Origin of the sequence: Dulcicalothrix desertica PCC 7102, from assembly GCF_003991905.1 — a bacterium.
GTDB classification, from domain to species: Bacteria; Cyanobacteriota; Cyanobacteriia; order Cyanobacteriales; family Nostocaceae; genus Dulcicalothrix; species Dulcicalothrix desertica.
The window spans coordinates 212,749-270,419 of sequence record NZ_RSCL01000013.1 but is presented as its reverse complement, the minus strand read 5'-3'; the positions used below and the strand labels follow the sequence as shown (position 1 = coordinate 270,419).

Here is a 57,671-nt window from a genome sequence, read left to right as displayed (position 1 = left end):
ATAACCCATGTGCTGTCATGACTTCTAAGGCTTTTGGATGCTCGAATTTTACTATACTTGGAAAACCGACTAATCGAAGATTGATGTCGGACGAGGCACCGGGATTTTTAACTTTGTATAATATAATTTGCCATGCATGTCCTGTTTCATCTTTGATTGATGCTTGTGAATGATAGCGCATTACTCCTGGTGATTCTTGGTGCTGACGAAGTAATGCGCTTGCACTTGGTGTGAAGAAAGTAAATGTTAGCGTTAATAACGTCAAAAAATATACTAGAAGTTTCCTTGTCATTTTTAACTAGCGTGCTTCATCAAGTAAATTCTATATCTATAATTGTATAATTTTTTCACTAATCTACCGTTTTTATCCTGAAATATGCAGTTGATTCAACCGTAATATTAAACCATAATGTATAGACGTGATTAATCGCGTTTCTACAAAATTTTGGATATTATATATGTATCTCATGTACCTGAATATTGCTGTATATTCATTTTCTTTGTCAATAATTAATAATAAATCTATCTATAGGTAGATGCACAGCTATGGTCTGTTGCCTAAATCCAATCTGTCATAACCCGCCAGCACCTGATGGCACAAAGTTTTGCCTTAATTGCGGTGTTCCTTTGGTAGTACTCAGAAATCGTTATTGCCCAATTAGACCATTGGATAGTGGGGGATTTGGGAAAACTTATTTGGCATCCGATACTGATAAATTAAATGAAGAATGTGTCATTAAGCAATTTGCGCCGCAATTCCAAGGAACAGCAGGACTGCAAAAGGCAACAGAGTTATTTGAGCAAGAAGCTAGAAGACTACAACAGTTAGGAGAGCATCCACAAATTCCAACGCTGTTAGCTTACTTTCAAGAAAATAATTGCTTATATTTGGTACAACAGTTTATCGATGGGCAGGATTTATTCAAGGAATTACAACAGCAGGGAACTTTCAGCGAGGCTCATATTAAAGATTTGTTACAAGATTTGTTGAATATTCTCAAAATTGTACATCAACAGAAAGTTATTCATAGAGATATTAAGCCAGAAAATATTATTAGGCGCCGTGATGGCAAAATTGTTTTAATTGACTTTGGTGCATCCAAGCAACTCACCAAAACAGTCATGACATCAAAAAAAACTATAATTGGTTCTCTTGGTTATGCACCACTGGAACAAATGCAAGGAGGAGAAGCTTATCCAGCCAGCGATTTATTTAGTTTGGGTGTAACATGTTTTCATTTACTGACAGGAACTCATCCTTGGGAGTTATGGAAACATAATGGTTATGGTTGGATTCCAAAATGGTATCAGTATTTAAAACAGCCTTTAAGTCAAGAATTAGGGCTGATTTTGACTAAAATGCTACAAGTAGAATACACACAGCGTTACCAGTCAGTTGCACAAGTCTTACAAGATTTAAATTCCCCACCGTCACCGTCAGTATCCCCAACGAAACCTAAAGTTGCGACTCAATCATCATGTCCTAAACCTGCTCCCAAACCATCAGCATCCCCAAAAAAACCTAAAGTTGCGACTCAATCATTACGTTCTAAACCTGCTCCCACACCTACTACATATACGTTAAACCAGAAAAATCAAGAAAATAAAAATTTGTGGATTATTACTTTGCTTGGAATAATGGGATTTTCAGCTTTGTTATTTGGTGGTTCTTTACGTTCTTTATATACAGATTCCCCATCTCCCACCTCAATTTCAAAATCTCGTGTTACATCTGTCAATAACTCAGGCGCCTCTCCACTCTATAGTTTAGAAACTAATTCTGATTCTGTTAATTCCATAGCCATTAGTCCAGATAGTAAAACTCTTGTTAGTAATGATGCAGGTAATACTATTAAACTGTGGAATATTATAACAGGAAAGCAAACCCGCACTTTTAATGGACATTCTAAGTTTGTTTATTCCGTAGCTATCAGTCCAAATGGCAAAACTCTTGCTAGTGGTAGCGGAGACAAAACTATTAAACTATGGAATATTGCAACAGGAAAGTTAATTAGCACTTTAACTGGTCATTCTGAGTATGTTAGTTCTGTAGCCATTAGCTTAAATGGTAAAACTCTTGCCAGTGGTAGTGGAGACAAAACTATTAAACTATGGAATATTGCAACAGGAGAGTTAATCCGCACTCTAACTGGACATTCTAAGTATGTTAGTTCTATAGCCATTAGTCCAGATGGCAAAACTCTTGTCAGCACTAGTGCAGATAGTACTATTAAGGTGTGGAATATTGCAACAGGAAAGCAAGTTCAAACTTTTAGTTATGGTTCATCAGGCGCCAGTTCTATTGTCATGAACCCAAAGGGTAAAACTTTTATTAGTAGTTACAACAATAATATTAATTCTTTGGATCGTCCAGCAAAATTACCAGGAACGAGGGTTGCTCCAGTCAGTTCTATAGAAAGCTACTCTCTGAGACAGTGGAACGTCGCAACAGGGGAGTCAACTCTCATTCCGTTTGGTTCTTCTAGTTATATCAATTCTTTGGCTATTAGTCCAGATGGCAAAATTCTTGCCATTGGTAGTGAGAAAAGCGCGAACATCAAACTTTATAATATATTAACAGAAAAGGAAATTCGCACCTTAACTACTCATTCTGGCAATATTCAATCTCTTGCTTTCAGTTCAGATGGTAAATTGCTTGTTAGTAGTGGTACTGATAAAACCATTAAAATATGGCGCCTGATGGATATACTGTAAATCCGTTATTAAGTTAAAAAAGAGTCGGCGCCTATACCAATTCTACTTTTTTCTAATTTTAACTAACTTTGGATAATGCCGATAATAGTCTGAGTCAGGGATAGAACCAAGCTGACCCCAAAAGCTTTTTTGCTTACCTATATCTTCCTTCGCCAAATCTTCAATATAAATTATACTTTTGAGCATAAACCCTTCGGGGAATGCAGCGCTAGCACCTGTATTATTGGGCGGTACATATTCAACAACGCCTTCAACAAATACAGTAGGTGTAAAAAAGCGTAACCCAGATATAGTAAAAACTACACCAATAAAAACACCTAATAAAAATATTAATATTAATTTTAATTTTCCCATTATCTTCTGCCAATATAACCTTCTCTTAACTCTTTTATTATTTCTTTCTTAGCGTACTTTGCGTGCTTTGCGGTTCGTTTATTCAACATCCAAAATAAATGACAAGTACATTGTTAAGGTGGACACTGCCATCCTACAAATATCCTCTCTGTTTCTTTGTGGTAAAAAATATATTGACTGCACAGGCGCCCATCCTGTGCTACAAGAGGTTAAAATTAATGTTGCTTGCTTAATCTATTGTAACTATTTGGGTCATCTGAAATTATTCGCATGTCGGCAATTTCATCTAAACCGATGTTATTAAGCAAGTTTTTCCAGTCGGTTTGAATGGTAGTATTTTGAGGGTTTTGTTGTTTTAGCTGTATGAGCGTTGCCAAAGCTTGATGCCATATACCGTTTTGAGCATATATGGCAAATCTTTGCAATGGTTGCGCGGTTTGTAGTTGTTGATGAATTGTTGCTGCAAGATTAACCCGACTAACTACACCTTCAACGTAAACTGGAGGTGATTTTTTGTCTTGGTTACAATATACAGAAAGAAACCAACGGTATTGCTTATTAACTTCTAATGCAGGAATGTGTGCTGGAACTTTTATATTGATTATTCCAGGTTGTTTGGGTAGAGATATCTCTTTTTTATAAACTGGACTTGATTTTTCATTCAGAAGTACAAATTCTGTTGGATACCCAGAACTCTTTGTGTAGGGAAGGTAAAACCAAAAGGTCGGACGTTCATCTGTCGTTAATCCCCACACGTTTTTTACTGTTGCTGGTTCTTCGGTTTCTGGCATTAAAGCGGTGAGTTTAGGAGTCGTCGAAGGACATGTATCACGACGACCACCTCCTGTGCGACGTCCTCCTGGTGGTGTTCCTTCTGGCAACTTTGGACGCACAAATTCTTTATTTACACTTTTTTGAACTTGTTTTGATGATACAGACAATATCGACTTTATCTCAGATGCTTGACTACTACACGCAAAAGCTAATGTTACAAATATTATTTGTGATTGTAAAAAAAATTTCATATTTCCACCTACGGCAAAATAGCTAAAACCTAATGCTCTTTATTATCAAAGCCGTTCCACTTAATGCTATTACACTTGGTACTAACGGCGCCCAATAACTCGATAACAGGAACCCAAAACACACTATATAAACTATTCCAGCCGCTGTCATGATAGTGATTATCAATTGCATTCTTTGTTTAGGCAATCGTAGCGTTAAAACTCCTCCTACTAAAGATGAACTCAATATCCAAATTATCTCATGTATAGGCGCCAAAGTTTGTAGTAAAGAGCGATTATCAAGAACATGACTAAGAATTTGACTTAGCATATGTGCGTGAATTAGCACTCCTGACTTTTGTGTATCTGGGTCACTACCTAACGGGGTTGGTAAATAATCTTGTAAATCTCCTTTGGCAACAACTCCAATAAGTACAATTTTGTCCTTGAAGGAATTTGGGTTGACCTGAGAGGTTAAAATTTCTGTCAGCGATACTTTCTCAGATAGTTTATCACTCGCGCGCCAGTTGAGCAAAACTTGTCCACCACTCGCGTCGATATTTTGATATCCTCCACTATAACGAGTCAAGGGTTGGAAAGTCACTTTGTCAATTTTGAGTGTATTATCAGCAGGGTTTATAGTAACTTCCTTAATACCTTTAAATTTAAAATATTCAAACGCTAACTGTAAGCTTAAAGAATACTCTGCTGTACATAGCGAGTTGGGTTCTTGCTTCATAAACAATAGATGGCGCCTAATTATACCATCTTCGTCTCGAATAAAATCACTAAATCCCAAACGGTCTCGAATATCTTGAGAAGGGATTTCTGGTGGTGGTGCTATACCTTTACTATTGGCGCCAATATAACTACCTTTACATATAGTAATTAAATTTGTTGTTTGCTGAAGACGCTTTGTTAACTCTGGGTCTTCAGATTTAAAGTCGCGGTATATATCTAGACCAATTACAGAGGGTTGATACTGTTCTAATTTTTCTAAAAGTATGTTTAAATATTTATCTGAGATTGAAGTTCCCTTCAGAGACTCACCTTTGCGACGTTGTTCTGCTAAGTCATTATCATCTATTGTCACCATTATTATACGATTATCGGGTTGTTCTTTAACTACTAAAGAACGTAGCCACAGCATCTGGTCGAATGTTTTTAACTCTGTATTCTCAAATAACCCAAATAATCGCATTAATATTAATACGGATGTAACTAAACTAACAATTATAGTAAAGTAGATTTTATTTCGATAATTATAAAGATTATTTGACGGTGCCGATATCTTATTATTGTTATTATTACTTATTTCTGTAGATGTTGTGATATTATTTAAAAGCTGGCGCCAATTTAAGGGTATCTGTATCGGATTACTTTGGCAAATCATTGGTAGCCAAGTGCAATTGGGAAATTTATCCTCAAGTCCCTGTAATCTCTCTCTGGCAAGACGTACAGCGAGATAAAATTCTGTTCCATTTGCAAATTCCGAAAGAAAATACTTTAAAAATTCGCTAGCAATTTTGTCAGGAACAGGTTCACGCATAAAAATGATTTCGGGTATTTGTAAGCAAGAAAGTTCTCTTGCTAACCCTAAACCATCACAAGAATTAAATATTGCTAATTGTAATCCACGAGCAACAGCTTTTTTAAGCGCATACCGCAGTTCTGTCATACTCAAACTATCGGTTTGATTCAAATATATTTTGCCGCTTTCGTCTGACTGCGTTAAACTGTGTCCAGCAAAAAATAATATATCCCAATTATTATCCCATAACTGGTCATTCAACTCCTGGCGCCTTGGCTCGACTAAAAAAGTAATATCTGTGTCGGGTATTCGTTCGAGTATGTTTCTATCTGCTTTAGTATCAATACCTCTACTATCACCAACTATTGCTAAAATCTTAACCCTCGAATTGGTATGATGAATAATATCGCTGCGTTCGTAGTTGGGAGATGAAACTGCTATTTCTGATGAAGTGTAGCGTTCTAACAAGTCCCAAGCGTGCCAAGGCAAGCGTAACAATGTACTATTTTCTGTTTGTAGTATAACTCTAATATTATCTGTACTATCGAGACGTTCCAACCATTTTTCTCGTAATGGACGGAAGGAATCAGATTGTAACCAAGAATTAAAGTTTGTGCGGAGAATTTGAGCAGTTGTTTGACAATCAGCAGTTATGGATACATTCGTTACCTGTACTTTATCAGCAGACAAACGAAACGCACTACCTAAACGTCGGTAATTTGAACGCCAATGATTATAGTACATTAATAATTGCGGCGCCGCTGGTAATCTACCCATAATTTCGATATCAGGTAGTCTACCTTCAGTCCCAATTTGTAACGTTACAGTAAATCCGACATCGAAACTGCCGTCACCAAATTTTAAAACAACTAGCTTGCCCATATAACAAAGTGTGAAGTCCCAAATTCGGTAGTATACGAACTAAATTACAAAATGTTCGGTAATATAAGCTCCATCATGTCCTACCCTTACACTAAACCTTTCTCCAACTTCACCACTAAACTGTAACTGAATGTAATTATCGGCACTTCGTGATTGAGCTTCTAAGAATAAATTCAGAGACTCATCCAATACAGATAATACAATAGATGGCTGTAAATAAACGGCGCCTGTGGGATGCAATTGTAGACGTACACTAGTTTTAGAATCTGATTGAGGTGTAATTTCCACTATTAATATAACGGGTTGATTGGCAATTTGAATTCCCAAATCAAATAACTTTGCCCGTCTAACGGAATGTGCCTCAGTCTCCTTTAATACTGTATCACCACTAATAGCTTCCACACTACGAAAAACATACACGGGTCGAAGTTGAGGATTTTCGAGTAAAGACTCAACAGTTTGCCAACCATATTCAACCACACCAGACACCCATCGACTCAAACTAACTAAAGTTGATTGAGCTAACTTCTGCCATTCAAGATATTCTACTAAACCCTCCAACGGCAACAACTCATCGTAATGCAGTACTTCAGTACTGCAACCCTTTACAAACCCCATCACTTTAGCTTCCTCCAAACACTCATCAATCACCACCACAACATAAGCTACACGTGTACCCCAACTTTCAGGAGGGATGTAACAAAAATCCTCATTTATAGAAGCAGGACGACATTCAATTTTACCAACCCCAGGCACATCCAAATCAGCAACATCCGTAGATAACCGCATAACTGGATTCCAAGAGTCACCAACATTAACGTCAGTTGACACACCCATTAAATTAAGGTAGTAGCTCACAGTCAACACTGAAAGTGTATTCAAAAGAACTTTTTCGGCTTTTTCACGAGTTGGTTGCTGAGTCGCAAAACTCCGTGCTGTAAGAATCGCAGTTTCAGATATTGGCAGTGGCAAAGCATTGCATGTCATATTTACTCCTAGACGGTAAATGCTGCTATTCAGATATCTGCTAATTTTAAAGATATTACGCACGATATCTATAAAATTCTCAAGAACTAGCAACTTTTCCACTATACGGCAGTAATATACTAAACTCGGCGCCTACTCCTAATTGTGATGTAAAAAACAACTGTCCGTTATGCTGTATTCTCATTTGGTTGACTACGTTCCTACCCGTATAGTACTCAAAGTACTATGCGGTGGGGCAAAAGTCCTCGCGCATAGGACTAAATAATAAATGTTGTTTTTGTTACTGCTATTTATGTATTTAAAAGTTTTTACTTAGATGTGCAAGATTTCAGTTAATCGATAACCTTAAACCCGTTCCTTGCTCTAGAGGTTTTATTGTAAAAAATAAGTCAATTATTTTGTTTCTGATTCTGACGGAAAGTGATGCAGCAACTACTGGTTTTATTTGACGCAAGCAGTGCAAGATCAAAAGTCAGAACTGTGAAGCATACAAAAGATAAAGCTTGACTAAGTTTAAGCATATATTCGTATGTAAGTAAATTTGATTAACTTGGTAATTTTGAAAACAAGCCATCATTTATGCAGGCGCCGATCTTGTTAATATTAGAAAACTTAACGTATTGTATTTGTAGAATTGTTACAGGCGCCGCCACAATCATACATGAACTGCCTATTGATTAGCTGAATATTTGCTCCCCGATTGCCCATACGAGCAGTATTGAAAATGAAGGTCTTTTTTATAACTCATAAAAAAAATGGGCGAACCGGGAGTAATTACTTTACTATTGCCTGTAATTACTATCGCAATTTGCTTATTTCTTAATTTTTGCCATCAGCTAATACAGACTGCTTATATTCTACAATAAACTACATCGCTATATTCCTATATTCTCTTTACACGGTGCTAGCTCATGTCTTACAATCATCTGAACAGAGAAAAATAACAACTAGCAATGAAGTTAAAACCTGCACAGCAAGCATGTATTTAACGAATACTTTTTAATAATAATGAGAATTATATTTATTAAGGGTGCTATTACATAATGGAATCACGTTCAATTTATAACATCAACTCGCGGCAACAACAACAGCCAGTACAAGCTTCAAATTCATTACCAGCAAATGTTAACAGTTATTTCAACTCAATTGTTTATGGCGCCAAAAAGGTTGTACTGAGTAGAGTAAGAAACAATGGTGGCAAATACTCAATATCAGGAGAAGATAACAAAAATAACCCTAGTAAAAACAGTGGGTATGCAAAAGGAAGTGGTTCTATTTACTGCCGTACAATTACAAAGAATGGAAAAGATTATTCGCAATTCTTTTATAGTTGGAAGCTTCAGGGCAAAAAACGAACGAAATATATTCCCAAAGACCTAGTAAGTCAAGTTAAAGAAGCTGTTGAGCAAAAACGCACGGTTGTAGAGATATTAAAATTACTAGGGGATATGGGAAACGACCCTAGTAAAAACCCTAGTAATGATTCGGGTAGTAATATATCCCCTAGTAAAAATAACCCCAATTTACTAGGGGATATGGAAAACGACCCTAGTAAAAACCCTAGTAATGATTCGGGTGGCAATATATCCCCTAGTAAAAATAACCTCGATTTACTAGGGGATATGGAAAACGACCCTAGTAAAAACCCTAGTAATGATTCGGGTGGCAATATATCCCCTAGTAAAAATAACTCCGATTTACTAGGGGATATGGAAAACGACCCTAGTAAAAACCCTAGTAATGATTCGGGTAGTAATATATCCCCTAGTAAAAATAACTCCGATTTACTAGGGGATATGGAAACCAACCCTAGTAAAAACCCTAATAATCGCTCCGGTGGCAATATATCCCCTAGTAAAAATAACCCCAATTTACTAGGGGATATGGAAAACGACCCTAGTAAAAACCCTAGTAATGATTCGGGTGGCAATATATCCCCTAGTAAAAATAACCTCGATTTACTAGGGGATATGAAAAACGACCCTAGTAAAAACCCTAGTAATGATTCGGGTGGCAATATATCCCCTAGTAAAAATAACCTCGATTTACTAGGGGATATGAAAAACGACCCTAGTAAAAACCCTAGTAATCGCTCCGGTGGCAATATATCCCCTAGTAAAAATAACCTCGATTTACTAGGGGATATCGCAACCAACCCTAGTAAAAACCCTAGTAATGATTCGGGTAGTAATATATCCCCTAGTAAAAATAGCCTCGATTTACTAGGGGATATGGAAAACGACCCTAGTAATGATTTCGGTGGTAATATATTCCCTAGTAAAACACGACGGAAAAAAGGGGAAGGTAGTGGTTATGTTTATTGGCGCCTAGTTAAAAAAAATCGTAAGGTTTATTTACAAGCTTATTACCATTACGAAGTTTGGAGTGAGGGAGATAGACTCATTAAATCATCAAAGTACATCTCTAAACGAATATTGCCTCAAATCTTAAAATTGGATGAGCAGAAAGCACCTGTTAGCGATATCTTAACTGTATTGAGAATAATCATTTAAGCGTAGCATTTTCCCGGCGCCAAGCGGCAAATGATTCATGCATCGACTTGTCAGGAACAGGCAACCACTTTAGTATAGGGCAGTAATATCGTAAACTCAGTACCTACTCCTAATTGTGATGTAAAAAACAACTGCCCGCTATGTTGCATTATAATTTGATGGCTAATGGATAACCCTAAACCCGTTCCTTGTCCTACTGGTTTGGTTGTAAAAAATGGGTCGAGTATTTTCTCTCTGATTTCTGGATTAATTCCTTTTCCATTGTCTGCAATTACTACAGCGATTTGATTGTTTCTTAATTCAGTAATAATTCTTATTTTCGGCGCCTTAATATTTACCACAGCATCAATGGCATTATTAAGTAGATGCATAAATACCTGGTTTAATTCTCCTGCAAAACAAAATACTTGAGGTAAATTACTATACTCTTTAATAACTTGAATTTTTTCTAATTTTGGCGTTAAAAGCATCAAAGTATTATCTAAACCTTCATGAATATCAGCTTCCTTATACTCAGCTTCATCCAAACGCGCAAAATTTCTCAAAGACAGTACAATATCCTTTACTCTTGCAACTCCATTCTTCATCGACATAAACGCTTTGGGTAAATCGGATTGCATAAATTCCAAGTCAAAGCTATTCTCATCATTGATAACTGAATTTGGATAATCTTGTTGATACTTCTGCACTATATCAAGTAAAGATTGGGTAGATTCGTGTGTATATGTAATGTTACCCTGAATAAAGTTGATGGGATTGTTGATTTCGTGAGCTATTCCCGCAACTAGTTGTCCTAAACTCGACATTTTCTCACTTTGAATCAATTTTAACTGAGTTTCACGTAATTCTTGAGTACGTTCAGAAACTTTTTGCTCCAAAGTCTCATAAAACCGTGCGTTCTCCAAAGAAATTGCAGCTTGAGCAGCAATTATGCTGAGTAGTTCTATATGATTACTTGTAAAGGCGCCTTTTACAAGATTGTTCTCTAAATATAAAATTCCAACCAGTTCATTTTTACTGATGACTGGAAAAATTAAAGCTGACAATGGCTGATACTTTTGTATGTAAGTATCTTTACTCCATATTTCTAAGGCGCCATCATCTAATAATAAGTAATTACGAGTGCGTTGCACATAATATATAAGAGAAACAGGTAATTGATGAGATTCGGTAAGCGCTCTAGATTGTAGTACTTTAGCATTATCGCTATCAGTGTCTAAGACAGCTTCTATATATAAATCTTGTTGACGCACTGCTAAAAAGTAGATTTTTTGCGCTCCTGCGTTCTCACGTATTAATTGCATTAGTATGAACAGCAGTTTATCAATGACTATCTCGCTTGATAAAGCTTGATATGCTTTGACTACTGTAGTTATATCAAATGAGGCGCCTTTATAAGTAGTAGCTGTATTCGTGATATTCGTGATATTCGTGATATTAGTTGTATTAGTTTTAGTACTATTTAATAGACAGGTAGGTTGTGAGATAATCGTAGTTAGATAAGGGTATTGTGATTCGAGATGTTTGACTTTAGCGTTTGCTCCCCACTTTTTATAAGCATAATAAGCATCACTCAAATAAAGTTTGGCAATTTTTGGTTTATCTTGGCTCAAATAAAATTCACCTGCGAGTTCATAAGCTAAAGCAAGTTCAAGAATAAATTCGTTTTCACTTGCGTTTTTAATCGCAGCATCATAAAACTGCATTGCTTCCCAATACTTACCTAATATCCGAGACTTCTCTGCTTCGACTAACTCATATTTATTTTGATAATTACTAGGACAATGTGCTGCCCAATCTTTCATTTGCGCTTGATTTAATTCAATTTGATTTAAATACACTTCTTGTTGTAATGAACAGACATTGACATAATTAGCAATCAGTGACAAAGAATAATAAAAATTGTGTTGCGGTATAGTTACTGATGATACCATAGTCATCGTATTCTTCTCTGCTAAAAGAGCATATTCGATAGCTTCTGTATATCGCTTGAATAAATAGTTAAGAATTAACTTAGAAAAGTCAACTATAAACATCAAAATCGAAATTTTATTATCAATGATAAATGGCATCATTTGATTTTCATCGAAGCTTTGCCCGTTTAGCTCGCATGGATGACTATTTACACCTTTTAAATTCAAAATTAATTGATGCAAAATTTTAATAAAATAAATGGAAACTAATTGATTAAACTTCTCTAAAAAAATAATTTTATCAGCCATTTTAGCAGCAATTAAATCAATTGTCTCTGTACCAAATATTAAATTTAGGCAATAATAACCAGAACCGATACTAGCATATTCTAAATCACCTATTTCAATTGCTTTATACATCGTGTGTAAAAGTGGCTGTAATGTGAATTTAATATGTTGTTTCCAATGAGCAATTAAACCATAATAAATTACTTTTACTTTGGGATAAAATCTATTATCATTAAATTTGTCTAAAATTTGAAGCGATAATAATCCATATCGATAACCTAAATCAATATTGCCAGTACCATTACTATTAAAACCACAAGCAACATACGCATAAGCAGCAGTACCCGAATGACCATATTGCATAGAAATATCTGCCATCGTCAAGATGATTTTTCTATATAAGTTAGCATCAGACATGAATGCACAACCAGAAAATGTCACCAGCACTTTTAACACAGCTATTTGGTATTCATCTTGAATTTCTGGTAAATTTTCTAATTTATCAAAATCTACATTCTCTGGTAATTCTTCTAGCAAGTTAACTTTTAGTTCTTCGAGTGCTTCTATTCCAAATTCAATTCCATTTTGGTATTGTGCTGTACTGTAATAAGTTCGCAATATTATTTCGTATGCAGCAACTTTATCGAGTACATCTACAGCTTGGCTTAATATAACTTTACTCAATTCTAACGCACGTTGGTAATTGATATTTAAAAATTCGGCGCCTGCTAATTCTGTGTATAAATCTAAAGTTAGTTTATAATGAGTTTGCCAGGTGTTTACGGGTAGTAAGTTTGAATTGAAGTTTAGATTACGAACTGCTGTATCATATGCATTTGCTGCTTTTGCTTTTTGACTAGCTTTAATGTTAAGCTGTATTAGCTGCTCTTTTTCAGATGCGGTTAATAAATCAACAGCAATATTTAGATGATTAACGGTATCTAATATATTATCTTCTAACTTATGTGCTGAGGTATTGAGTAAAAGTTGACCGATTTTAAGATGTATAGTTGGTTTTTGGTTATCTGGAATTAAACAATAAGCAGCTTGCTGTACTCTATCATGAAGAAATTTAAACTCTAACTTGGAATCGTAAGCATCAGAACTATTTGCCATTAGCAATGACAATTTAGAGCTAGAAGTGATTGGTAAAATAAATCCTTGCTGTATTGCTATCCACAGAGTGTTAAGAAGTTCAGATATAGATAAATCTAATACTGCTGCTAATATATGTAACTCAAAGCAGGCGCCTATACAAGCTGCAAACTGTAACGCTGACTGTGTTGTACTAGGTAATTTACTAATATTACTCGACATTAGCTCTACAACACCCAAGTTTATAATACCCGCACTTTGAATTTGCTCTAGCTCCCAACTCCAACACTCACAAGCAAAATCAAAGCGTAGTAATTCTTCTTGATACAGCGTTTTCAGCATCTGCGTCAAAAAGAAAGGATTACCCGATGTTTGATTGAATAATAATAATGCTAACTCTTGATGATGCGTTGTTAATGGTTCTTGTAAAGCATCACTGACTAACTGTTGTACACACTCAAGTGCTAATGGCTTAAGTGTTATATAATTTACTGTTGTTCCAGCTTTTTGAATATCCTCTACAGTTTGCATTAGTACATGTGTAGAACTGACTTCATTATCTCGGTATGCTCCAATAAAGAGTAAATATTGACTATCGCTTATGTTAAGTAAAAGCTGCATTAACTTCAGCGAGGCAATATCTGCCCATTGTAAGTCATCGATAAACACAACCAAAGGATGTTCTTTCAAAGCAAAAACATCTACAAATGCACGGAATACCTGGTTAAAACGGTTTTGTGCTTCTGTAAAACTTAAAGCTGCAACAGGCGCCTCCACATCCCCTATAATTAATTTGAGTTCTGGAATAATATCTATTATTACTTGTGCGTTGGGAAATAACGCAACTAATAACTTATCTTTCCAAACTCTTAACTCTTGGGTACCGAGCGTAAGTAACTGTTGTATTAGTGATTTAAAAGCTTGAGTAAAAGCAGCATAAGGAACCGTGCGATGAAATTGGTCGAATTTACCGAAGACGAAAAATCCCCGCTGTAGCACAATGGGTTTATGAATCTCATGTACCAAAGAAGATTTTCCAATCCCTGAATATCCGGATACCAACACCACTTCACTTCTGTTGGTCTTTTTATCTTCTTTTGTAGTTCGTTCAAAAGCAGCTAATAACGTTTTGACTTCTTGTTCTCGTCCATATAGTTTTTCACAGAATAGCAGTTGAGCAGTTTTGTCATTCTCCCCTAACGCAAAATCTCTAATTGCTCCAGTACTTTTAGCTTCATCCAAGCAGCATTGTAAATCTTTCAATAATCCATTCGCGCTTTGGTAACGGTCTTCTGCGTTTTTAGCCATTAATTTCTCAATTATCGCAGCTAACACAGGTGGTACGTTTGAATTTGTTTGAAGAGACGGCGCCGAAAGAGCAATGTGAGAATATATAATATTCAGGGCATCATCCGATTGAAACGGTAAGTTACCTGTAAGCATTTCATAGAAAGTTACCCCTAACGAGTAAAAATCGCTGCGGTAATCAAGCGAACGATTCATCCGTCCTGTTTGTTCGGGGGATATATACGCTAAAGTACCTTCGAGTTGGTCGGGGTTAACGATTTGGAGTGTTTCTTTATCTAAACGTGAAGCGATGCTAAAGTCTGTTAACTTAACTTCGTGCGTATGTGGATTTATAATGATATTTGCTGGTTTAACATCTTTATGAATGATGTGGTGTTGATGCAGCGATAAAAGTGCTTGTGCAAGCTGTACGGCAATGCTTAGAAATGAAACGAGTGATAATTGATGATTTTCTAGGTAATGCTTGAGACTTATACCACCAAAATCGGACAATACCAAAACCACACTATTTTGATAGTTCTCTAAACTTATAGCTCTAACAACCGTGGGCAAGTCTAGACTTTCAATAATACTGTACTCATGCTTTAACCGTGCTACTTGCTCAAGCGAAGGATACTCAGCTTTGAGAACCTTGAGAATTACTCGTCTAGATTCCGACACCCCTCGGTAAATGACTGAATTTAAACCTTCGTGAATTAATTCTGTAATTTCATAACCGAGTATCATCGACTGCATCATCATCTCCAGGGAAATTTAACTAACTGTCACTGTCTCTATATTTCCCACTGGCAAAACAAATATAACCAATTGAATCAAAATTAAATTTCATCCTTGACAAAATAAGTTTATTGTGATAAAGGATTTTTATTTTGTGCTGCTGCATTTACCGTTTGCTCAATCCGGTTTAATCTTGTTTCTAGGCGCCGCGCAGATGTAATCCATGAAAGGATATTCTTTTTAGAGGTGTTGCTAAATGCTTGGAAATTCTGAAACGCTATCTCGTTTGCTTGCAAAGCTAATTGTAAATCATCTGGAATAATCAACGCTTCGATAGCATCCAAGCTAGTCCAAGAACCATCGAGTTTTGCTGCTTCAATTTTAATTAAACCAGCTTCGGTCATTAAACGAAGTTCGGTAAGTTCTTCTATATATTGCTTATTTAGCTTTGACCAAACGCTTTTGGGTTTGCGAGGTGTAAATATTTGCATGTAACGTTCTGCATCTAAGGATTTAACTTTGCTATCAATCCACCCAAAACACAAAGCTTCTTTTACCGCTTCGCTATATTTTACACTTGCTTTACCGCTTTTAACTTTGTAATAAATAAGCCAAATACCTTCCTCAGTACTGTGGTTTTCTCTAAGCCATTGGCGCCATTCTTGACGCGATGGCGCATAGATCGATTTTAGCGTATCTTCAAATTTTGGCATTGTCAATTTTATTCCAACCTAAAGATAGATGTAATTTTATTATTTTTTTGCATTATATCTATCTGAATTGTTTGCTCTCTGAAAGTCTGGAAAAACTGACTTATCGATTAGCTCAATATCGCTAACTTCTTCATTTGTCTTGTAAATACGTGAGCGTAAAAGCCGAACGCTACTAATATCACTACAGTTGACATAATACTCCTTATCTACGAATATGTGTGCCAATAGTATTCCATGTCATTAATTTTGAGAGGTTAGAGAAACGAACCGCAAAGGACGCAAAGAAAGAATTAAGAAGAAAGAACACACCAAAACTTTTGACACAGACCAATAGTTTATCAAGTTATTTTTACACGACTCGTAACTGTTAAAATATTGTTCCAGTATTTATACTTAAATACTTGAATTGAGTTCTGACAGATTTGATAAGGGATTTAGAATGCAAGAATCATTTTTCTCCGACGATGGCACAAATGAGAGTAGCTCCAGTCCGCACACTCTCAAGCAAGGCAACTTCTTGCTTCAAGAGGGCGCCTTCTGTGGAGCGTTGCTTCTAGCGGATACCGTCAGAGCGCAAACTTCGCAGTACTCTCTATGTCTCACCTTTCAACTCATCAATTTCTAATAAACTGACAACTAAACCAGCAATTGGAACAGCAAGGAAAATCCCTAACAACCCAGCAATCCTTGCTCCGACTAATAGAGCAAAAAATGTAACTACAGGGTTAACATTAACTGAATTTTGCATAACTCTTGGTGAAATTAAGTTATCTTGGATTTGCTGAAGTATAATCGAAGCTGCTAAAACTTTGAAAGCAAGCAAAACATCTTGAGTTAACAAAATTAAAAAAACAGTACCAATTCCTAATGTTGCACCAATTCCCGGAACCGCATCAATAACTCCAATTATTAGAGATAAAACTAAAGGAAAAGGAACTTTTAGTAATATGAAAACTAAAAAATTAGAGATTGACAGAAATAACATTAAAATTAATTGCCCTTTAAAAAACCCTAAAAGCTTTTTTTCAACTGTATGAGCAAAGCGTTGACGCGAATTTTCAGGTACAATTTTCAACACAAAACGCCAAACGCTTTTTCCGTTTAGCAACATAAAAAGAGTGACAACCGCAATAAAAATTAAATTTACAAAATTGGTCAGAGAAGACCCCAAAAAGCTGATAATATAACTAATACCTGATGAAACAAAGTTTCTGATTGGCACGGCAATAGCATTCAAATTTACTTGCAAGTTGCGAGTTTGCAGAAAAGCCTGTATTTGCTCTAGCAAAGAACCAATAGAGTTACCAATTTCTAAAACTCTATCAATGAGTTGTTGTCCTTGAGACAGTATTGCTAAACCGAGAGTTATTGCTACAGCGGTAATAATTAACAGGCTTATTAAGAAAACCAAAATTACTGCGACTGTACGGGGTAAAAAACGCCGCAACCAACGAACTGGGTAATTTAGTAAAGCAGCTAAAATTGCGGCGAATGTGAAAATTACAATTACTGTTTCAAAATAAATGAAAAGCTGTAAAATTGCCCAACCAAGGGCGAATAATAGTAACAAGTGAACTATAAAAGAGTTACTTAGTCGCCGCCGCAAATGATTCATTATTTCCTTGCCATTTATCCTTTTAATCTAACCAGTTAAGCAGCCCAAGTGAAGTAGCGCCTCCTACAAGATGGGCACCAATTAGATTGACATTTGCTAAAATTACAAAAATGTCTAGGGAACGAATGGTACTTTCTGGTCTATAAACTGCGACTCCTTGGGGTAGAGCTATAGCTTTCGATAGTACAGAAATTACGGTAACATCAGATGCTAAAAAAGCTAACAATAGCCCGATAAAACTAACGATTAATCCAATTTGTAATACTTGAATTACTTCGTCTTTCCTTGGATGTAATTCACGATTAGACGACTGTAAAAGGTTGTTTAAACGCCTGTAACGGCTCGCCCAATATAACCTAAAACACAGCACTAAAATCCCAATAACACCTAAAAATACTCCAAACCCCATGACTGGATTCGTCGTTGGTTGAACAGTGAAATTACGGCTAAAGATTGCCAAAAACAAAGCCAAGCCAGAAACACCACCTAGTGCTAACTGTACCCAGAAGCTAATCGGTCTGACTACGCCGAAGGTGGTTGCAAATCTTTGTTTAGTCGGTGTAGGTAGGTAGGAATTTAAGTTATTTGACATATTTGTTCTCCTTATATTTCATAAAATATCTTTTTATTTTTGAAAAAAGTCTTACTCAAGTCATTAATTACAGGGACTTACGCCAAAATCCTAGAAACCTGGTTTCTGTGGGTAAGTCATTAATTGAAAAATATCAGTAAAACTAGCATTAATGATGCTTGATTTTTTACTCTTATACGTTTTGATATTGAACCACTGTGGTAAAAAATGCTTAACCTTATACTGAAAGTTAAAGTTGTTACAGCATGGCTCTTAGTTACCTTATAGCATTGCACGTTCAACTTAGAACAATTTTCAAATGCTTAGTATCCATCAATAGTATTAGATTATTTCTCGGCATTTAGTAAGCTTTTGGGTAGATGTATAACTTCTATATAGTTCTAATCTAAAAAAAGACAAGTTTTGCATTAAAGATAAAAAAATGGTTCTTTTTATTTAGGCTTGTTTAGGTAACGTTCCGCATTCAATGTTTGTGTCGTTATTTCCAAACTGAACATACTCAGTTGCACATTGTCAAAATTAACGCAGATATTCTTTACCTTAGTACTGAATTGTGGGATGGGCTTTTTCTTGCCCCGTCCTATATCCAGACCCATTCAAAAGAACAGGAGAACTTATGGCTGCTGCCAAAATTCTTGCTTTTGCCGGGAGTGCCCGCAAAGAATCATTCAACAAAAAACTGGTAAAAATTGCAGTGGAAGGAGCTAAAAAAGCAGGTGTAGAAGTCACCTATAAGATTTTCGAGACCTGCCCTTACCACTTTATGATCAGGATTTGGAGTCGGTTGAGGGTCGCCTGTAGTACAATTACAACCAATTACCTATTAATACATATGCTGCCCAATGAGTTGGCGCCTTATAATTAGGATGGTTGAGAAGCTTTAACTGTGCTTGTTGTAGTGCAAATGCTCTACTAAGTTTTGCGTCTTTCAATTTGCGGTAAAATTCACCTACAAATATTGCTGTTGGTTCATCTTCGATTTGCCATAATGAAGCAAGTGTACTACGGGCGCCTGCTTTAATAGCAACTCCAGCTAAACCAAGTGCAGCACGTTTATCACCTTCGGCAGTTTGGCAAGCGCTCAAAACAAGTAATTGTAGTGCTTCTTGCTGAGTTTGGTCACGACTACGCAATATATTATCGAATTCACGGACGTTAATGGGTCCATCTGCTGCCAAAATAAACGTATCTTCCACACGCGAACTAAATTGACCGTGAGTGGCAAGATGAACAATGTTGAAAGGTGTATCCTGAACTAAATTGTCTAACTTTTTACTTGTAAATTGCTGATTCAGCAATGTTTTGGTTTTAATCCCAGCTTGGTTAATTTGCTCTAACTCTAATTTTATTCCAGGTAAGGAAGCAAATTCTTTATATGGATATGGAGGTTCGATTAAACCAGCAGTTAAAGCATTTAGCTTTTGTCTTTGCAATGGTTGAGGGTCTAAAAGCTGTAACCCCGCATTCATTGCAATTGCATATTTTTCAACCAAGTAATTTTTTCCATCAAAAAGCGCTGAGAATGGTATGCTACCCAAAACAGTGTCAGGAATAAATACAAGAGTATTAACACCATTAGGCGCCAAATTAGGTTCTAACTCTTTAACTAGCCATGTATAAAGCTTTTGCGATTGAATTTTTAAGCTTTCAATTGCTGAAGGGTCAATTAAATCGCGTCTGAGTTGGGCAACTGTTGTCTCTACCTCAGCAAGACTAATTTTAGTTGTGTAGAGTTTTAGCTGTTGATTGGGAATTTTGACTATAACTTGGAGTGTGTCAGCAAGAATAATAGGATAAAGTATAGCTGTATTCGGATTCTCTTTGTCTACAACTTTATCTAAGACAACTTTTTTGCCTTGTAAACAAGCTTCTTTAAAAAAGTTATCGAGTTCGGCAAGTTGCAAAGCTTCAATATGCTGACGTGCTTGATCAAGAACTTTTGGGTCTGGGCGCCCAGGAGTTTGCGATTCTAAAAGTAGTGCTACCAATTGACGATATACTGGTTCTACGCTCTCTTTGAAACTAAACTGTACATCAGTATTCACCGCTACTAAATCACTACGAAGTTTCGATAGTGTTTCTACTGCTGCATTATATGACACAATGGCGCCTTTAATATCGCGTTGTGTACGTAACAATCGACCAAGCTGCCACTGTAATTGATACGTAATCACATCATCTACATTTTCTGCTTGCGCTATCACTAAAGCCTGTTGAGTTAATTTTAGCGCTTCTGGATACTGTCGCGTTTTTTCGTACAACTCTCCCATCTCACTCAATGCGTATGCATATGCATGATTATCATTAATATCGCGCGCAATTTGAATAGCAGTCGCAAGTACAGTATAAGAACGTTGCATATTACGGTCTATTTGCATTAAACGGTCTGCAAAGTTAATTCGTGCGTAAATAGCTGTGCGACTTGGTGGAAGTTGTTGAAGTAGCGGTTCAATTACAGAAATTAAGCTTGTAGCTTCTGTATATTTTTTAGCTTGTATTAATAAACTTACATGATTCAGTAATGCTTCGACTTTAATTTGCGGTGATGGAGATATATCAACTGTTTGTTTGTAATATTCAATAGCTTGCTGCAATTTTCGCGCTGAGAGTGCATGATTTGCTAAACTCAATAAACTTTTGCCAATTTCAGTATTATTATTTAAAGCACGAGCAACTTTTAAACTTTGTTCTAAAATTATGCGTGATTGCTTTAAATCCCCAACTAATTGCAAAGCGTCACCTAGCGAACGCAAACCCGCTAATTTCTCTATCGAACCTGGTTGTGAGTCAAATGCCGCATTTACTTCTTTGAGAAGTTTAACCGCGTTATAATAGTAACCCAATATTTGTAGTGACTGTGCTTGCTGAACACGCGCTTTTAAACTGCCGTGTTTATTACCTGCTTTCTCAAATTCTTTTTCTGCTTGTCTCCATGTTGAGAGTGCTGCATTCGTTTGCCCTGTAGAAAATAATAGGCGCCCTTGTATAATTAAAGTTTGGGCTAACAGGTTTTGGTTTTTTGGTTCTGCTCCTTGTAAACGCAAACTAGTTGTAAGTGCAACAGAAGCCAACTTCCAATTACCAAGCTGCTGATATGCTAAAGATAAGTTACCCAAGGTGGCAGCTTGTTTTAAAATATCACCTTGTTTTTGATATTCTTGTACTGCTTGGTGTAATATTTGCACGGCTTCGGAATATCTGCCAGCATCATATAATAGTTTACCTTGGTCGGTTTGAGATTTTTGGTTTTGGATTATTGGGGTGATATTTTGTGCATAATGCGGGTTTGCAAGACTTGGCAGTGCAAACGTTAATAAACATAATAAAATTAAATCCCCCCTAACCCCCCTTAATAAGGGGGGTTGGGGGGATCTCCATTTCAAAATAGATTGTAAATAACGGAGAAATAAATACCATTTTCTTGCCACGTGTTTTTCCTTGAGTCTATAGATACTAAAGGAATACCCCAGTCTATTTGTGCATTTAACTGGCTACCCAACTGTAATCGTAATCCTAAACCTGTTGATACTAAAGTACTTGTTTCAGGATTAGGAGTATCACCTTTATTCCATGATGTACCGACATCAATGAAGGGTACCACTTGTAATACTGATTGTGACTGACGCTGGCGCCATATTGGTAAGCGAACTTCTGCACTAGCAAAAAATCCATTGTCAGTAAGTAACGCATCTTGACGATATCCTCTAACGCTTTGTTGTCCACCCAAACCAAATTGTTCGAGTGCAACAAGTGGTCTGTCGGCAAACTGTAAGTCTCCACGTAAAAGTAATAAAGTATCAGGAGCAAGTAACCTTACCCACTGTGCTTGTCCTCTCCATGCATAAAACCTACTATCTGGAGAATCGGCGTTAGTTGTAGAATTAAGTGCATCGAGTCCAACACTAAACTGCGAACGTGCGGCAAATACCTGCTGACTATCGCGTTGCGTCCATTCTTGAATAAACCGTAATGCTGTTACACTAGTTCTACCATTAGAGTCGGCGCCAACAGCAGGAAATGGAATTGGCCCATTTGGGTCGTCATTTAATAAGCTAGCTTGACTTTCGCGTCGAGTTAGTGCTAGTCCTACTGCTAACTCACGATTTGGTTTTTGAATGATGGGTTGACGTAGTGTAACTTCGTAATATTTTGAATATGATTCAATATCAAGTGTATTAAAGGGACGTTCGATAACGTTGTTGTCAGATGTTCCGTAACTAAAAGCAAAAGTGCCGTTGCGAGGATTAATTGGCACTGTATAGTTAAAGTCAAAAGAGTTGCTACCATCGGTATTCGTATAGCTACCGCTCAAACTATCACCCCATCCTAAAAGGTTTGCTTCGCTTAATTGCACAGAGCGCCTAAAACTACCTACACTTGGTGAACGTCCATTATCAATACTAAACTGCGCGTCAAATGTTTTAGCTTCACGCACAGAGACTTCAAGTGTACTAACACCAGGACGAGTACCCGCAGCTAGTTCCGCAGAAAGATTTTGAATTAACGGGTTCAACTGAAGGACTTGTAACGCTTCGAGCAAACGTTCTCTATTTAAAGGTTTTCTAGTGGCAATTTCTAAACGACTTCGTACATAACCAGCATTGAGTCTGCGTGTACCGTTTACCTTAATTTCTTCGAGCGAACCTTCAATAACTCGAATTTCAACTACCCCATCTTTGAGCTTTTGTGGTGGTATATATGCTCCACTCGTAATATAACCTTTGTCAACGTAATACTTTGTAATTTCTGAGCGAACCTGAAATAGTTCGGCAATTGTAATTGCACGGTTTCTATACTTTTCTGTAATCTTATCAAAATCTTTCGCACTGAATACAGTACTACCAGTCACGTTAAATTTTGTTACTGTTATTGTCTGCGGGATATCTCCAGGCTGATTTTGTTCGGGTGCTATCGGTGGATTTACATCGCTGCCTGGTAACAATTGGTCGGGAGGTGGCAACTGTGGTGGCGCCGTTGGTTCAGGCAAAGGTCTATCAGATGGTGGCTTTATCTCTGGACGCGGGAAATCTGGATTTTGCTGTCTACCTGGTAAATCCTCTGGTCTTATTACCTGTGCCTTCAGTGGTTCTACTGAATTAATTACAGTTATAACAACAAGATATAAACAAATGTAAAATCGCTGAATGCGACTGTTTAAAAGCAATTTATAAAACATAATAAACGAATTTGCTAAACCACACCACTCAAACTAAGCGTCAGTACGAAAGTCATACTTAACACATAAGCCATCTACATGACAATTATTTCTTAAGCTTTGACAATTTTATGGTATCTAAGTTAATTCCAACACATAAAGCCTAAATTTATGCCAAATTGGCATAAATTTAAGTGTACAGCTTGTTACATCCCTAATACTGCCGTTTTTTGTTGTTGTGTGAGAGTGCATAAGTTGATAAGCCTCGCATCTATAGCAAGACAGAAGCACAACGCTTTTAGTTGTGATTACAGAAAGATAACACTTACAACACTTATGAGCAAACAACTAGAATCAAACACATACCCAGTCCCTGATTACGGTCCACTTCCAGAAGATGCAACCAAATTGCAGCAGTTTCAACATGCAGTTTTACAAGAATTCATGAAAGCTCTAGATAACTCTCAAATGGATGAGATACTTAAGAGTTATGGTTTGACAGCAGAAAAAGTCATTAGGTTTGATGCTGTTATTGACTTGAATAAAATACAACGCATGGGTGTAGCACTTAGCGACCAAGAAATGCAACAAAGCTTAGAACAAATTCCAGGAGAGGAATTAAAGCTACTTAGTTGCTGTTGGTGCGGTCGCTGCTGCCCTTGCTGATAATGTAGTATTGTGGGCACCTCCTGCCCACCTTACAAAATATTCTCGCGAGCGTGATTACACAAATGTTACATCCGTCAGTACATTACAATCAGTTAGATTGTGCAAGAATTATATTTTTTGCAACATTACAAATGAGTGTACTATCTAATACTTGTGTAGCTCAAATTAATCCAGATAGTACTCTACCGATAAATTCGCGTGTTTCGGGTCAAGAGAATATCAAAGTTATAGAAGGTGGAACAGAAACTGGAAAAAACTTATTTCATAGTTTTGAACAATTCTCAGTTTTAAATACAGAAACAGCTTACTTCAATAACTCTTCAGATATTCAAAACATAATTACTAGAGTTACAGGCAAGTCTACCTCCAATATCGATGGTATACTTCGCAGTAACGGCGCCGCGAATCTGTTTCTAATAAATCCTAATGGTATTATATTCGGCGCCAGTGCCTCATTAGATATTGGCGGTTCGTTTGTTGGCACTACAGCTAGCAGTATAAAATTCTCAGACGGTAGCAAATATAGCGCAGTAGAACCTCAAACACCTTTACTTACAATAAGTACACCAATTGGTTTACAATTTGGCGCCAATCCTGCACCAATTCGTAATCAATCTCAAGCAAGTCCGAACGGTGCAACAAATTATTATAATAGTCCTGAAGGTTTGCGGGTTTCACCTGGCAAAACTTTAGCATTAATAGGTGGTGATATTTATTTAGAGTCAGGAAGTTTAACAGCACCGCTAGGTCAAATAGAACTTGGAAGCGTTGGAAGTAATAGTTTTGTGAATTTAATACCAACAAGTGGTGATTGGATTTTTGGATACAAAGATGTTAAGAGTTTTCAAAACATACAAATTACAAGCAGAAATATTTTAAATTCATCGAATATTACAACTAGTGGTAATAGCGGTAGTGGAAATATTCATGTTATTGGCAATATTATAGAAATATTTGGTGTTGGTGGTATTTTGAATTTAACTTTAGGTGACAAAAATGCTGGTGATATTGTTATTGATGCAAATAAACTTACACTTCAAGATGGCGCCCAAGTGCTAACTGGTACAGTTGGAAAAGGTACAGGAGGAAATTTAACTATAAATGCTTCTACTATAGATGTAGTAGGTAGTTTATATACTGAAGCTAATTTTCTTGCTATCAGCGCAATCAGCAGTACAACCTACGCAAGTGGAAACGCAGGTAATGTTAATATTAATACTGATGTATTAAAAGTGAAACATGGAGGAACTATTGCAGTTGAATCAACTGGTAATTTTGTACAGTCTACAATATTATTGCCAGCAACAGGTAACGCTGGTAATTTAACTATTAATGCTACACAGTTAGTAGAAATAGCTGGTAAATATTTTGACAACAACAGTACTTTAGCTGCTACCACATTAGGTTCTGGTAATGCTGGAAAATTAATTGTTAATACAGGAAAACTAGTAGTTAATGATGGTGGGGAAATAAAGGTAGGTAGTCAAGTCAAAATTCGTCCTGGTGTGAAATATCTTGGAGACAGATTTAATTTAGGTAGAGCAGGTAATTTAGATATAACAGCAAATTCCATACTCATTGATAATCAAGGAAAAATTACATCCGAGACAGATTTAGGGCAAGGTGGTAATATTACCTTGCAAACACAATTATTACAGATGCGTCGTAATAGTTTAATATCTACCAGTGCAGGTAAAATACAATCGAGCGGTGATGGTGGTAACATTATAATTAATGCTCGTAACGGTTTTATAGTTGCGGCAAGAAATGAAAATAATGATATTATAGCGAATGGGTTTAGCGGTTCTGGTGGTAAAATAACAATTAACGCGAGTGGTATATTAGGTATCGAAGCACTTGATAGAGAAGATTTAATACGCAAGATAGGTAGTAACGACCCATCTCAAATCGACCCACAAAAGCTTTCTACAAGTGACATTTCTGCAATTTCTCAAACTAATGCGAATTTAGACGGGGTAGTAAGCATTACCAATCCAGATGTTGATAGTAGTAGCGGTTTAGTTAATTTACCAGAAAAACCTAATGTCCCAACAATAACCCAAGCTTGCAAAGCAGACACTACTCAGCAAAACAAATTCTCTATAGTTGGACGCAGAGGACTAGCTACAAATCCAACAGAATTTTTAAGAAACACTACAATACCCGATACCGATTGGATTTCTCTAGAAAATTCTACAGTACAAATTCCCAATCAACAATCTCAAACCACTACATATAACAACAATAATAATTCACTTATAGAAGCACAAGCATGGAAAGTAGACAAAGATGGAACTATTATATTAACAAGTACTGCACCAAAAGTAATACCTCACTCTAAAGCATTTGTGGCGCCTGCATGTTAAACTATCAAACTCTCTCTTGTGGAGCGGGCATCCTTGCCCGCCTATATACTAGAACGGGCAGGGATGCCCATTCCACAAGACTTTATTTACCTACAGCAATTTTATCAGGTTGTTGTGTAAACACCTTTCTCATCACCCAAATAGTAAAAATAGGCATAGCAATAAGCTGTGATATTAAAACAGCACATGCAACCGCAAAAATGCCATATTGAACTGCAATTACAAGCGAAACAGCAAAAATACCTGTAAAAATTAAGTTCCAGTAAAAATCAAGATGTGTCTTATTCGTAGCTTGTAATAATTGCGAAGTTGCGCGCGATAATGCTATAGGTATAGCCGATAAACAAATTACAATCAATATCGGTATTCCTTCTACCCATTTTTTCCCAAATATAATTGGCACATATAACGGCGCCAGACTAGATTGTAAAATTACCAATGGAACCACAATTAAGGCAATAGTTTTCAATCCGCGAAAAAACCGCTTTTTCATTTGCACTTTGTCACTCTGTACAGAACACAACTCAGGGTAAAGTGCTGACGTAAAAGCATTGATGACGCTTTGACTAATTCCTAAACCTGCATTAAACGCGAAAAAATACAGTCCTAATGCTTCAATACCAATAAAATATCCTACTAATAAGTAATCTAAATTCATTCTTAGCCGACTTAAGGCATTTACACCAAGCATTTTTAGCCCAAAGCTAGTAATTTCACGCCATTTATCTAATGTGAACGATTTAGGCGGGCGCCAGCTATGATTCATTAAGTTTATTATAATATTGATGGGTATAGTCATAACTACAGGTAAAATTACAGCCCAAGACCCCATTTGACCCAGAGCTAAAATTATAGTTAAAATATTTCCAAAAATTAATTGTACTGCTGTAGATATTGCTGTAATTTTTAATCGATTTTCACGTTGAATAAGATTAGCCTGAATAGCAAATATAGGTAAAAATAAATAAGCTGTTGCAACTACACAAATTGGCAAAATCAATTGACTATTTTTATAAAAACTAGCAATAGGAAATGCTGCTAAACATTGAAATATAAATAATAAGATACATACTACCCAATTTAGCCAGTAACTCGTATTGCATACAGATTCTAGTTCATCTTCACTTGCTTGCACAAGTTTGGCGCCAAATCCAGGATTAATAGTTAAAACATAGCCAAAATCAGCAATAGTAAAAATTAGTGAAGCAACACCATAATCATACGAAGTAAAAGTACGAGCTAATACCACAGTTGTGGCTAACCTTGCAACCCGATTAAAAAGTTCTGCACCCCCTAACCAGCCAATATTACGAATAAAGCGGTCTGACAATAGCCGTTTTATTTTATCAATTATCATTTAACTATAAATACGGAACAATTGTATAATTTTATGCGAATACCTCTGTAAAATCAAATACTTCATAAAGACGCAATACTAGAAATTCTTAGCCCTGCGAATTCCGGGGGGTTGGGGGAATAAATTTCATCTCTTGTAGCATAGAGTGTAGATTATTCCTAGTTAAGGTATGATTAATGCGAATAACTTTAGCAGGATTTCCGGCAACAACCGCATTTTCAGGAACATTTTTTACAACAACAGAACCCGCTCCAATTACAGCATTATCTCCTATAGTAACGGCGCCAATAATTACAACATTCGAGCCGATATCAACATTGTTTCCTATTTGTGGACAAGCACTACAAGAGCCATCAGCTAGCTTTTTATTTCCAATTGTGGTATTATGTCTTAATGTACAATTATCTCCAATTGTCGAATAATGGTTAACAACTAACCCGATTCCATGTAATAACTTCAAATTCTTGCCAACATGTACATCCCAAGGCAATTCAATTCCAAGTATCCACTCTACTACAAAAATATAAAGATTACAGTAGATTTTGGCAAATATGTTTAATGGAACAGGTAATTTACCAATTATTTGTGCGGAACGAAAAAAAGTTAAAGCAAAACGTGTTTTAGAACTGCTATCTTTATTGGTTTGCCAATCTTGGAATATATAGTCAATTATGCTTTTCATTTGATTCTTAATATTGGTTGATTTTATAAAAAAGGCTTTAAGAAATAGTTGTGCGTGGTTTCCACTGCCAACCAGCAATTGCTAATATTGTCCACCAATAGAAAAACATCGTTGTATGACTCCAAATGTTTTCGGTAATCATCCCAACGGGTACAGCAAGTAAAAATGCCAACAAAACTAAACATAGCGAACGTTGTGAAGCGACTGTCAAAGGAGATTTTATAATGCTCCACAACCGAACACCTTGGGCAAAAAAGAATAAAATATAAGTGGTGAATCCAACAATTCCTCCTTCAACTAATGCGCGTATATAGTCGTTGTGAGGTAAAAGTTTGTTCGTGCTGACATGTATACTTAGTCCTAACCCAAAACCAAACAATGGATATTCCTGCCATTGTTCCATTAAGTACGTCCACTGCGACAGGCGCCAATTAAAGCTGTTATTATCACCTTGAGCAAGCAGAATTGCCCGTGAAATATCTATATCAGGGTTTAATAAAGGTGTATTACCTAGCGAACTCAAACGTTCTTGTCCAAATGGAGTGCTGGCAAATAAACCAATTACAAACATCAAAAACAGTATTCCACCGATAAGTTTTAGCAAATTTAACCGTGGCAAAATTAGTACTAACACGAATATTGCCAGCATCATCAAGCTAAACAAAGCTTTGGTGCTGACAAAAAACATCGATAATACTCCTAATAACAAAACCCAAGGTAAACGATTTTTAGCTTCACCTAGTTTCCACCAAGTTAAAGAGATGAACAGTAACAAGTAAGTTGCAAAACTGTTGGGGTGTCCAAAGGTACCTTTAATACGTGCATCGGTTCCTGACAACAAAGGTGGTAATATGGACGGTAGAAACATTTGCAGTAAAGCTAATGTTATTGGCGGTACTAACCCTAGTAATAATTGAGACAACATTACAGATGGTTCTACCTGGTCTTTGAGTTGCATTACTAGCAAGTAAATCATCAACCAAGAAAATAACCGTACCCATTCGCGTAAACTATCTACTAGATAGGCGCCATCTAGTCCTAAACCACCAAGCGGTAAAAGCACTACCCAAAGCGCTTGCGTTAATATCCATACAGCAAAAAACCACCAAAAGCTATCGGTGTGGACTTTTTTATGTTCTAGTAGCAATTTAGTGACATACATTAGCGTTAGTATGTCAATGCCAATTGCTAAAGCAGAAGGTATTTGTAACTGTGAAAATATATCTACTGAACTTCGCACTATTAACAGCACGAGAACAGCTTGAGAAAAACTTGCGAAAAAGTAAGTTAGCGCGAGTATAACAACTACTGCTAAACCCATCAATAACGGCTGTACTCCAACTGCAACACCAGCAGCAAAACCTATTGCTATACATGCCGATACCAGGAATGTTACTAAAGGTAATTGGTGTTGATTTGTTGCCGCCATACCTACCTCTCTGATGTATTATTCGGGTTAAAGGCGCCGCCAATGCGTGCTAACCCCCTCGGTAATGTAGTTTGGTCATCATTTATATTACGGTAATTACGATAGTATTTGTCACTAAGCGTATTAATTCCATTTACTACTACTCCCAACATTGGAATGCGGTCGCGCGTCAAATCTGATACTGCTTTTTGAAATACTTCTTTTATGGTGTAACGAGGACGAGTCACTAGCATAATGCCATCGCTAAGTTGACCTAATGTTGTTGCATCTGCACAAGCACTGAGTGGAGGAGTATCTAAAATTACTAAATCATAACTTTCGGCAGCTTCCATCATCAAAGCTTTCATATATGTAGATTCGAGTAACTGCGATGGACGTGTGGACATGGAACCGCAAGTTAACACAAAAAGGTTTTCAATTGCAGTAGGCTGAACAAAATCTGCAAGGCGCCGACGCTCAGTAATAGCGTCACTAAGACCTGGAGCATTTTGCAAATTGAATACACGGTGTAACTTAGGTCGGCGTAAGTCAGCATCGATAAGTAAAGTTCGACGCGATAGCATTGCCGAAACTGCTGCTAAATGTGATACTACTACCGATTTGCCTTCACCACTAAGTGCGCTGCTGACGACAATTGAATGTAATTTACTAGCACTGCGGCATTCGAGTGTTTTTAATAGCATTCGATACGGCTCGACTAATCCCATATCATCTAGGAATAAGTCGGCTTCTGCGAGCGCTAAATTCGATTTCGATAGACGCGGCAAAACTCCTAGTAAAGGTAACTCTAACAACTCAGCTTCGGCGACATCATGCAAGCGGTTGTCCATCATTTCCAGCAGAAGCACCATACCCGTGGATAACAGAATTCCAAAGGCGCCTGCAATAGCCAAAATAATTGTAGATTTGGGTGTACTAGGAACCGTTGGAACAGTCGCGACTTCAATAACACGAATATTACTAACTTTTTGAGCTTCGGCAATGCGAGCTTCTTCGAGTTTACGCTCAAGTGCCTTAAATGATTCAGCAGCTTGTTCACGTGTACGTGTTAACGCTGTCAAAGGTTCCTGTTTAATAGGTAGCTGCGCGAGTCTAGTTTGCAGCTTGACTCTTTCTGCCTGCAAAGTTCGTAATTTATTTGCAATTGCTGTTCCCTCAACTGTATTTGTAACGAGTTGAGAGTTAAGAGTTTGGCTTAAATTATCATTCGATACGCTAGTGAGTGCATTTCCACTAGATACACGCGCTAATTCTTGTTGATACACTGCACGCAAAGTATCACGTTGTTGTATCAAGCTATTTAACTCTGGATGCTCAGGAGTAAAACGCTGTTGAAGGGCGACAATTTGCGTTTGTAACTCAGTTAGTTTTACCCGTAGGTTTTTTATTTGCTCATCTTGACCGCTACGTACCGAAGCATATGCACTACCTAGGTTACTTGAATTAGTAACTTGACGTAATGAAGCATCTCGTGAACGTGCTTCTTGCAGTTGAGCAAACAACATACGTTCTTGGTCTTCAAGATTTGCCAGACTTGTCACCAAACTCTTACTTTGCTCATCAAAAGAAACAACACCACTTGTTTGACGGTATTTATTTTCTTTAATTTCAGCTGCTTTGAGTCGTTGTTGAGCGTTGGGAACTTCCTTTTTCTCTAGAAATTCTCTGACTTTCGTTGCTTCTGAACTCATGGTTTTGATGTTTTCTTCAACCATTGCGTCAGTAACTGCATTGACTAACCTAGTGGCAAACACAGGGTCTGCTGCTTTATAACGAAGTTCTAGGATATTAGTGGCAGGAATAATTTTGACTTTTAAATCGCGACTAAGTTGTTTAAATGAAAGTTTTTCTGAAGAGGAAGCTGTTTGAGGGTTAGCTTTGAGAGCAGTAAGAGCTTTTTCGAGAACTTGCTGTGATTTAATTAATTCTGCTTGGTCTGCTAATGGACTTGCTCCTCCTGGAGTTCCTGCATCTAATTGAGTGATGTCACGTCCAAGTGCAGATACCGAGACACTTTTACTATCGAGCATTAACCGGGAGCTTGTCTCATACATACGTGGAGCTACCGCTAAGTAGGTGACGGCGCCTGCCATTACTGCTGATAAAGTTAAAAAGGCTGGTAAACTTCGCCTTCTAACAACTGCCCATAAAGATGATACGCCTTTTTCCATAACTTTTATCTCAATGAATGCAGAATTCGCCTATCACTATAACCGTACAAACACTGTTTTCGTAACAAAACTAAACAATATACGCTGTTTTTTCGGCTTTGTTGGCGCCTAATAAATTCTGGTAAACTTCTATATTCTGTGCTGTTATTTTATCCCATGTATAGTAACGCTGAACATGACGCTGTGCATTTGCTGCCATATTTGCCATTTCATTGGGATGATTTAATGCCCATTTCAAAGCATTTACAAAACCATCAATATCACCAACAGGAAATAGTACACCACGCTCTTGGTCTACAAGTTGCTGATGAGGAAGAATATTACTTGCCAGTACAGGAACACCTTCACGCATTGCTTCGAGCATAGCTAGTGGTAAACCTTCAACATTAGAGGGTAAAACAAATAATCCTGCACCTCGCACAATTTCAGCTAACCGTTTACCCCGCAATTCTCCAGCAAACACAATTTGTTTACTAAGAGCAACTTTTTGCAGCATTAAATTCGTGTATGCTTGAGTATCACTAATACCACCAGCTAGTACAAGTTTCCAACCTTGATATTTAAGTCGAAGAAAAGCTTCGATTAATAAATCTGGACATTTCTCTGGTACTAATCTACCTAAAAATAATAAGTAACGTCCTTGTGTAAGTCCTAAAGCTTTACCATAAGCAAAGTCCGGGTCTGAGGAAGCATAACCAGCAGGTGCATTAGGAATATAAACTGTATCCCGTTTGTAAGTTTGTGAAAAATAACTTTGTAGTGCTTGGGATACTACGATAATTTCGTCAGCATACTTTGCGGCTGCTTTCTCACCAGCTAAAATTACTTTACTCGAAAAATTTCCCCACTTTGCACGTTGCCAGTCTAAACCTTGACAAGTGACAACAATTTTAGAAGCTCTCAAAACGCTTGTAATGCTACTAAATAAAGCTGGGCCTAAAGCATGGAAATGTACTATATCATATTGCCTACCAGATGCCAAAGTTGCACCTAGAGCAGAACTTATAAACGCATCTACACCTTTTCTAAAAAAACTTGGTAAAGATATAACTTGCACACCTTGATAGTTACTCGAACCAAACCAACTACCTTCGGTATAAGAACAACGTGCAAATAAATCTACAGTATGGCCTTGTGTAACTATTCTTGGGTATACTTCCGCACAGTAGTTTTCGATTCCTCCCTGCCCAGGAGGTAAACCTTTAGCACCGATAACAGCAATTTTCATATCTATATAAATAATAATACGAATAGTTAAAGGACAAGTGTTTTATTCATAAACGGCAAATAATTTTTGACTAATATCACCTGCGTAAAAACCGCGTGTTGTACTAATATAATTTCATTCCGGAGAATTTACTAGCTTTCGTAAATTCTTCATAAAATCTTTACAGAATATTGTAACATAACGTATTGCGTCGTCGAGCAAAATCATGGTTATACAGTTTTTTTACCACAGAGACACAGAGTACACGGAGAGAGGAGATGTTGGTTTGCAACAGATATAACGGATGTAACGGATGATTTATTTGTTACAAATAAGATTTTCAAAGTTTCGGCGCCTTCAAATAACGAATCAACTATCCGTTACATCCGTTTCACATCCGTTGCCAATCTACCCGCCAAAATAAATGACATGGACTACCAATAGTCTGTGTCATAAGTTTTGAAATATTGGTTTGCAACGGATGCAACGGATGTAACGGATGAGTTATTCGTCAAAAATCTAGATTTTGTTATCTAAAATTACCTATCCGTTACATCCGTTTCACATCCGTTGCCAATCTACCCGCCAAAATAAATGACATGGAGTACCGAATACTTCATGTCATAAGTTTTGGTGTGTTGGCGCCTGCCATTACGGTATTGTAGGGTGTGGCTTTGACGCACCCTACTCAATTTAATAATTGTTATTATTATTACAACGAACTTTCTCGAAATACTGTTGATGTTCGTCTGATGCTAACCAATATGCTGAAGCTGGCTTAATATCTGTTACAATAGCTTTCTCAAACTTGCCAGAAGATTGTAAACTCTGTTTAGAGTTTCTGGCGATAGCTTCCTGTTGAGTTATATGGTAAAAAATAACACTCCGATACTGTTCACCTCGGTCGGCGCCTTGTCGATTTAAACTTGTAGGGTCGTGAATATTCCAAAATATATTCAATAGCTTTTCATAACTTACAATATCAGGGTCGTACTCAATCTGCGCTACTTCTGCATGTCCAGTAACTCGCGACACCACATCAAGATGACACGGGTTTTCAAAATGTCCCCCCATGTAACCCACAGAAGTTGATAATACTCCCTTGACTTTACGATAAGCTGCTTCAACACCCCAGAAACAGCCGCCTCCAAATGTTGCTTTTTCCATATATATACAATATAGGGTAAAGGTTTTTCCTTTACCCCCTACCTTACTTTATACTGCGGCGCCTACACGAGCGCTCTTAAGATAAGCAAGCATAGTGTCAGCATCAGAAACTTCAAACGGGTCAGTAGTACAGTTATCTTCGTGACCTTCTTCGATAAATATTTTTTCGATTTTGCAATCATCAATCACCATTGCATAACGCCAAGAACGCATTCCAAAACCCAAGTTGGACTTATCTACAAGCATTCCCATTTTACGGGTAAACTCACCATTGCCATCAGGCAAGATAAACATTTTGTTGATACCTAAATTTTTAGCCCACTGGAACATAACAAACGCATCGTTCACAGACAAGCAAATAACCTCGTCAACTCCCTGCGCTTTAATTTCATCGTAAAGTTCTTCATAACGTGGTAAGTGCGTCGAAGAACAGGTAGGAGTAAACGCTCCAGGCAATGCAAGCAGTACAATTCTTTTTCCACCAAAGATTTCTTGTGTCGTCCGGTCTTGCCAACGAAAAGGGTTAGCTCCACCAATTGACTCATCACGTACACGGGTTTTGAAAACTACGTTTGGTACTTTTGTTACCGCTACCATCTCCATTACTCCTAATCTATGTATGTTTGTTGCTGGTTTTACTTTTGACTCCAAATCAGAATAATTCTGATTTAAGAATTAGTCAATAGTAATAAATACTTATATTCAGTAATGTTTCTGATTGTAGTATGATTTCAAGACGTGAACCATTACAATATAGAGACACTATCGAGTAGCAGCAATAAGCAATGAAAGAATTAGTCGATGACATAGTTAAGACCTTAAGAGGAAAAGGTCTAAAAGTGACACCTCAACGTTTTGCCGTTTATGCGAACTTACTGTCACGTCAAGACCATCCAACAGCAGAGCAGATACTTATTGACCTGAATAAGCAGGCGCCAATATCATCGCAAGCAACGGTATACAGTGCGCTTCAAGCTTTACGCGATGTTGGTTTAGTGCGTGAAGTTCTTTTAGAAGCGGGTGTATCACGCTACGACGCGAATGTAGAAAAGCACCATCACTTTTATTGTCGTGAGTGCAAAACAATAGAAGATATTCCTTGGGAGGCTTTTCCTGATGTTAGTTTAGATAAATTACGTCCAGGGTTAAAAGCGCAAACTTACGAAGTTACTGTATATGGAACCTGCAACTGTGATGTCCAACACTGATTTTTTTGCTGACTTAGCCCAAGCAGCTTTATCATTTCGAGATAGCAGTAAAACTCGTCCCAAACCTGATGTAGTTGTGAATGCACTACTACAAGCAGAGAAAACAGCAAAGCAACAAAAATTAACGTACCCGTTTGCCTCATTATCAGGGAACTGGCGCCTATGTTTTGCCACCGGAACACGTAAAGTCAGAAAACGTTCCGGCATAATTTTAGGTAAAGGTTTTTACATGCCTAAATTTTCTCCTGCTTATATAAGTTTTGATACATTAGATACATCTATAAACAGAGGTAGAATAAGTAATAAAATTCAGTTTGGCGGATTTACACTAGAATTATCAGGCTTAACTCAATATATAGATAAAAAAAATCTACTAGCTTTTGACTTCCATACTTATGAAATAAATTTATTTAATTACAAAGTATATAGTGGTAATGTGCCTGGTAGTAAAACAAATCAAAGTAATTTTTATGACCAAAAGATAGGCAAACTAGCGTTTTTTGCATTCTTTTTAATAACTGAAAATTTTATTGCAGCGCGTGGTCGCGGTGGTGGTTTAGCATTATGGATAAAAGAATAATTGAGGTAATCTGACTATGAAAAGAATAGCTGGCTTAATATTTTTTATTGTGATTGTGGTAGCGGCTGTCACTCTTGGATTAAACTGGATGCGGCGCCAAAAAACTACAAGAAGATAATGTCGAGTGTATCGATTATCATACCTACTCTTAATGAAGCAAGCAGTTTAGAGCAAACACTGCGTCAGCTAACTGTTCTTAACCCAAAGGCAAAAGAAATTGTGATAGTTGATGGAGGAAGTTCAGATAATACAATCGAATTAGCTAAACACTGCTTGCATTTTTTCCCTCTAAATGTAGATGTACAAATTATAAAATGTGATATAAAAGGACGTGCGGTTCAAATGAACTTTGGCGCCAGGAATGCGAGTGGTGATATTTTATGCTTTCTCCATGCTGATACTCAGGTATCCCATGATATAGTCACAGTGATAGAACAAACTCTGACAAACTCAAAAATTTCCTGTGGTGGATTTATTTCTTTAATGACAGGCACTCAAACAACGCGCTGGGGTATATCGCTGCACAATTACCTCAAAACTTACTATGCACCCTTAATATTTCGTCCTTACTCATTTTTTAAAGGTTTGCGATTATTATTTGGCGACCAAGTAATGTTTTGTAGGCGCCAGGATTTTTTAAAATGTGGTGGGTTTAATGAAGCATTACCAATTATGGAAGATGGTGATTTGTGTTTAAAATTATTCAAATTAGGACAAATTCGCTTAGTTAACCGCGTTGTTACAACTTCTGACCGTCGCGTTGCACGTTGGGGTGCAATTAAAGCAACAGCTATTTATTTATATGTGGGAATTTTGTGGGGTGTTGGTGTTGATGCGAATTATCTCAAAAAGTTTTATGAGGATATTCGGTAGAACTGCTGATTAAGATTCCAGTCATAGTACAAATATTTTACTGGTGTTGATGCTGTGAGTGGTAGTTCGGTATTTAGGTAAGAGCGTATATATTCGGGTACAGATGGCGCCACATGTAGAAAGTCTTGACGGTACCATTTAAATATTTTGCTACAATAGAGTATCTCTTTATCTGCATCGTATTTTACTTTGTCTGGATTATTAATAAAACGACGCGCGTCATCATCTAATTGAGAAAGAACTTGTTCGGGGTAGTAAGCACCCGCACGCAGTAACGGACAACCGATAGAAGCGCATACTATAGCAAAATGTATTCGTGGTTCCTGTAATTTTTCTCTTAGTATCTTGTTTTCAATTTCAGCTAAACTGTAGTTTTTACCGCCAACTATATAAATCTGACGCTGAAAAAACCATAAGAAACCTAGCCAATTTGGTATTCCTAAAATTCGTGGTAATACTGACTTAATTGGATATTTTTCTAAAATTGTTGCAACTGTAAACGCATTATATAAGTTTATCCACAAAGCCAACTGGTCATTAATGTTTAGGGGAGTGCCTGCATTCTCGTTTATTTGTAATGTTGCGATACTCAATAGCCAATTAGCTAACACCTCTGGTTCATCCCGTTTCCAAGCAGCGTAGTTAACACGTCCCTGCTCATTAACATATTTTTTCAGCAATGTATCCCACAAATCAAAATTGATGGAATTATTCACAATACATACACCTACAGTTAAAGCAATACCGCTAATTGCTAATTTACCTCATAGTGGGTTATACATTCCGCCGGATATTGCTGTAATGATGGCGCCTGCTCATCTCCAATCGTTACCCAATAGCGACTGGCATCTTGAAAAACTTTACGATTTTTTACCATCGTTGGGCATTACAGTTATGCAAGCTAACTACAATCGTTACGTAGTTGACTTAAACAGACAAGCCAAAGAACCATTAAGCGGCAACTTTTGGTCTGCGGTCGTTCCACTGCAAACAGCTTTTGGTAAACCAATATATCAAACCACTCCGGCGCCGTACCAAATTCAAGAACGCATTAATAAATATTATATAACTTACCATAATCAACTTAGCCAACTTATAGAACAAAAAGTTCGAGAGTTCGGCAAAGTATATTTACTTGACTTGCACAGCTTTGGTGGGTTAATAGATGACGAAGTTTGTTTAGGCAACGTCAACGGCAAAACCTGTACAGAAAACTTTATAAACACCGTTGAGCTAGCTTTTATTAATCAAAAATATCAAGTCGTCAAAAATAAAACCTTCACAGGTGGATATATTACAAGACATTACAGCGAAAACAAGAACGTAGAAACTTTGCAAATAGAAATTAGATATCAAACATATCTATCAGAGCAAGACCTTGACAAACCGCTAATTCCCCAATGGGATGTACCAAACTTTTATTTCTCAAAAGTAAAATTACAACAAATCATCGCTGATATTGCCAACAAATACAACGAATAACTTCTATCTTGCACCTAGAACAGAAACCGGGCTTCTTGCCAAAAATCTTGCTATAATACGTTGATTTTTCGTATAGAAGCCCGGTTTCTTTGAGCTTCCGGTAAAATAACTCATCCGTTACATCCGTTCATCATCCGTTGCCAGGTTTCTTAATTATAAAGTTTTAGTAAAGTTGTCAAATACCAGTATTTATTGCAGTGACATCTTAGGTTTACTATCTTAAGTTAGAATTGTGTAATCAAAAAAATGTCAATGAAAAAAACATTTTTATTGAGTTTAATTTTTTTGTTGGGGTCTCCTGGATTATTAGTTGCTCAAACTAGTGCGGCGCCAGTACCTTCTCAAACAATTTACGCTCAAACAAAAACTAATAGTTATGAGACTTATCATAACGAACATCAGAACTTTTATATTTCTTATCCCAAGAATATTTTTGTTCTAAAAAAACCACAGTCAGCGTATCACTATGGAGGAGAGCAAAGCTTTGTCTCTAAAGATGGACACGCAAGTATGTTTATTTCTGGTTTCTATAAAGCAGATTTTTCAGATAGTGGTTGGAATGGTGTACCTTTAAAACAACTTTATACAGAAGCGTTACAGCAAAAAGGTCGAAATATCAGCTATAAAGCTTCAGGAAACAATTGGTATGTTGTTTCAGGGATGGAAAATGGCAAAGTTTTTTACGAAAAGATTATTTTGGCAAGCGATAAGAAGATAAATTTTATGATTCGCTACCCAAAGTCTCAAGAAAAAATCTACAACGCTATAACTGAAAAGGTTGTTAATTCAATAAAATACTAACTCAATCAATAATTCAGGAAAAAATCATGCAAGTGACAAAACTATTTACTGCTGCTGTATTAGGTATTGGTATTCTATCTACCGCAATTCTTCCTGCAATGGCTGATAAAAAATTTGATAATTTCAAGAAAAATCAGCTTGCTCAGTTTAAAGGAGACTCTCACCCTGAAACCTGTAAGGAGAAAACAATAACACGAGGTTCTTTAAGATACGATTTATGTCAGCATAAAGGTAAACCAGCATACATTAGAATTACTGATGATGGAACTCCAATCAGTTTTTATGAATTTAAAAATAGACAGTTAGTACAATCCTGTAGTATTGATGCTTTTATTTGTAGTGGGTACAAAAATAATCGACTAGTTGCTATTTGGAATTTAGAAGCTCAAACGGTAGATTTCAATGTCTCATCAGAAAGTAACCGAGAAATAGAAACAAGCAATTTAGCTGAAGCTAAGAAAGCATTAAGAATATTTGGCTACAAATAGTATAAAAAACCGGGTTTCTATGACAATTAGGTATAAGTATACTAAATGGTATATTAAAGTTTCAGTAATATTCCATACTTAGTTTGTCATACTCCATACAATTAGCACATAATAGAATAGTCAGATTACAGTGTGCAATCAACTCATGCTGACTTCATCAGTGGTTTTATCTATCATTGTCACCATGATTATTCTCGGCGCCGGAATTATGGGGCTGTGTATTTTTAGAACAAGTAAAATTTTAACTTTATTTGAAATAGAAGCCGACCGTTCTAGTTGGCAAATAATGTATAGATTGATGATTTTTTTCCTATGTAATTACTCATTATTAGCTTATCTAATTAGTGCAAGGCTTTTTGAATGGATACCGTTGTTGACTGGAATGGTTTTCTTTTTCGGAGCGCTGTTTGTTTGGTTTAGCGTCAACGTGTACTATCGGACTCTAAATCGATTTTTGCAAATACAAGATAAGTACCGAGCGGCAAAAGAAAATGCTGAAACTCTTTTATTTCAATTGCAGAAAGTTCAACAATCGCAATTACAATCAATTCATCGTGAAACAATGTTAGCTTTAGGGCAAATGGTTGCTGGAGTCGCACACGAAATTAATAACCCAGTCAGCTTTATAGAAGGCAACCTAGGGTATGTTAGTTCATACACTAAAAATTTGTTAGACCTTTTAGATACTTACGCTTCTGTATACCCAAATCCTGATAGTAAAGTAATTAATGCCATAGCTTCAAGTGACTTAGAGTTTATCAAATCCGATTTTCCGAGCATTCTAAATTCTATGGAATCAGGCACAACTCGTATTAATGAAATAGTACAGTCACTCTCAAGTTTCTCACGGTTGAATGAAACAGACTTTAAAAAAGCTGATATTCATGAAGGTATTGATAGTACACTAACAATTTTAAGCCATCGTCTTAACTCTTGTGGGCACCGGACTAAACACATTGCAGTAATTAAAGAGTATGGCGAAATTTCAAAAATATATTGTAACCCTCGTATATTAAATCAAGTATTCTTTCACGTTATCAATAATGCTATCGACGCACTAAATAAAAAAGCAGCCACTAGTCAAATCGAAGAAGAAGAAACACCAACTATTCGCATTTGTACATCATATTCTCAAAAAAATGAAATTAACATTCAAATAATCGATAACGGCAGCGGAATTACTAAAGAAGTTTGCAAAAATATCTTTAGACCGTTTTTTACCACTAAACCAGTAGGACAAGGTATAGGTTTAGGCTTATCTATAAGTCATCAAATCATCGTCGAACAGCACGGTGGTACAATCAAATGTACATCAACCGAAAATCAAGGCGCCGAATTTCTAATTACACTCCCCATTGATGAATCTTTAAAATTTTCTCAAAGTTAAGTACACCCACATTAACTACATAACTCTAAAATCAATCTTGTGGAGCGGCTGTCCCCAGCCGCCCTAATTGTAAAAAATAGAAATATTTCACATCTTTTATAGCAATTTTAAACTATAAACAGGCGCCGTCTTCACATAATCGATTGTGGAAAAGTTCAGTTAAAATTAAAAAGTTATAACTTCAACTATTATATATAGGTCTATGTCAGAGCAAAGTATAATTCACAACCAACCAGAAAATGAAACCGAATCTAACAATACTTATGTATCAAGAACAGATATTTTAAAAGAAATGCAGCAATTACCCAGAGAATACTGAAAGTGTGACACAAACAGCAGTTTCAGAACCAACTCAAGAAACCGACCCACTAATGCAGCAACATCGCGCATTAGTTGAGTTAAGTAAACAATGGATAGAAGAAGGAGATGAAAAAGAACAAACGGAAACATGGGAATATCTCCGCCAAAATTTAGATAAACACCGCACTTCCATATAGAGTAGTGTTGCGATGAGTCGAATAGTTATGCTAAACAGTGGGCCGTTAGGCATGATACTTCTATCCTCAGTTAATCCTTTAAACTAGAGGTATTACTAATACTAGGCTTATTTCTATGAAGTCGCTGCAAGACTATACAATCATTATTCGTCCTGATGACAACGGTACATTTGTGGCTTACGTTCCTGCCATTCCTAGTTGCCATGCTTGGGGGCAAACTATGGACGAAGCGCGTGCTGAAATTGTTAATGTTTTTGAGATGATACAAGAAGAATATGCTGAAGAAGAACGGGCAAGGATGCCCGTTCCACAAGAGGTTCCACAAGAGATTGCACAAGATGGGTTTTTGTTTTTAGGCTTTGAAGGTTAATATTGGGCTTAACGTTGCTACAACTTCTATCATTTTTGCTTCTACTTGTACATCAATAACTGATTGTATGGGTTTGTAAGCGACAGGCGCCTCTTCAATTCGACGTTCTTCCCGTAAAGTAATACAATCAACTCCAGTTAATCCTAGTTCTTCTTTGGTATATGAAGCACCTTGACGGGTTAATTCAAAGCGACTACGTTGTCTTCCTGCACCGTGAGATGCGGAATTTAGAAATTTAGGGTTACTTTTTCCCACACATAAATATGAACTGGCGCCCATTGAACCGGGAATAATTACGGGTTGGTTATCAAATGCTGGACAGGCGCCTTTACGTGTCACCCATTTGTTAATTACGGGTTGAGGTAAAGTAATGTTGTGAGGTAAATCGTAAACTAGCGGCGCCTCGATATCACCGAATACTTGGCGTAACCGTAGTCGTAATAACTCCGCTAAAAGTAAACGATTCATAAATCCATAGTTTGCTGCTGTTGCTTCTGCTTGTAGATAACTTGCTACGAGTTCAGGGTGCGAATTTGTTGATAATGGGAAGATGTTCGAGTCAGGATATTTTACACTTTTACCCCAAGCAGCTTTTGCTTTATCACGCCATGCACCACCGATATATTTACCGACGTTACGTGAACCAGAATGAATCATAAAAGCAAGCTGCCCTTCTTTTACTCCCCATAAATGCGCGAGTCTACGATTTTCAATTTTGTCTACACGTTGAATTTCCACAAAATGATTACCACCACCAATAGTGGCTAAACCTCCATCGCGCACAACTCCTTCATCTGGCACAAGTTCGGATGGCGCCTTTTTCCAGCTACCTTCCATCGAACCATTAAGAAAAATACGGTCTACTTCTTTGGCTAACTGTGCAAAATCTGATTTAACAAAACTTCCTGTTGGCGCCTTCCACATAGCATCAACCCATCCCAGGACACCATCCTGAAACAGCGCGCGCATTGTAGAAGCACTCATTGTGACATCACGAGTACCAAAAAAGTAATCGCCTTTCATTAATTCAACAAATTTATCACGCTGTGCCAGAAATTTCTCGATGGTTAAATTTGCAACATGTAACCGCATCCCGCAGTTAATATCAGAACCGACGGCAGCAGGAATCACCATATTCTCGGTTTCAATAACCGAACCAATAGCAACACCTGCATCTCCTGGATGAAAATCTGGTGTAGCACAGGCGCCGCATACACACCCACCAGCAGGATGCTGCATACTAGCAAGTAGCGCAAGTTGATTCAAAGCCTTTGCTTCAACTAGAAAATCTTCGGGTAAAAGAACCGAAGCAACAGGTACATCTTGCTTTAATTTATTTAAGCGAACCGAATAGGTTTTATTTTCGTAACTAACATTTAGACCCTGACGCGACAACGCACGCAGGAGACGACACATATTTTTGGGCTGCATGAAACCTCTAGTTGTAAATAACTAGTACTCAAGTAAGTTTTTACTTTTGAAGAGTTGAGACATGGTTCAGCAGCCGCGTCTCTTTTGGTGTTTGCTTAATCACATTTGTACTTAAACAACATGCAACTAGCTAGGTGATGTATTTACTATTGCACAAATTGCAGAAAATGAGGTTGGATATATGACAGATTTTTTAGTGCCACATAACTAAATAACTAAATTGCTCTATTTATGACAGGCTGGAATATAGATTACTTTTTTTGGCATTCCCTTTCTACCACAAGCGTGAATAATTTTATATTTTTGATGCAACCTCGGCTAGATACGCTGTCTGTGGTGTCGTCTGATTTATAAATAAAATGATTAAACAACAATTTATACCAGGGTCAAATCTACCAAATTCCGAAGAAAATAAACTTTTATGTTGGCTTTCTTCTGAACTAGGCGCCCGACTTGGGCACAACAGTCAATTATCACCTACAGAGAACACCCCTATCTACTGGGGCGCCAGCTATTTTGGCTTGAACAAAGTCAAAAGCTTTCAATCTGCTGATTTTTACCATCAAACCAAAATATTACAGCTTTGCAATTACTATGTACTAGAACAAATATACATAATTGAAAAAGCTTGTGTAAATTATATGGCAAAGCTGGTGCTGATGCATGAAAGTACTGAAGAACAAATGCTCTATAGTTTGTTTTGTGCTGATGAAGCGATGCACGTGGCCAAAATTAAACCATTTATTCCAATTCCACCATCAACAATACAGCAAGACGAAAACAATCAATTACTCAAATTTTTAAATGATGTAATTGATGTTCAAGATAAAGCTGTTATTTTATTTGTGCTTCTAGTTTTAGATGGGTGGAGTTTGAGTTACTATCGTAGCTTGGCAATAGAATGTTATGAACCTGATATAAGCTTGATATTACAAGGTTTTTTGACAGATAAAAGCCGTCATCACGCAACGTCGGTAATGTTATTTCATAATTTGCCTTTAAGTACAGAAAGCCAAAGCACAATTGTGGAAACTTTATCTAAATTTTTGCTTGTTATGCAGGTTGAACCACAGCAAATGATTGTCTCGGTAATGGCACAAATTAAAGGAGATTTATCGCGACACCAAAAAATCCGTATTTTTGAGGAGCTAGACACCGAAGCTCAAAGCGTGACTCGTTTAAAATTTTTGCGCTCTTTGATGCGAAACCCCAATTCTTTTAGTGTTGTACAGATGCTAGAAGCGCGCGGAGCTTTCCAGCCATATAATCAAAAAAAAAGTGGCTATGCCACTTATGCTTGTAATTCCCAGGTAGAACCTAAAAGTTAGTATATTGCTTATACAATTTTCAAATAGTATAAACCTACACTGTTCAGAAATTTTAATTGTTGTAGAGCAATTTTTAGGCTATTATTGGTTTCCCGTCCTACGGATTCTCTCAATTTCACGCTGGAGTTCCTCAAGCTGGCGCCTGAGTTGATCAGCTTCAGTATCATTATTTACCTCAACATTAACGGCTCCTTCAGCAGGTGAACGCATGTAATTGCCCTGAAGTATTTGCTGATATTCTTCTGATACTGCCCACTCACGCAAATAATGCACACGCTCGACAGCGAAAGGGTGGCTTTGCATTTCCCCTATTACCCCCGAATACATTAGCAGTTTGTAAACCTGGTTCAGCCCGTCTTCATCGAGTGCCTGATATTCTTCGGACTGTTTTATAAACTCTTGTAAATGGCACTCGTGGGCATAATTTATACTACCTCCACTTATTTTCATCATCGTCTTCATCACCGTGTTTAGGTCTTCAATAACAAGCAAAGCTGCACGGTCACACGATAATTCAGCTTTACGGCGCCATTCGTAAAAGGCTAGCAATAAACCCTGGCTGACAAATTTACCTACACCAAATGTTACCTGACCAATCGCAGTTGCAGCCTGACTCACCCACTTCGCCATTTGAATTAAAATAGTATGACCACACTTAATATGCCCCAGTTCATGGGCTAACACCGCCCTAATCTCGACTTCACTAAGCAAGTCTAGTATACCTGTATTGATGACGATGCAGGGGTTTTCTTTTCCAAGCGAGTAGCTGTTGGCGACAGCATTTTGTTCGATGAACAGTTTAGGCTCGTAGGTAATGTCCAAATCCCGCACGCATTCGCGAAACATATGGTAAATAGTGGAATATTGACGAGGCCCAACTTGGATGGTGTTGCCCATTAGAAAAACTAACTGCGGGCGTTCGGCAAAAAATTCTACAAATTTACGTGCAAGGAAATCGAACCCTGGTAGGCTGCGGAGCGTCTGTTCCGCTTGCCTATCTAAGGGATGTCGGAATGCTTCCGCTTTAATTCCTGGGTAAGAAGCCATAATGCAATTTGTTTATAACCAAAACGTTCGTTATGTGGCTAATATAACAATTGCCCACATGGTTAACGATGGCGCCTCGTTTTTGTGGAGCGCGCATAATTGCTCTCTAAAGTCAAAATTTCGTATGGAACGTAAAGCGTGTGATTGAGGCAGAAGTTCATTTGTCATTACACAACTTCCTGCGGTCGCAGGCGGGTTTCCCAGCGTGGCACCATCATTTAACGATGGCGCGGTTGGTTGCGCGCGCCTTGCGTTTGGGAAGAAGCGCCTTAATTCAAGTCGGCGCAGTTTGTGGTTATCAAGGTAGGTATCGCACTAGTTTTATTGCGTCGGCGTTAATGTGGCAATCTGGAGTCGTTATTGTTGCTCCTGAAGTTATACAAAATCGTTTGCTCAAAGTCGAAATTCCTCGTTTACAGCAGTGGTTACGAGTTGATAAGCCAATTAGAACGGGTGATGCTTGGGTCGGTGGTGACTTTCAAGGAATACTTTTAACGACACCTGAAGTTTGGCTAAACGCGCAACTTACACAAAACGGCGCCTTCAGAGTTGGAATTCCTACAATTATTGATGGTATTGATGATTTAGAAGATTGGGTGCGCGCGAGTCTTACTGTTACGCTTTCTCCTAATTGCTGGGACTCGCTTGCGCTAGCTTATCCGTTTCACGAGTCAGTTATTCGCAATGCGAGGGTTGAATTAACGCACAATATCTTTAAACATCCCGCTAATCCTTACGAATGCTATGCAGTCTCTGATCTTGAAATCGAAATTTTACAGCGATTGTATTCAGTTTTAGATATACCTACCCTCCCTGACACATGGAAAAAATTCTATTCTAATTTTCAACCTCAATCTGAATCTCCTCTTCTTTGGGCTACTATTAATCGAACGTATGGGACATTTTATTTACATACCTGCCCAGTTAAATTCGGTCAAATATTGGCGCCGATTTGGCAGCGTCAACCAATTGTACTAATTGGTAGTGCTGTAGAAACAGAAACCGAGGCGCCATTATTTCGAGAGCGTATGGGTGTAGGAGAGGTAACTTGTTTAAAATTTTCTGGTGATAATCAAACCGAAGCGATACAACTTTACGTCCCTTACAACTTACCCCTACCTAATACACCCGAATATCAAGCGGCATTTATTCATAAAACCCGTACATTAGTATGCCTCAGTGCAACGGCGCCTGGGTTAACGGTAATTTTAGTAGGGGATGTGCCACTCAAAGCGCAAGTGGGGACAATTTTGGCATCAGAATTTGGTTCACGGGTGCAAGTTGAGAAAACTTGTTTGGATGAAAACGGTATTTTAGTGACAGGTTGGGAATTTTGGCGTGAGCATCAAAGCGTTTTACCTTCACCGACTCTAATGATTATTGCCACATTACCTTTACCATCGTTGGAAAACCCCTTGGTATCACTAAGGGTGTCATATTACAAGCGTACACATCAAGATTGGTTTCGGTTATACCTTTTACCCACAGCTTTAAATGAATTACAGCGTGCCATCGCACCAGTTCGTGAAAACCAAGGAGTGGTCGCTTTACTCGATAGTCGTGTTGTTAACCGTAGCTATGGCGCCCAAATTCTCAATTCTCTTAGTCCGCTTTCTCGCATTAACTACCTCGACCCAAATTTATTCAACTCAACCAACAATGACTAATTATTATGTACTACTTTGATAATATTCTGTAACCTATAACGTATGCTCAATGCCCATTTAATCGCGCTATGATAGCGCGTGTAAGTGTGTTTGAAATACCAAATTTTAATCAAATTATGGGTGAAGCTAAACGTCGCAAAGAATCGCTAGGAGAAAAATACGGGCAGGAACAGCAAATTCTGCCGTGGTTGCCCATTACTAAAACCCAAGCCGAAAAGTTTGTCAAATGGACTACTAAGGGCGCCTGGTTTGGAATTGGTGCAATGGTCGCTATCTGGTTAACAGTGCGTTTTATTGGTCCAGCTTTCGGTTGGTGGCAAACTGTAGATTAATAGCCAAAAAGGTCAAGGGAAAAGATTTAACATACGTATCTATTTTCCCTGACCCAGTTGTATTTTTATTAAACTAGTGTAAATACTTGGACAAATAGTAATCTACAATACTGAAAATTCTAAAATATAACTAACGGTTGAGAGCTAAGTAGTTATTGATACTTTTTTATTAAAGCTTAAGAATCGACCTGCCGAAATGGCAACATTCTCTACCGAGGCTCAGTTATCTTCATTTTTATCAGTCGAGCGATTCAGGGTTACTTCGGGATTGTAGTCAAACTTATATCAGCAGCAGCATTGATATAAGTCTATACAAGTTATTAGGTGTATTAACCAATTAGGGCATCTATTAAATTAGTACGAAAGCAGACTATCTTGACTATTAGTCTAATTCAACACTTTTTTTACTTATACTTAGTTGTATTTTTAGTTGGAAGGCAAGTGAAATAAGCTTTTGCCTTGTAAGAATACAACAAGGATATAGCAAAAGCGTGTATATATTTAGACTTGTGTACTCAAGAATAGCGATTTTTTTATTTGCGTTATTGTTAGTGTGAAAGGCTTATAGTCTTGAGCAAACTGATGGTACAAAATTAAAAATTCCATCGTTTTTCTTAAGAAAAGTAGCACATGTTACGGCGGTTCGTGAATTTTTGTGCTATTTGTAGCTTTTCCGTGTTTGACTTGTACTCAATCTGAGTTAGTCTTAAAGCGGAATCACTACAATGGCTAAGTCTACAAAGAAAGCATTACATGAAGATAAGGTTAAATCTGACGATTCTGTCCGATATAACTAACGTCTAAAGTGAATGTTTTGATACGGCAGCAAAAATTCCTATACACTACCTTAAGCGTGAGGTAGCTTTCCGGGACTTTGTAGATGACCTGGAAATTGTAATGATTAGTCTACAATACCAGTTCATGAGAAAATCTAAAGAAAATATAAAAGTACGCCCGATACCGTGGTGTAAGGAGGAAAAATAGTGTTTCTAAGATTAGCGCAACAACACAGGCAATTTGTCCAAGACTTGGTAATGAATTTACAGGCATTGGCGATAGTACTCGAACGTCGTGGCTATCCTGCATCTTGCTATACCTGTGGCGACCAAATGAACAGTGCTTCATTTATGGTGAGCTTAGGAGAAAACCACTTAATTCGGTTTTTGGTATCCGATTATGGAATTACCTGGACTGAAATGCGTGATGACCGTGAGTTAATGAAGTTGGAAGGAGCAGAGGCTGTTAACCAGTTACAAGAATTGGCTAATATTGTCAAATACTCTATGCAAGAGAAAGGCGCCGCTAACAAAACCCTTGCCAAGCGTCACTAAGTACAATAAATAAAGCTAGTATATTTATTTACAAAGTGCGTGAAGACAAGGTAATTATGAAATGCTCCCACTGGGAATGCTAATTGCTAATTGCTTGTTTTTAAAACGATACCAAAGTGCTAAAAACGCTGTTAGCCTTTAGCCATTGCCCTGAAGCCCAGAAAGCAAGCGTGCAACATACTCACCTTATCTCAATAAGATTTATACTAGCAAGTGGTTTTGCGGTAATAAATCAACGAGAGTAGTGATATTAAGTTGAATAGGAAGCGTATATAGCACTTCGCGAGTTAACTACAATGTAATCATGAGCAACTCAGACGGTCATGTTCATGAGTGGGGTGACATTACAAGTAATAAAACCGAAAGCGATTCGACTCGCGGTGCTATAATTGCTGACCAACAAAGAAATTAAACACAACCAAATACTTGCCAACTTATTTCTCATATTTTTGAGTTCCCAGTTATTTTTCCTAGAACTACAATATGTATTGTTATTCTATTTCCAGCATCGAAATAGTTAGGCATAAGAATGGGAAAATTTTAATATGTCGGAAGAAAAAGTAAATCAATACTCGTTACCCACAAGCACAATTACCAATCCATCATCTAGTACATACGAAAACTGGTTCGAGTATTCAGTGCGCGTATATCCTCACCACACAGACCATGCTGGAATAGTTTGGCATGGTACTTATATAACTTGGATGGAGGAAGCGCGTGTTGAGTATTTACGCACTTGCGGTATAAACTATGCCGATTTAGTTGCTTTAGGTTGCGATTTACCAGTTGTCGAGTTATCTATACGTTACCATCGGTCACTACAACTAGGAACAACAGCAATTTTAAAAACCCGCATGGGTGATTTAAGCGGTGTGCGTATTAATTTTGATTATGCTCTCGAATCTGAAGATACCCAAGAGTTATATTTAACCGCAGCAGTAACAGTCGTTGCTATAGACCGAGAGCGCGGTAAAATAATGCGCCAACTCCCTGTTAACGTCAAAGATGCGCTTCTCAAAATTACCAACCCTATGAATTAAATTATTTATAAAAACGTCCATTGTAGAGACGGGATTAATCACGTCTCTACATCTATGTGTTTCATTATAAGTAATTACCTACCACCCGTGCGCGTATTTTGAGTAAAGTATTGAATTACATCAAGTAAAGTTATACCGTAACCTGCCTGTAAAAAGAAAATTACTGCGGCAATTAATGCTGCATTTACAAGTGTTGTTTTAATGACTCTGAGAAGAAATGTAAAGATAATCCACGCTACAATTAAAGCTACGAACATATATTGTATAAAATTAGTTAAGTATGAGTTTTAGTCCTTTTACCAGACAATGGTTAATGGGTAAGTTTTAATTCTGAACCAAAACAACGATAATAGTACTCGATTTTTACGAGAGTTAAAAGAAATTTAAGTATTAATTGTTGCGGTCATTGACATTGATTGTTACATCTGTCTATTGAATTATATTTTCTCTATGCTCTTCGTGGCTTTGTTTCCCCCGGACTTATACATCCGAGGGATTTGTAACTAACGTAATGAAATAAACTGGGGACGATTTTCTAATTGCTCAGTAACATCTATAACTTGTTGTCTTGCCCATTTATCGGCGCCTATAATATCTTCCAAAGAAGGATTTTGTGCATTATTATGACGGGCACACGTCATTTCAATACAACGTGGGATATCTAAAAACTTAATTTTCTCATCTAAAAACAGAGCTACTGCCTGTTCATTAGCTGCGTTTAATACTGCTGGCATCGAACCACCTGCCCGACCTGCTGCGTATGCTAAATTCATACATGGGTATTTATGATGGTCAGGTGAAAGGAAAGTCAAATTTCCAGCTTTGACTAAATCGAGACGTTCCCAGTCTGTAAAAATTCTTTCGGGATAAGACATTGCATACAACAATGGTAAACGCATATCAGCCCAACCCAGTTGAGCTAGTACTGAAGTATCTTGAAGTTCAATTAGTGAGTGAATAATACTTTGCGGATGAATTACAATCTCGATGTTATCGTAGTCCATTCCAAACAAAAAGTGTGCTTCAATTACTTCTAAGCCTTTATTCATCAGGGTTGCAGAATCAACGGTAATTTTGCGTCCCATTGACCAATTCGGATGTTTTAAAGCATCGGCAACTGTAACTGAAGCTAAATCGGATACTGCCCAGTCACGGAAGGCGCCTCCTGAAGCTGTTAGAATAATCTTACGTAGTCCGTGAGTTGGTACACCTTGTAAACATTGAAATATTGCAGAATGTTCTGAGTCAGCAGGTAGTAATTTAACACCATACTCTTCAATTAAAGGTAGAACAACTGGGGCGCCTGCAATTAAAGTTTCTTTGTTAGCAAGAGCAATATTTTTACCTGCTTTAATCGCTGCAATAGTTGGAAGTAGTCCAGCACAACCAACTATACCTGTAACAACGCTTTGGGAATCACCATACGCAGCTACCTCAATAATTCCAGCTTCACCAGCAAGCAAAATTGGTTTGTAATCAAGGTCTTTAATACCATCTTGAAGTATTGACAGTTTTTCAGGAGCGCAAATTGCTGCTATACTCGGTCGAAACTGCCGAATCTGTTTGATTAGCATTTCAACATTATTACCAGCCGCTAACCCTACAACCCTGAATTGGTCAGGATATTGTGCCACAATATCTAAAGTTTGGGTTCCAATTGAACCTGTGGAACCAAGAAGAGTTATTGCTTTCACAATTTTTTAATTATTAAAGAATAACTCTAATATAAAGTTAAAAGTGCTGAGTTCAATCATAGTAATGAGTGCTGAGTGCTGAGTGCTGAGTAGTAACTCCTAACTCCTAACTCCTAACTCCTAACTCTACTCAGCACTCAGCACTTTCCACTCATCACTACTTAAGGACACATTAGTGTTTCACGGGTGTCGCGTCCGGTTTTGGGATTTATACCTTTGGCGACTTTACATAATTTTTCTTGCTCGTCGTCGCGTAATAATACGTCGGTAAAGTCTGCTCCATCAATAACGGCGCCATCAAATTTGGCACTAGCTGCGAAAGCTCCTTCTAATACTGCGTTGGTCAAGTTTGCTTTAACTAAGCGTGCGGAGTCTAAGGTCGCGTTTGTTAAATCAGCACCTGTAAAATCTACTGACTCAAGGTTTGAGGCGAAAAAACTAACACCGCGCAAATTAGAGTTAGTAAAGTTGCTTTGCTTTAAATTGGCTTTGGTAAAGCTAGAGTCACTCAAGTCACGTCCCGAAAAATCAGCGTCAATCAAAATCTCTTTGTTATAGTCGAGTGCAAAACTTGCAGGCGCCAGCCCAAAGTTGAAAGTTAAGCAAATTATTCCGTAAAAGAATAAACTAAGTATATACGTCCTAATACGTTTAGTCATATAGTTTTGAAGTAGTATTTACATTTATGGCTCCTTCTAATCATTATCTCGACATCGGTACATTAGGTGAAGACTTTGTAGCCGAGTGGTTAGCTGAAAATGGCTCAAAAATTCTACACCGCAGATGGAAGAGTGGTCGTAGAGGAGACATTGATATTATTGCGCTCGTTGAAGCAAAAGGAAAAATAAATATTACTACTCAAGAAAAAACACTAGCGTTTGTTGAAGTGAAAACGCGCAGCGCACGAAACTGGGACTCTGGAGGAAGAGATGCCGTAGAGTCACGTAAACAAACTAAAATAATTAGTGCAGCACAAATATTTCTGGCAGAACACTCAGATAAAGAAAACTATACGTGTCGCTTTGATGTAGCTATCGTCTCTTGTAAACCAAAACCTAAAAGCCAAGATGTAGAAAACTCAGAGTACTATTTAACCTTGCAAGAGTATATTACAGGTGCTTTTGATTGACGCTTAAAATCCTAGAAACCGGGTTTCTTTGTTGGAAACCCGGTTTCTTAGGTCAAGGTCACTGTACAATTATTCAATTATTTTTTCAAACTTAACTTTTTAAGCGAGTGTTTCTGGGCAATAACCCAAACCTCGCACAAACTGTTGACGGAACGCTTCAATTTCTTCTCTTTCAGGATTTCCATGTGAGACTATCGCGACTTGATAGCGACGCATCACGTCAACAGGATACTGTCCTGCTTCTAAACTCCATAGTGCCATTTGTACTCGCATTGGTGGTTCATAAGCAATTCCTAACTCGTTTAAGAACGCACGAAAATCACCATCTATGTCCGATGATACTTGACCTGTAAATTTAACTCGTACCACCCAGCCATCAATTTGATGAATCACAGTTACGAAAGAAACAGGCAACTGTGGTCGGGAGTGTAAGAATTGAATTACTCTTAAGGTTAGACTGGCATTTGCCAGGTAATACAAATATTCCATTTCGCTGCTTGGGATGAAAGCCAATCCTACATATCTATTATTGAAACAATAACCCCATCATCCGGTAGGGTAAAAGCCCCCGTCTTTTATTGGGTAGGTTTACCCAATTTTCATATTTTCGTTTACGTGTCACCTAATAGTATTCATCATAAACTCAAAAGATAAGATTGGCCCCTAATCGCGTAAAGTTCATTTATGAAGAAAAGCTAAAATTACTTTATATCCATTATCAGAATCTAGATGCAGCAGGATTTAGAGCAACTCAATTTCAATCCCACTTCCACAGACGGAGAGAAATATTGTGATTTAGACCGTTCCACAGCTGGTTACGACTACGATTTACCCGAAGAATTGATAGCTCAAAACCCAGCAGTTCCCCGTGACAGTTCAAAATTGCTAGTAGTAAATTCGACTAGTAAAAATAATATTAGTTCTCCTTTACACCATATATTCCGTGATTTGCCGGATATTTTGCGACCAGGTGATTTGTTGATAATGAACGACACCAAAGTTTTGAGCGCGCGTTTACACGGTCGTAAATCCACTGGCGCCAAGTTGGAAGTTTTACTATTAGAAGAGCGTGAACAAAATTGCTGGTTAGCATTAGTGAAACCAGGAAAGCGATTTAAGATTGGTTCGCAGATTTTTTTTGAGGCGCCTGGTTTTGATGGTAAGTTAACAGCGACAGTAATAGACTCAGATAAAGCAACGGGTGGACGGGTATTAAAATTTGACGTGCCAAGTGCCCAATCTTTGGTGCAACTATTAGATACATTCGGCGAAGTACCTTTACCTCCGTACATAACACAAAGCCAAGCATCCGACGAACAATATCAAACAGTATATGCTAATACACCAGGTGCAGTAGCGGCGCCGACAGCAGGGCTGCATTTTACACCTGAACTACTCGATACATTAGAGAAAAAAGGCATTAACCGAGCATTCATTACATTACATGTGGGTGTAGGAACATTTCGTCCCGTCGAAGTTGAAGATGTAACTACACACACAATGCACTCCGAATGGATAGAAGTGCCACCCGCCACTGTTGAAAAAATCAAAGCAACGCAACAGAAAGGTGGAAGAATTATAGCAGTAGGAACAACCGTAGTTAGAGCATTAGAAGGCGCCGCAGCAGAAACCGGGGAAATAAGAGAATTTTGCGGCAAAACAAATTTATTTATCTACCCTGGTTTTAAATGGCGAGTAATTGAGGGGTTAATAACCAACTTCCACTTACCCCGCTCCAGTTTGTTGATGCTAGTCAGCGCACTTATCGGTCGAAAAAACCTACTCAACATATACAAAGAAGCAATAAACGAGAAATACCGCTTCTACTCTTTTGGTGACGCAATGCTAATTCTCCCCGAAAAAGAAAAAAGCTGCTCATCGTAATAAGCACTTTAGTGCTTGCATTAAGCACTGAAGTGCTTACAACGAGCTTACAACAAGCTTACAACAAGCATAAAAATTCATCACAGTGTATATTTCATCGGAAATACTGGGAAACCTAGACTTATAGCCTTTAAATATAAGTACAGGTCTACCTGATATGTCTCATAATTATCATTCTCATAAGTATTTACGCCTTTATTCCCGGTTCAAACTTTTTACGGCGCTTTTTACAGCTTCTATTTTATTAACGCTCTTGGCGCCGAGTTTTTTAAACACTCATAGTAAATTATTGGCACAAAACGTTGTTACTCAAGACTTAGAAGCAGCAGGTTTATATCAACAAGGTGTAATCCGTTACAGCCGTGGAGATTATCAGGGTGGAGAAATGTTACTGAGGCAAGCATTACAGCGCGACCCCAACTTAGCAGCCGCGCGGACTTACCTTGGCAACATCATGTTGAAGCAAAACCGTATTGAATCAGCAGTACAAGAATATTCAGAAGCAGTACGAATAGACCCGAACTTTGCAGAAGGTTACTTTAACTTAGGTTTAGGACTGCACAAGCAAGGACAACGCGAAACAGCAATTACTGCCTATCGTCAAGCACTAGTAGTTAACCCAACAATGGCAGCAGCACACTATAACATGGGGTTAGCATTGTACGAACTAGGACAAGTCAACGAATCAATCACAGCTTACCAACAGGGAATAAATATCGACAGCAGCAATGCTAACGCATACTACAACTTGGCCATCGCTTTAGAACAAACAGGACAAGTTCAAGAAGCAATGAATTCATATCGCCAAGCATTAAACATCAATCCAGATAACGCTGCTGCTTATAATCGTTTAGGTAGTTTAATGGCAAAAAGCGGCCTAACAACCGAAGCTGTAGCAACCTACACTGAATCAATTCGTCGAACAGCCGTAAATCCAGATGCTTATTATAGTATCGGCATAGCTTGGATGAACCAAGGTGAATATAAAAAAGCAAACAGAGCATTCAAACGCGCGCAGCAACAGTACCGTCAACAAGGTAATATTCAACTAGCCGAAAAAATAGAAGAGTACATCATCCAAACAGCACAAGGTGACAGACCTATCACACCTGCTGCATCAGAACCCCAAGTTCAACCCGAAGCAACAACTCAAACAGAAACCCCTACCGAAAACACCGAAACCCAAACTCAAACTGAAACTCAACCCAATAATGAGAGCGAATCAACCCAAACAAAAGTAATAGAATTCGGTCAACCAGTGCCAGCCGAATCAGAACAAAATAAAAGTTAACACCTCTTTTTTCTTGTGGCACAGGCATCCTGCCTGTGCATTCAAGTCACTTTCTTTACCACAGAGACACAGAGTACCACGAGAGTTGAGAGTAAGAAAATTAACCGCAAAGGGCGCAAAGGTAGCAAAGAGAAAAATCAGGGAGAGAGCAAATACCCTAAAGCACGACGAACATATAATTGCCAAGATTCTGTAGTAGGTGGAAAAATTAACCCATAAAGCATAATGCCGCTCATCATATCAAACACAATACCTGGGTCTAAATCCACACAAACTTCTTTTCTCGCTTTTGCCCTTTCTATAACCACAGCAAAAGCATCTCGTCGAGGTTGTAAATACTTTTCCCAATAAATACGCGCGAATTGAGAATTACTCGATGCACTACTAATAATCATCGCCACAGTCTTTCTTCCTAGAGGAGTAAAAGTTATTTGCGCGGCGCCTTCAATTAATGCATCAATGTCACTCCATATACTTCCTGTGTCAGGGATTTCCACATCCTGCCTAACACTTTCAATCGCATCAGCGACCAACTCCTCTTTCGATGTATAACGTCGATAAATAGTCGTCTTACCCACACCTGCACGCGCAGCAATACCATCAATACTCATACCATCAAACCCAACTTCCGCAAGCAATTCTAAAGTTGCTTGCAGCATTGCTTGATGAGATTGGAGACTCCTAGGTCTTCCTGGCGATTTTTTACTAATGTTACTCATAGATGTTAATATAAATACGATATAGTATCGTATTGAAATTGATTATTTACAAAATATGCCTCAATCTAGCTTACCTTTACCTCCTGGTAGCTTTGGCTTACCTGTAATTGGCGAGTCAGTGAGTTATCTACACAGTCCAGCTATCTTTATGGAAAAGCGGCAAAAACAATACGGTAATATTTTTAAAACTCATCTTTTTGGTTTTCCCACAATTGTGCTTATAGGAGCAGGCGCCGCACGCTTTTTATTTGCCAACGAAGGTCAAAAATTTGAAATGACGAATACTCCTAGTTTTGAGAGACTGCTAGGAATAAATTCAATTGGGGTGGTGACAGGCGCCGCTCACCAGACCTTGCGAAAATATTTATACCAAGCTTTTGCACCAAGAGCATTGGCAGATTACGCAACAACAATGCAAAACATTACCCATCGCTACTTAAAACGTTGGGAAAAAATGGAGACATTGACATGGTATCCAGAATTAAAAAAATATACCTTAGATATTGCTTGTCAGTTATTTATCGGTGTAGCAACTGAGTCCGAAGAAGCATTAGAAAAAATCTACGAAACTTGGAGTGATGGATTATTATCGATTCCTGTGCGGTTTCCTGGTAACAAATTTGACAAATCTATTCACGCACGCGAAGAATTACTTGCTCATT

The 57,671-nt window shown here is 37.6% G+C and carries 49 protein-coding genes (2 of these 49 only partly in view); 23 read left to right on the top strand and 26 right to left on the bottom strand.

Going from position 1 to position 57,671, the window contains the following annotated elements; genetic code table 11:
- Window positions 1–292 carry the 5' portion of a DUF3122 domain-containing protein gene (locus tag DSM106972_RS26740; protein WP_127083543.1) on the bottom strand. Its footprint begins 200 nt before the window's first position, so 292 of the gene's 492 nt are visible here — the first part of the coding sequence; it begins with the start codon at window positions 290–292; its stop codon lies off the left edge, out of view.
- A 254-nt stretch (window positions 293–546) separates the two neighbouring features.
- On the opposite strand from DSM106972_RS26740, the gene DSM106972_RS26735 reads away from it, so the two are divergent.
- The gene (locus DSM106972_RS26735) at window positions 547–2,715 is read left to right on the top strand and encodes a WD40 repeat domain-containing serine/threonine-protein kinase (RefSeq protein WP_127083542.1); all 2,169 of its coding nucleotides are present in this window, start codon (window positions 547–549) and stop codon (window positions 2,713–2,715) included.
- A gap of 42 nt (window positions 2,716–2,757) precedes the next feature.
- Here DSM106972_RS26735 and DSM106972_RS26730 read toward each other — a convergent pair whose 3' ends face one another.
- The 4 genes from DSM106972_RS26730 to DSM106972_RS26715 form a co-directional block, all read right to left on the bottom strand.
- A complete protein-coding gene (locus tag DSM106972_RS26730) occupies window positions 2,758–3,069 on the bottom strand; it encodes a hypothetical protein (protein WP_127083541.1) in 312 nt (103 codons plus the stop codon).
- A gap of 215 nt (window positions 3,070–3,284) precedes the next feature.
- Window positions 3,285–4,094 carry a DUF928 domain-containing protein gene (locus DSM106972_RS26725; RefSeq protein ID WP_127083540.1) on the bottom strand — a complete coding sequence of 270 codons (810 nt, stop codon included), beginning with the start codon at window positions 4,092–4,094 and terminating at the stop codon, window positions 3,285–3,287.
- Window positions 4,095–4,116: 22 nt separating this feature from the next.
- Window positions 4,117–6,486, bottom strand: a complete 2,370-nt coding sequence (locus DSM106972_RS26720; protein ID WP_127083539.1) for a CHASE2 domain-containing protein — start codon at window positions 6,484–6,486, stop codon at window positions 4,117–4,119.
- A gap of 39 nt (window positions 6,487–6,525) precedes the next feature.
- Window positions 6,526–7,473 (bottom strand): DUF1822 family protein, encoded by a 948-nt coding sequence (locus DSM106972_RS26715; RefSeq protein ID WP_127083538.1) that lies wholly within the window; start codon window positions 7,471–7,473, stop codon window positions 6,526–6,528.
- Between the two features lie 1,043 nt (window positions 7,474–8,516).
- Here DSM106972_RS26715 and DSM106972_RS26710 point away from each other — a divergent pair.
- Window positions 8,517–9,986 carry a DUF6788 family protein gene (locus tag DSM106972_RS26710; RefSeq protein ID WP_127083537.1) on the top strand — a complete coding sequence of 490 codons (1,470 nt, stop codon included), beginning with the start codon at window positions 8,517–8,519 and terminating at the stop codon, window positions 9,984–9,986.
- A 50-nt stretch (window positions 9,987–10,036) separates the two neighbouring features.
- Here DSM106972_RS26710 and DSM106972_RS26705 read toward each other — a convergent pair whose 3' ends face one another.
- The 4 genes from DSM106972_RS26705 to DSM106972_RS26690 form a co-directional block, all read right to left on the bottom strand.
- Window positions 10,037–15,316 (bottom strand): trifunctional serine/threonine-protein kinase/ATP-binding protein/sensor histidine kinase, encoded by a 5,280-nt coding sequence (locus DSM106972_RS26705; RefSeq protein WP_127083536.1) that lies wholly within the window; start codon window positions 15,314–15,316, stop codon window positions 10,037–10,039.
- Window positions 15,317–15,435: 119 nt separating this feature from the next.
- Window positions 15,436–16,020 carry a YdeI/OmpD-associated family protein gene (locus DSM106972_RS26700; protein ID WP_127083535.1) on the bottom strand — a complete coding sequence of 195 codons (585 nt, stop codon included), beginning with the start codon at window positions 16,018–16,020 and terminating at the stop codon, window positions 15,436–15,438.
- A gap of 592 nt (window positions 16,021–16,612) precedes the next feature.
- Window positions 16,613–17,635: an AI-2E family transporter gene (locus DSM106972_RS26695; RefSeq protein ID WP_201800790.1), complete on the bottom strand. Its 1,023-nt coding sequence runs from the start codon at window positions 17,633–17,635 to the stop codon at window positions 16,613–16,615.
- Window positions 17,636–17,657: 22 nt separating this feature from the next.
- Window positions 17,658–18,227: a DUF3611 family protein gene (locus DSM106972_RS26690; protein WP_127083533.1), complete on the bottom strand. Its 570-nt coding sequence runs from the start codon at window positions 18,225–18,227 to the stop codon at window positions 17,658–17,660.
- Window positions 18,228–18,843: 616 nt separating this feature from the next.
- Here DSM106972_RS26690 and DSM106972_RS55900 point away from each other — a divergent pair.
- A complete protein-coding gene (locus DSM106972_RS55900; protein ID WP_233787264.1) occupies window positions 18,844–19,092 on the top strand; it encodes an NADPH-dependent FMN reductase in 249 nt (82 codons plus the stop codon).
- Here the strand turns inward: DSM106972_RS55900 and DSM106972_RS26680 are convergent.
- Together DSM106972_RS26680 and DSM106972_RS26675 are read right to left on the bottom strand one after the other, a co-directional pair.
- Window positions 19,034–21,610 carry a CHAT domain-containing protein gene (locus DSM106972_RS26680; RefSeq protein ID WP_186538533.1) on the bottom strand — a complete coding sequence of 859 codons (2,577 nt, stop codon included), beginning with the start codon at window positions 21,608–21,610 and terminating at the stop codon, window positions 19,034–19,036. The genes DSM106972_RS55900 and DSM106972_RS26680 overlap by 59 nt on opposite strands.
- Window positions 21,607–23,403 carry a ShlB/FhaC/HecB family hemolysin secretion/activation protein gene (locus tag DSM106972_RS26675; RefSeq protein WP_127083532.1) on the bottom strand — a complete coding sequence of 599 codons (1,797 nt, stop codon included), beginning with the start codon at window positions 23,401–23,403 and terminating at the stop codon, window positions 21,607–21,609. The genes DSM106972_RS26680 and DSM106972_RS26675 overlap by 4 nt, the downstream gene beginning before the upstream one ends.
- Window positions 23,404–23,718: 315 nt before the next feature.
- Between DSM106972_RS26675 and DSM106972_RS26670 the strand changes: the two genes are divergently transcribed.
- Both DSM106972_RS26670 and DSM106972_RS26665 read left to right on the top strand, forming a co-directional pair.
- On the top strand, window positions 23,719–24,048 hold the full coding sequence (locus tag DSM106972_RS26670) for a hypothetical protein (RefSeq protein ID WP_127083531.1): 330 nt from the start codon (window positions 23,719–23,721) through the stop codon (window positions 24,046–24,048).
- A 134-nt stretch (window positions 24,049–24,182) separates the two neighbouring features.
- Window positions 24,183–26,417, top strand: a complete 2,235-nt coding sequence (locus tag DSM106972_RS26665; RefSeq protein ID WP_233787265.1) for a two-partner secretion domain-containing protein — start codon at window positions 24,183–24,185, stop codon at window positions 26,415–26,417.
- 82 nt (window positions 26,418–26,499) lie between these two features.
- Here DSM106972_RS26665 and DSM106972_RS26660 read toward each other — a convergent pair whose 3' ends face one another.
- The 7 genes from DSM106972_RS26660 to DSM106972_RS26630 all read right to left on the bottom strand — a co-directional run bounded on the left by DSM106972_RS26660 (window position 26,500) and on the right by DSM106972_RS26630 (window position 35,027).
- The gene (locus tag DSM106972_RS26660; protein WP_127083529.1) at window positions 26,500–27,774 is read right to left on the bottom strand and encodes a lipopolysaccharide biosynthesis protein; all 1,275 of its coding nucleotides are present in this window, start codon (window positions 27,772–27,774) and stop codon (window positions 26,500–26,502) included.
- Between the two features lie 88 nt (window positions 27,775–27,862).
- Window positions 27,863–28,456 (bottom strand): serine acetyltransferase, encoded by a 594-nt coding sequence (locus tag DSM106972_RS26655; RefSeq protein WP_127083528.1) that lies wholly within the window; start codon window positions 28,454–28,456, stop codon window positions 27,863–27,865.
- 37 nt (window positions 28,457–28,493) lie between these two features.
- Complete coding sequence (locus tag DSM106972_RS26650) at window positions 28,494–29,885, bottom strand: O-antigen ligase family protein (protein ID WP_127083527.1); 1,392 nt, start codon at window positions 29,883–29,885, stop codon at window positions 28,494–28,496.
- Between the two features lie 2 nt (window positions 29,886–29,887).
- A complete protein-coding gene (locus DSM106972_RS26645; protein ID WP_127083526.1) occupies window positions 29,888–32,056 on the bottom strand; it encodes a GumC family protein in 2,169 nt (722 codons plus the stop codon).
- Between the two features lie 70 nt (window positions 32,057–32,126).
- Window positions 32,127–33,284 carry a glycosyltransferase family 4 protein gene (locus DSM106972_RS26640; protein ID WP_127083525.1) on the bottom strand — a complete coding sequence of 386 codons (1,158 nt, stop codon included), beginning with the start codon at window positions 33,282–33,284 and terminating at the stop codon, window positions 32,127–32,129.
- Window positions 33,285–33,956: 672 nt separating this feature from the next.
- On the bottom strand, window positions 33,957–34,430 hold the full coding sequence (gene msrA / locus DSM106972_RS26635; protein WP_127083524.1) for a peptide-methionine (S)-S-oxide reductase MsrA: 474 nt from the start codon (window positions 34,428–34,430) through the stop codon (window positions 33,957–33,959).
- Between the two features lie 48 nt (window positions 34,431–34,478).
- Window positions 34,479–35,027: a peroxiredoxin gene (locus DSM106972_RS26630; RefSeq protein ID WP_127083523.1), complete on the bottom strand. Its 549-nt coding sequence runs from the start codon at window positions 35,025–35,027 to the stop codon at window positions 34,479–34,481.
- A gap of 188 nt (window positions 35,028–35,215) precedes the next feature.
- Here DSM106972_RS26630 and DSM106972_RS26625 point away from each other — a divergent pair, with 188 nt between their 5' ends.
- From DSM106972_RS26625 to DSM106972_RS26615, 3 genes are all read left to right on the top strand, one after another.
- On the top strand, window positions 35,216–35,638 hold the full coding sequence (locus DSM106972_RS26625) for a Fur family transcriptional regulator (RefSeq protein WP_127083522.1): 423 nt from the start codon (window positions 35,216–35,218) through the stop codon (window positions 35,636–35,638).
- Window positions 35,607–36,218 (top strand): hypothetical protein, encoded by a 612-nt coding sequence (locus DSM106972_RS26620; protein WP_127083521.1) that lies wholly within the window; start codon window positions 35,607–35,609, stop codon window positions 36,216–36,218. The genes DSM106972_RS26625 and DSM106972_RS26620 overlap by 32 nt, the downstream gene beginning before the upstream one ends.
- 117 nt (window positions 36,219–36,335) lie before the next feature.
- A complete protein-coding gene (locus tag DSM106972_RS26615; RefSeq protein ID WP_127083520.1) occupies window positions 36,336–37,091 on the top strand; it encodes a TIGR04283 family arsenosugar biosynthesis glycosyltransferase in 756 nt (251 codons plus the stop codon).
- On the opposite strand, the gene DSM106972_RS26610 is transcribed toward DSM106972_RS26615, so the two are convergent.
- Complete coding sequence (locus DSM106972_RS26610) at window positions 37,073–37,807, bottom strand: DUF547 domain-containing protein (RefSeq protein WP_127083519.1); 735 nt, start codon at window positions 37,805–37,807, stop codon at window positions 37,073–37,075. The genes DSM106972_RS26615 and DSM106972_RS26610 overlap by 19 nt on opposite strands.
- Between DSM106972_RS26610 and DSM106972_RS26605 the strand changes: the two genes are divergently transcribed.
- The 6 genes from DSM106972_RS26605 to DSM106972_RS26580 all read left to right on the top strand — a co-directional run bounded on the left by DSM106972_RS26605 (window position 37,794) and on the right by DSM106972_RS26580 (window position 42,116).
- On the top strand, window positions 37,794–38,573 hold the full coding sequence (locus tag DSM106972_RS26605) for an N-formylglutamate amidohydrolase (protein ID WP_127083518.1): 780 nt from the start codon (window positions 37,794–37,796) through the stop codon (window positions 38,571–38,573). The genes DSM106972_RS26610 and DSM106972_RS26605 overlap by 14 nt on opposite strands.
- A gap of 252 nt (window positions 38,574–38,825) precedes the next feature.
- On the top strand, window positions 38,826–39,374 hold the full coding sequence (locus DSM106972_RS26600; protein WP_127083517.1) for a hypothetical protein: 549 nt from the start codon (window positions 38,826–38,828) through the stop codon (window positions 39,372–39,374).
- A 26-nt stretch (window positions 39,375–39,400) separates the two neighbouring features.
- Window positions 39,401–39,862, top strand: a complete 462-nt coding sequence (locus tag DSM106972_RS26595; protein WP_127083516.1) for a hypothetical protein — start codon at window positions 39,401–39,403, stop codon at window positions 39,860–39,862.
- Between the two features lie 145 nt (window positions 39,863–40,007).
- Window positions 40,008–41,249: a sensor histidine kinase gene (locus DSM106972_RS26590; protein WP_233787266.1), complete on the top strand. Its 1,242-nt coding sequence runs from the start codon at window positions 40,008–40,010 to the stop codon at window positions 41,247–41,249.
- Between the two features lie 323 nt (window positions 41,250–41,572).
- Entirely contained in the window at window positions 41,573–41,746 is a 174-nt protein-coding gene (locus DSM106972_RS53885) for a hypothetical protein (RefSeq protein ID WP_233787267.1), read from the top strand.
- Window positions 41,747–41,861: 115 nt separating this feature from the next.
- Window positions 41,862–42,116 carry a type II toxin-antitoxin system HicB family antitoxin gene (locus tag DSM106972_RS26580; RefSeq protein ID WP_127083515.1) on the top strand — a complete coding sequence of 85 codons (255 nt, stop codon included), beginning with the start codon at window positions 41,862–41,864 and terminating at the stop codon, window positions 42,114–42,116.
- On the opposite strand, the gene DSM106972_RS26575 is transcribed toward DSM106972_RS26580, so the two are convergent.
- Window positions 42,099–43,547 (bottom strand): RtcB family protein, encoded by a 1,449-nt coding sequence (locus DSM106972_RS26575; protein ID WP_127083514.1) that lies wholly within the window; start codon window positions 43,545–43,547, stop codon window positions 42,099–42,101. The genes DSM106972_RS26580 and DSM106972_RS26575 overlap by 18 nt on opposite strands.
- Before the next feature lie 359 nt (window positions 43,548–43,906).
- Here DSM106972_RS26575 and DSM106972_RS26570 point away from each other — a divergent pair, with 359 nt between their 5' ends.
- Window positions 43,907–44,875 (top strand): ferritin-like domain-containing protein, encoded by a 969-nt coding sequence (locus tag DSM106972_RS26570; RefSeq protein WP_127083513.1) that lies wholly within the window; start codon window positions 43,907–43,909, stop codon window positions 44,873–44,875.
- An 81-nt stretch (window positions 44,876–44,956) separates the two neighbouring features.
- On the opposite strand, the gene DSM106972_RS26565 is transcribed toward DSM106972_RS26570, so the two are convergent.
- Window positions 44,957–45,922 carry a M48 family metallopeptidase gene (locus DSM106972_RS26565; RefSeq protein ID WP_127083512.1) on the bottom strand — a complete coding sequence of 322 codons (966 nt, stop codon included), beginning with the start codon at window positions 45,920–45,922 and terminating at the stop codon, window positions 44,957–44,959.
- Between the two features lie 140 nt (window positions 45,923–46,062).
- Here DSM106972_RS26565 and DSM106972_RS26560 point away from each other — a divergent pair, with 140 nt between their 5' ends.
- From DSM106972_RS26560 to DSM106972_RS26545, 4 genes are all read left to right on the top strand, one after another.
- Window positions 46,063–47,589, top strand: coding sequence for a helicase C-terminal domain-containing protein (locus DSM106972_RS26560; RefSeq protein WP_127083511.1), 1,527 nt, complete (start codon window positions 46,063–46,065; stop codon window positions 47,587–47,589).
- A gap of 116 nt (window positions 47,590–47,705) precedes the next feature.
- Window positions 47,706–47,921 carry a DUF2839 domain-containing protein gene (locus tag DSM106972_RS26555; protein WP_127083607.1) on the top strand — a complete coding sequence of 72 codons (216 nt, stop codon included), beginning with the start codon at window positions 47,706–47,708 and terminating at the stop codon, window positions 47,919–47,921.
- Window positions 47,922–48,904: 983 nt separating this feature from the next.
- Window positions 48,905–49,252 carry a DUF1815 family protein gene (locus DSM106972_RS26550; protein ID WP_073617601.1) on the top strand — a complete coding sequence of 116 codons (348 nt, stop codon included), beginning with the start codon at window positions 48,905–48,907 and terminating at the stop codon, window positions 49,250–49,252.
- Window positions 49,253–49,797: 545 nt separating this feature from the next.
- Window positions 49,798–50,292 carry an acyl-CoA thioesterase gene (locus tag DSM106972_RS26545; RefSeq protein ID WP_127083510.1) on the top strand — a complete coding sequence of 165 codons (495 nt, stop codon included), beginning with the start codon at window positions 49,798–49,800 and terminating at the stop codon, window positions 50,290–50,292.
- Window positions 50,293–50,366: 74 nt separating this feature from the next.
- On the opposite strand, the gene DSM106972_RS26540 is transcribed toward DSM106972_RS26545, so the two are convergent.
- From DSM106972_RS26540 to DSM106972_RS26530, 3 genes are all read right to left on the bottom strand, one after another.
- Window positions 50,367–50,549: a hypothetical protein gene (locus tag DSM106972_RS26540; protein ID WP_019493714.1), complete on the bottom strand. Its 183-nt coding sequence runs from the start codon at window positions 50,547–50,549 to the stop codon at window positions 50,367–50,369.
- Window positions 50,550–50,795: 246 nt separating this feature from the next.
- Window positions 50,796–51,986: a 1-deoxy-D-xylulose-5-phosphate reductoisomerase gene (gene dxr, locus DSM106972_RS26535; protein WP_127083509.1), complete on the bottom strand. Its 1,191-nt coding sequence runs from the start codon at window positions 51,984–51,986 to the stop codon at window positions 50,796–50,798.
- Window positions 51,987–52,147: 161 nt separating this feature from the next.
- Entirely contained in the window at window positions 52,148–52,645 is a 498-nt protein-coding gene (locus DSM106972_RS26530; RefSeq protein ID WP_127083508.1) for a pentapeptide repeat-containing protein, read from the bottom strand.
- Between the two features lie 26 nt (window positions 52,646–52,671).
- On the opposite strand from DSM106972_RS26530, the gene DSM106972_RS26525 reads away from it, so the two are divergent.
- Entirely contained in the window at window positions 52,672–53,115 is a 444-nt protein-coding gene (locus DSM106972_RS26525; RefSeq protein ID WP_127083507.1) for a YraN family protein, read from the top strand.
- Between the two features lie 99 nt (window positions 53,116–53,214).
- Here DSM106972_RS26525 and DSM106972_RS26520 read toward each other — a convergent pair whose 3' ends face one another.
- Window positions 53,215–53,604, bottom strand: coding sequence for a hypothetical protein (locus tag DSM106972_RS26520; protein ID WP_073617607.1), 390 nt, complete (start codon window positions 53,602–53,604; stop codon window positions 53,215–53,217).
- Between the two features lie 240 nt (window positions 53,605–53,844).
- Between DSM106972_RS26520 and queA the strand changes: the two genes are divergently transcribed.
- Window positions 53,845–54,999 (top strand): tRNA preQ1(34) S-adenosylmethionine ribosyltransferase-isomerase QueA, encoded by a 1,155-nt coding sequence (queA, locus tag DSM106972_RS26515; RefSeq protein WP_127083506.1) that lies wholly within the window; start codon window positions 53,845–53,847, stop codon window positions 54,997–54,999.
- A gap of 157 nt (window positions 55,000–55,156) precedes the next feature.
- Window positions 55,157–56,290 (top strand): tetratricopeptide repeat protein, encoded by a 1,134-nt coding sequence (locus DSM106972_RS26510; protein ID WP_127083505.1) that lies wholly within the window; start codon window positions 55,157–55,159, stop codon window positions 56,288–56,290.
- A gap of 137 nt (window positions 56,291–56,427) precedes the next feature.
- Here DSM106972_RS26510 and DSM106972_RS26505 read toward each other — a convergent pair whose 3' ends face one another.
- Window positions 56,428–57,009: a TetR/AcrR family transcriptional regulator gene (locus DSM106972_RS26505; RefSeq protein WP_127083504.1), complete on the bottom strand. Its 582-nt coding sequence runs from the start codon at window positions 57,007–57,009 to the stop codon at window positions 56,428–56,430.
- A gap of 55 nt (window positions 57,010–57,064) precedes the next feature.
- On the opposite strand from DSM106972_RS26505, the gene DSM106972_RS26500 reads away from it, so the two are divergent.
- Window positions 57,065–57,671, top strand: the beginning of a protein-coding gene (locus tag DSM106972_RS26500; protein WP_127083503.1) for a cytochrome P450. It continues 728 nt past the right edge of the window; only the first 607 of its 1,335 coding nucleotides appear in the window; its start codon is at window positions 57,065–57,067; its stop codon lies beyond the right edge, outside the window.

Coding starts and splice junctions, on each gene's coding strand:
- DSM106972_RS26735 (WP_127083542.1), top strand. CDS start 547: ATGGTCTGTTGCCTAAATCCAATCTGTCATAACCCGCCAGCACCTGAT.
- DSM106972_RS26730 (WP_127083541.1), bottom strand. CDS start 3,069: ATGGGAAAATTAAAATTAATATTAATATTTTTATTAGGTGTTTTTATT.
- DSM106972_RS26725 (WP_127083540.1), bottom strand. CDS start 4,094: ATGAAATTTTTTTTACAATCACAAATAATATTTGTAACATTAGCTTTT.
- DSM106972_RS26720 (WP_127083539.1), bottom strand. CDS start 6,486: ATGGGCAAGCTAGTTGTTTTAAAATTTGGTGACGGCAGTTTCGATGTC.
- DSM106972_RS26715 (WP_127083538.1), bottom strand. CDS start 7,473: ATGACATGCAATGCTTTGCCACTGCCAATATCTGAAACTGCGATTCTT.
- DSM106972_RS26710 (WP_127083537.1), top strand. CDS start 8,517: ATGGAATCACGTTCAATTTATAACATCAACTCGCGGCAACAACAACAG.
- DSM106972_RS26705 (WP_127083536.1), bottom strand. CDS start 15,316: ATGATACTCGGTTATGAAATTACAGAATTAATTCACGAAGGTTTAAAT.
- DSM106972_RS26700 (WP_127083535.1), bottom strand. CDS start 16,020: ATGCCAAAATTTGAAGATACGCTAAAATCGATCTATGCGCCATCGCGT.
- DSM106972_RS26695 (WP_201800790.1), bottom strand. CDS start 17,635: ATGAATCATTTGCGGCGGCGACTAAGTAACTCTTTTATAGTTCACTTG.
- DSM106972_RS26690 (WP_127083533.1), bottom strand. CDS start 18,227: ATGTCAAATAACTTAAATTCCTACCTACCTACACCGACTAAACAAAGA.
- DSM106972_RS55900 (WP_233787264.1), top strand. CDS start 18,844: ATGGCTGCTGCCAAAATTCTTGCTTTTGCCGGGAGTGCCCGCAAAGAA.
- DSM106972_RS26675 (WP_127083532.1), bottom strand. CDS start 23,403: ATGTTTTATAAATTGCTTTTAAACAGTCGCATTCAGCGATTTTACATT.
- DSM106972_RS26670 (WP_127083531.1), top strand. CDS start 23,719: ATGAGCAAACAACTAGAATCAAACACATACCCAGTCCCTGATTACGGT.
- DSM106972_RS26665 (WP_233787265.1), top strand. CDS start 24,183: ATGAGTGTACTATCTAATACTTGTGTAGCTCAAATTAATCCAGATAGT.
- DSM106972_RS26660 (WP_127083529.1), bottom strand. CDS start 27,774: ATGATAATTGATAAAATAAAACGGCTATTGTCAGACCGCTTTATTCGT.
- DSM106972_RS26655 (WP_127083528.1), bottom strand. CDS start 28,456: ATGAAAAGCATAATTGACTATATATTCCAAGATTGGCAAACCAATAAA.
- DSM106972_RS26650 (WP_127083527.1), bottom strand. CDS start 29,885: ATGGCGGCAACAAATCAACACCAATTACCTTTAGTAACATTCCTGGTA.
- DSM106972_RS26645 (WP_127083526.1), bottom strand. CDS start 32,056: ATGGAAAAAGGCGTATCATCTTTATGGGCAGTTGTTAGAAGGCGAAGT.
- DSM106972_RS26640 (WP_127083525.1), bottom strand. CDS start 33,284: ATGAAAATTGCTGTTATCGGTGCTAAAGGTTTACCTCCTGGGCAGGGA.
- msrA (WP_127083524.1), bottom strand. CDS start 34,430: ATGGAAAAAGCAACATTTGGAGGCGGCTGTTTCTGGGGTGTTGAAGCA.
- DSM106972_RS26630 (WP_127083523.1), bottom strand. CDS start 35,027: ATGGTAGCGGTAACAAAAGTACCAAACGTAGTTTTCAAAACCCGTGTA.
- DSM106972_RS26625 (WP_127083522.1), top strand. CDS start 35,216: ATGAAAGAATTAGTCGATGACATAGTTAAGACCTTAAGAGGAAAAGGT.
- DSM106972_RS26620 (WP_127083521.1), top strand. CDS start 35,607: ATGGAACCTGCAACTGTGATGTCCAACACTGATTTTTTTGCTGACTTA.
- DSM106972_RS26615 (WP_127083520.1), top strand. CDS start 36,336: ATGTCGAGTGTATCGATTATCATACCTACTCTTAATGAAGCAAGCAGT.
- DSM106972_RS26605 (WP_127083518.1), top strand. CDS start 37,794: ATGGAATTATTCACAATACATACACCTACAGTTAAAGCAATACCGCTA.
- DSM106972_RS26600 (WP_127083517.1), top strand. CDS start 38,826: ATGAAAAAAACATTTTTATTGAGTTTAATTTTTTTGTTGGGGTCTCCT.
- DSM106972_RS26595 (WP_127083516.1), top strand. CDS start 39,401: ATGCAAGTGACAAAACTATTTACTGCTGCTGTATTAGGTATTGGTATT.
- DSM106972_RS26590 (WP_233787266.1), top strand. CDS start 40,008: ATGCTGACTTCATCAGTGGTTTTATCTATCATTGTCACCATGATTATT.
- DSM106972_RS26580 (WP_127083515.1), top strand. CDS start 41,862: ATGAAGTCGCTGCAAGACTATACAATCATTATTCGTCCTGATGACAAC.
- DSM106972_RS26575 (WP_127083514.1), bottom strand. CDS start 43,547: ATGCAGCCCAAAAATATGTGTCGTCTCCTGCGTGCGTTGTCGCGTCAG.
- DSM106972_RS26570 (WP_127083513.1), top strand. CDS start 43,907: ATGATTAAACAACAATTTATACCAGGGTCAAATCTACCAAATTCCGAA.
- DSM106972_RS26565 (WP_127083512.1), bottom strand. CDS start 45,922: ATGGCTTCTTACCCAGGAATTAAAGCGGAAGCATTCCGACATCCCTTA.
- DSM106972_RS26555 (WP_127083607.1), top strand. CDS start 47,706: ATGGGTGAAGCTAAACGTCGCAAAGAATCGCTAGGAGAAAAATACGGG.
- DSM106972_RS26545 (WP_127083510.1), top strand. CDS start 49,798: ATGTCGGAAGAAAAAGTAAATCAATACTCGTTACCCACAAGCACAATT.
- DSM106972_RS26540 (WP_019493714.1), bottom strand. CDS start 50,549: ATGTTCGTAGCTTTAATTGTAGCGTGGATTATCTTTACATTTCTTCTC.
- DSM106972_RS26530 (WP_127083508.1), bottom strand. CDS start 52,645: ATGACTAAACGTATTAGGACGTATATACTTAGTTTATTCTTTTACGGA.
- DSM106972_RS26525 (WP_127083507.1), top strand. CDS start 52,672: ATGGCTCCTTCTAATCATTATCTCGACATCGGTACATTAGGTGAAGAC.
- DSM106972_RS26520 (WP_073617607.1), bottom strand. CDS start 53,604: ATGGAATATTTGTATTACCTGGCAAATGCCAGTCTAACCTTAAGAGTA.
- queA (WP_127083506.1), top strand. CDS start 53,845: ATGCAGCAGGATTTAGAGCAACTCAATTTCAATCCCACTTCCACAGAC.
- DSM106972_RS26510 (WP_127083505.1), top strand. CDS start 55,157: ATGTCTCATAATTATCATTCTCATAAGTATTTACGCCTTTATTCCCGG.
- DSM106972_RS26505 (WP_127083504.1), bottom strand. CDS start 57,009: ATGAGTAACATTAGTAAAAAATCGCCAGGAAGACCTAGGAGTCTCCAA.